The following is a 57671-nucleotide window of genomic DNA, read 5'->3' as shown; positions in this document are numbered from 1 at the left end:
TCGATGAAGGCAGGCAAACCCGTCTGCTTCATCTGCTGCTGGCTCACGGGAAGCTGGGTGCGCAGTCGCAGGACCTGCTCAGGCACGCAGTAGCCTGCGGTCAGGCGCCGGTGGCCCGCATGGCCATGGAGCACCCCAGAGGAACAGTCAGACAGCAGGCTGCTGCTCTGCTAACAGACATAGACCTGCTAGAGCAGACTGCGGAAGTACTCAAACGCAAGGACAAAGGCGCGTACAACATTGTTCGTGCGCGCATCGACGAGCAAAAATCGAAAGTCGAGGCCGTGAGCCACTGCCTTCAGGGGCTGTCGGCCATCGCCCATGAACTCGAGGCCATGATTCAAAGTGAGTCATGGTACCGGCTTGATGAACGTTTACCTGGCCTGCGAAAGCGCTTTCAGAATGTCGTGGGGGCTGGCCCCTCGAACGAGCCACAGGTCGCTGACATGACGAGGCGGGTCAGCGATCTGCTCTTGCAGGCCGAGTCCATGGTCCAGCGGGTGGATCGCAAGCTGGCACTCAGGGAGACGATAGAGGCTCTCGAAGGCACGCTAGAGCAGCTGGAAGCATCCCCACCCACGTCGAACCAGGCGCCAGCGCTTGCTGCCCTCATCAGCACACAGGCCAATCGCTGGGCAAATGCCTGCGAAGAAGCGGCTTGCGATACTCCGCCGGCAGACCTGCTGAAGTCATTCGAGGCTGCCATGCGCCGGCTTGAAGAGATACAGCAATCATTGACGCTGGCGGCACAGGCAGCTCAGGCAGAGGCAGCTCAGGCAGAGGCGGAGCCTGAGGCAGTGGCAGATGCTGATGAACCTTCACCTGCCAAAGAAGAAGCGGATGCTACCACCGCTGCGGATATCGAGCAGGAAAATGCACTGGCAGAACTGAAGAATGAGCTGGCATCACAAAAAACTGGGCTCGCGGATCTGTTGAACGCTGCTGCGAGGGCGCTTGAAGATGGCCAATCGGGACTGACTGCCCAATATCTGAAGACCTTTGATGAGCGCATCTCTACGGTCGAGCTTGCGGCGTCTCAGGCTGCTGGTCGCGACGGCAGCAGGCTGGCAAAAGCAGCTAGCCGCAGTCTCGACAGCGAGCGCCGGGCACTCGGCCAGAGGCTGCATGAACTGCGTCAATGGGCCTCATTTGCCACTCAGCCCAAGCAGGAGGCCTTGCTGGCGCAGGCTGAGCGACTCGATGATCAATCGATTGCACCGAAAGACAAGGCACAGCGCATGAAGGCCTTGCGAGCAGAGTGGCAAGCGTTGGGACACTGTCCTGATAGACGCCTGTACGGTCGATTCCAGTCAGTGATGAACTCAATACAGAAAAGCTGCAGCACTTACTTTGAAGAAGAAAAGCGCTTGCGTAAACTCAACCAGCAGAAGCGGGAAGATATTCTCGCCGCGCTGCGCAAGCTCATTGTAGAGAGCAGCCCGGATGCGGTCGAATTGTCGGCCCTCGAAACAATCGTGGAGCGATCCCGGCAAGAGTGGCGCACCGCGTTTCCGGTCGATAGAAGCGCAGAGAAGCCTCTTCAGGCATCATTCGACGAACTCATGGCAAAAGTTGAGGCGCCGCTGATCGCGGCACGTGAGGCGGGGAAGGCAGGTCGCCTGAAACTGATCGAGGACGTGGGCGCGTTGCTCGAAAGCACCTCCAACGCTGAAGTCTCACAGCTCACCGATGCCGTCAAAGCGGCTCAGGCTCGCTGGAAGGCCCTGCCCCAGACCTGGCGGAAGGACGACAGGCAGCTTTGGCAGCAGTTCCGCGCCTTGTGCGATAAAAGCTTCGAACGACGGGATTCTGCGGCAGCAGTCCAGCGGGACTCCATGCACCGCCTGGAGCAGACCGGCAACTCACGCTTGGACACATTAAAAGATGAATTATCCAGCCTGTCGGCCCGGGCCGCGGCTGATGATCTTTCGGCCGCCGATAGAGAGGCACTTGGTCAGACGCTTGACGAAACGGAGGCGGCGATCAGGGCCGTGCGTGCCGATAGGCTTACTGGCATGGGGACCCTGGCAGCGGATACACCCGGGCGATCCGCCGCAGGAGGGAAGAGTCTTGATCGAAAGTTCGACCAACGGATCGAGAGCTTGCTGACTCAGGTCCGCGAGGCGAAACGACAGCTTGAATCACGCAAGACCAACCTGGCGTGGCGACGTCTGAGCGAATTTGCGACAGCTCTGTGCGAGGCAGGCCCAGAACATGCAGAAGCTGGTGACCTTGAAAGCAGGCTGAATAGCTCAATCGACACTGTCTTTGGACCGGCGCGCAGCGAGGACTGGCTGGATTCAGCGCATATCCTGTATGAAGCGAGACGCCTGATCGATGAGCTTGACTCAGGCGCCGAAGCGACGCTCCTGGAAACCAGTCTTCGCCAAGCCATTGTTCGAGCTGAAATTTTCACTGGCGTGGACACACCGCAGGAAGACCAGCCTGTTCGAATGTCACTACAGATGCAGCGCCTCGCAGAAATCGGGCAACGCAATCGGCCCCTCGCTGACACGGCGTACCCACATCAGCGTCGGTCTTCGACCGCGCCTGACGGTGTCCCTGAGGCGCTGCTCATCGAGTTTGAGCTGGGGGCCGCGGCTCTGCTTGCCAGACAGTCGCTACCAGATCTTGAAAAAGCGCCTTCCGCGAAGCAGCTAGGTGAACTGTTCAGGTCTCGCTGGCAGGGTCTGCATGTTCCGGGCTGACTTTGCGAATGGCTTCGCGCACGCTGTGCGCGACTGCGTCGCGCATCTTGCGCAGATCGTCCGGCTGGAGGAAGAACGCCATGTCTACACTATGGCGGATATAACGCGGCGGTAAGGTGTTGAGCGAGATGCATGCCATATCGCAGACCTTGTCCTGATCCGCCTCGCGGCCTGCGAGCTGGAGCGCCAACTCCTCGATGACCATCCGCTCGTAATAGTTGTACATGTTATCCAGAACTGTCACTTTTCATCTCCATGTTAGCGGCTCAAGCTTTCACGAAGTCTAGCCGAGTTCTGGCCATTTGTTAGGCCTGTGATAGAGGCCAGAACAGGACGAGTATGGCCACGGTGCTCACACCGACCAGGAGATTCATGGGGATACCTACACGCAGGAAATCACTGAAGCGGTAACCACCTGGCCCGTACACCATCAGATTGGTTTGATAACCTAGCGGCGTCGCGAAGCTCGCAGAGGCAGCCATCATTATTGCGAAGACGAAGGGTTCTGCGTTCAAGCCTGACTGCTCTACCAGGCTCAACACGATAGGCAGCATGATGACTGCCGCCGCATTGTTGGTAATGACCTCTGTCAACAACGATACAGTCACATAAGCCAGCAACAACAACAGCCAGGGGCGACCATCACTGAGTTCAGTCAACTGTGTGGCGATGAAAGCAGCCACGCCTGTTTTTTCCAGCGCTGCACCGAGTGCAAGCGAAGCGGCAATCGTGATAAGCACTTCAAGATCCAGACTGCGCTCCGCCTGTGACACCGTACAGCAACCGGTGAGCAGCATGAGACCCGCCCCCATGAGCGCGGCGTTCAGCATCGACAGCAGTTCAAAGGTGGCAGCGAGCACGAGCGCCAACAGGATGACCCACGACAGCACTGCCCTGCTATGGCGGGGCGTCTCCTTTTCCAGATCGCTGATGAGCAAAAAGTCCTTGTTGTAGCGCTGTCGGCTCACAAAGGCCGGCCGCGCCTCTAGCAGGAGTGTATCGCCTGCTTTCAGCCGAATACTGCCCAGATTGCCCTTGACGCGCTCGCCGTTTCTGGCGACAGCCAGCACTACAGCGCCGTAGCGATCACGGAACTGGGCTTCACGAATGGCCAGGCCAACTGCGGAGCAATGCGGGGAGACAACCACCTCAACAAGGCAACGTTCAGCGCGATCAGTCCGTAGGGTGCTGGCCTCGGACTGGTCGGCGGAGGGAATGATACCCTTGATCCTGAGCAGGTCCGAAATCGCTTCGGTATCGCCAGCAAATACCAGACGATCGCCACCCCTAAGCGTTTCTTCAGGCGAAACGGCAGTCAGGATATTCTGATTGCGTTCAATTTCCACCAGGAAGATTCGCTTGAGATTTCGCAGACCGGCGGACTGGATAGAAGCGCCAACGAGCGGGCCATCGTGGGCCACCTGGACTTCAAGTGTGAATTCGCGGAGGTTCTCGAAAGTGTCCTTGCGGCTTCGATCCGGCAGCAGACGTGGAAATACCAGCCACATGAACAGCAGCCCAATCACCGCGACCGGCAGTGCGACTGCGGTTATCGAGAACAGGGAAAAGCCGTCCCGTCCGGTCAGCGCCTGATATTGCCCGTCAACGATGAGATTGGTGCTGGTGCCAATCAAGGTGACGGTGCCGCCGAGGATGGCCGTGTAGCTCAGCGGGATCATGAGCCTTGAAGGATTGATATCGATCTTGCGTGCCCAGGCGCTGACAGCGGGGATCATGGTAGCTACGACCGGCGTGTTGTTCAGAAATGCGCTGAGCACAACCACTGGCGCACCGATTCGCGTCAATGCGCCCCGGTGCGTTTCAGGCGCACCGAGCACCCGATTGACAAGGATATCGATACCACCAGAGCCGTGGATGCCGCTTGCGACCACGAACATGGCGGCGACAGTGATCAGACCACTGTTGCTGAAACCGGCCAGGGCCTCCGTTGGTGTCAGCAGGCCGCCCACACTGAGAATGGTCAGGGCGCCCATCATGGCAATGTGCGCGCGGATCTTCGTAAACGCGAGCAGCAGCAACACACTTGCGGTGAGCACCAGCGCAAACCAGCCTTCCCATTGCATTTACGACACTCCCTTCAAATTATTGATGTGAAGGGACTATATAGGGAGAGCGATAGGCACAAAAGCAATAAAAAGTTATCTACTTAGATTGTTTTTTCTTTTTCGGCGGAGCTGTGCTCAGTATTTCGAGTGCAGCTGGTGATTGATAGAAGCTGGCTAGCCGTCGCCTTACAATAGCTTCAAGCTGACCACTCTCTTTCAGCGCTGTCATCAACGAGGGCAGTATTGGCTCCAGCTCTGTAACGATGCGTTCGGATGTGACATCAAAATCATCGAACAACAGCCCCAGATCACCTTCACCATATTTGGCAAAAACGTAGTCAACCATCATTTCGTAGCTGTCGCGAAAGTATGGCGTTGTCCTGAAGTTCAGCCAGAATTCGTAGCCCAGGGCCACGAACTCGGACAAATCGATACTGTCCATTCCTTCCTGGATTTCGCCAAGCGTCTTGTTCTCTGCAATGTCCCAGAGGTCCATTGCGGACTCCCTCAGGTCTTCGTCCGTGAAGGATTCTTCGAAGAATGTCTTGCTTTCGCGCAGCAGGAAGCCAATGTTCCTGTTAATGAATTTCTTGATATTTTCTTCGACCGCACTCTCGAGATTAGGCATCGTCCTGTTCATGACGCCGCGCCCCATCTTCAGCATCGAAGAGACACCCCGAACGTTCATCATGCTGGTGTCAGCGATGTAGCGTGAGATAGCTTTGTAGATGACGCCTGAGATGAGCTCTTTATAGATCGGCAGGTCAATAATGTGATTGATGCCTTTCATGCGCTGCTCACGCAACTCGAGCACCTTTTCTGCAAAGCCTGCAAATTGCGAGGTGCTCATGATTTGCTTGAGCTGGGTCTGGCGGTGGGCTTCAGAAGTAAAGAGATGAGTCGCCGCCTCGCCGCCTATTTCGACGCCGGCCCCTGAAATTTCACGGTCGACGACGTTTCGCTGGATGATGTCCTTGACTTGCTGGGCCGTCACGATCTCTTCCAGACGACGCTGCCGAAGCCACTGCATCAACCCGTTTGACTCGCCCTTGAACCATTCCAGAAGGCTGCTGCTCTCGAAGTGCTCGAGTTCGTGCGCGACGTGGCGCTCCAACAGTTGTGCTGCCACGGAAGCAGGTGGCTGCGACATATGACTTTCCCTGTGCTTGATCTAGCTATTTGTTATGAAGCAGCCGTCCGCTGACCGAGAAATTTACCCAGCACGCGGTTGACTGCACTGCCAACCTTGTCCAGCGCGCCACCGGGCTCCGTCAGACTGTCTGGCACCGAGTGCTTCAGTATGCGGGTCACCACGGTCTTGTACTGATTAAGGAAGGTATCCGTGTTATAGGGTACGCCGTATCGCCGGCAGATATCTTCCACTCGAGCAGCAATCTCGGGATACCGGTGTGCAGGCAGATCCGGAAACATGTGATGCTCGATCTGATAGCTCAAGTGACCACTCATGATATGCAGCCAGCGACTGCCAGTAAAATTGCTTGAACCCAGCAGCTGACGATAATACCACTGCCCCCTGGACTCATCCTCACACTCTTCCGGCAGGAAGGTCTGCGCATCTTCGGTAAAGTGCCCACAGAATATGATAGTGGACGTCCAGAGATTACGATTGAGATTGGCAATCAGGTTTGCGGCGAACACCTTTGGGGCAAATGGGCCAGCCAGCAAAGGAAACAGTATGTAATCCTTGCCTAGCTGATGACTGGTCTTGTCGACAAAGCGCTTGAGGAAGGGAAGCTTGTCCTTGGGCTTCACCGTACCATTTTTGATGTTATCGATTTCGAGTTCATGCAGCGCCACACCCCACTCGAATAGCACCGAAAGCGCGACGTAATTTCCGAACTGAGTCAGGTGCCACGGCCTCCATGGCTCATCCTTGCTCAAGCGCAACAGACCATAGCCGTAGTCGCGATCCTTGCCAATAATATTGGTAAAGGTGTGATGCTCGTAATTGTGATATTTCCTCCACGATTCGGCATCACAGACGATATCCCACTCATAACTGCGTGAATTCAACTCCGGGTCATTCATCCAGTCGTACTGGCCATGGAGTACGTTGTGCCCGATCTCCATGTTCTCAAGAATCTTGGACAACGACAGCAAGCCCACCCCGGCCATCCAGGAGAACGGGGTCAGGCTAAAGTGAATGAGGGAACGTCCAGCGATTTCGGTATACTTGTGACGACGAACGATACTTCGAATATAGTCGGCATCCCGCTGACCGAGATCAGCCATGATTTCGTGACGCAAGTCATCGAGTTCAGCACCAAAACTGTCAAGCTCTTCCCGTGTCATCAAGCTGAGTGACCTGGTTTGCATGTCCATAATGTGTACTCCCTATTTGCGGCTCGAACGTAAAATTAAAAAAAGTGTCTGTTCCGACCGGTGAAGAGCAGGCCTTACCAGCCCACAATCGCTACCTGGCCGATGGGCACTGAGATACACGCCTGAACGTGCACGCCAGGCTCGGAATTTATTTCACCCGTCAGCCGGTTGAAGACTGGGCCCGAGGCTTTCTCACAAAGACATTCCTTGCAGATACCACTGCGGCAGCCAAACTTCGGCTTGAGGCCTGCCGCCTCTGCAAGTTCAAGCAGGGTTTTGCCGCCTTCGGACTCGATGCTGCCGCCACTGCTAGCAAAACTGAGTGTGGCTTTGGCATCCAGGGACAATGCCGACGCCGGTACCGCAGCGCCAAAACTTTCGATGAAGATGGCCTCCGGGACCACACCAAGTGCAGTGGCTTCGTCAGTCACCAGTGTCATGAATCCCTGAGGACCACAGATGTGCACTGAGCGCTGCTCAATATCCGGCACCAGTTCGAAAAGCTTTTCCTTTGAAACGAGGCCCTCCGAGTCGGTGTAGACGAGGTCAAGCTGGAAGCCGGCATGCTCTTCGGCAAGCTGCTTCAAACGATTCGCGAAGATCACTTCCCGCTCATTGCGAACGAAGAATGCAAGATGGGTATCGGCCATGGGGTCGGCATGCAGACGGCTCTCCAGCATCGACATGATGGGTGTGATTCCACTGCCTGCGGCAACAAACAAAGGCGCCTTGATGCGAGCTATGCCGAAGCGCTCTTGAGCCCGCCGAAAATTGTCCAGGGTGAACTCACCCTGTGCGGTTGCGAGATGAACAATGTCCCCGACCTCACAGTGTTCAGCCATCCAGTTGGACACCTTGCCGCCTTCGACCTGCTTAACTGTAATACTTATGCAGCGATTTTTGTCCAGCTTCGCTGGAGAACATGACATCGAGTAGTTTCGACTAACACGGACACCATCGATGTCGACTTCGATTCGGGTATATTGCCCCGCTTCGAAACGGCCCCAGCGACGGGCTGGACGAAGGACATAAGTACGCACGGACTCAGTCTCTTCAATGACGGATTCAACAACCGCGGGCACTCTGGCCTGATTGAGCCTGGGATCAATTTCACATAGCAGGAAATTCAGGTAGCTTCCCAGCAAACCAGGGGGCAAAATGCCTGGCGCGTCCTTGATGCGCTCGTGCAGCGTCGTGACTGAAACTTCGACGGTGTGCGCCATGGCCTGTATGGCATGATAACCGGTAGCGATTAACGGCAACGTTCCTGCTTTGAACATGAGCTTGCTCCATCCCGGATGCGCCCGGACTTTGTGTACGAGTGTGCACTCACTTTAAGCTGAAGCGCGGCCTCAGTCAACACTTGTACACTGAAATTTTGTGATGATGATATGACTTACTCAACACTTACGACCGATATGCCAAGGTGTAAAGTGTAAAACCAACGCCCCAATGCTCGCTTTCGATATGGCGACGTTTATGGTCGTTAGTGTACAATCAGACACACAATTCGTCGGTAGTGAACGCGCTATCGCCATTTATCAAGCGCATGGTGACCCTCTGGACAGTCAACGCATCCTGAGTCGGGAAGAAAAGAAGCGACAGACGCGACAGTCTCTCGTTGATGCGGCGCTGACGCTGGTTGGGCAAGGTGAAAATTTCACCGGGATCAGCATCAGGGAAGTTGCAAAGAATGCTGGGGTAGTGCCGACCTCCTTCTATCGTCATTTCACTGACATGGAAGAACTTGGCCTGGACATCGTCGACGATCTCGGCATGATGCTTCGGCGAAAGCTGAGAGCCGTTCGCCAGACCGATGGCTATTCAGGCGAACTGACCAGAAGTTCAGTTCAGCTGTTCACTGACTTCGTCTGCCATCATCGTAATCACTTCTATTTCATGTACCAGTGTCGTGCGGGCGGCACCGTACGGTTGAGAGCAGCCATTCGTAACGAGCTCAGCTTTTTTGCCAATGAACTGGCTTCCGATATCCGTCAACTTCACATGCTGGGGAAAGTTGATAGCGCCGATCTTCAGATGGTCTCGCAACTCATCGTTGCAGCGGTATTCGAGAGCACCACCGACCTCCTTGACCAGGTAGATTCTTCCCCTACGTTCCGCCAGGAGTTCGTCGACCTTACCGTGAAGAAGCTGCGACTCATCTGGCTTGGCGCTGAATGCTGGCGGTCTCGCAGGCCGGCAGACTGAACGGGGTCGGCCCTGTTCTTCGTATAGCCCGTAGGGCGCTGCTCTCTGGCGGCGCAACAGGCTAACCAGGAGTTGTTCCAGCACATGAAGACCCCACGATTTGCAGGCTATCTCAAGGAAACCTTCACCGACTGGCTCGCTGATGACGCCTTTCAGAAAAGTGCCGCCCTTGCCTATTACTCGATATTTTCCATTCCCGGCCTTGTCATCATCGTTATCACTGTCGCCAGTCTTGTGTGGAGCCCGGAGTACGTCAACGAAGTTGTGGCCGAACAAATTGCCAACACGGTAGGGCCCGACGCCGGGCAACAGATTGCCACCATGGTCGAAAACTCACGCCAGGAGACCAATTCCCTGCTGGCCATGCTTGCGGGTATAGCCACGCTGGTGTTCGGTGCCAGCGGGGTATTCAGTCAACTCCAGAAGTCCATCAATGCAGTATGGGGCGTCGAAGTGGACCCTTCGGCCGGCTTCAAGCAGATGGCACTTGGTCGGATTACCGCCTTCAGTATCGTTCTGGTCATCGCTTTCCTCATGATCGTCTCACTGATGATGTCGGCTGCGCTCTCGCTGCTGAACGGCTGGATTCAGTCCCAGCTGCCAGGCTTTCCTACCGTCATCTTCTTCCTGCTGAACAATCTGTTGAGTATTGCCGTGCTCACGGTCTTTTTCGCGCTTATGTTCAAGGTCCTGCCAGACGCCAAAGTGCAGTGGCGCTCAGTGTGGCTTGGCGCCCTCCTGACCAGTATCCTGTTCACGCTTGGCAAATTTCTACTCGGCTTCTATTTCGGCCAGTCTGATCCGGAAGCGGCTTTCGGAGCGGCTGGCTCGATTATCCTGGTGATGCTATGGGCATATTACACGAGCCTGATCCTGCTGTTCGGCGCTGAGTTCACACAGGTGTTCGCTCGCAATAACGGACACGGCGTTCAACCAGCGCGACACGCCCGCCATGATGCAGCCTATCGTCTGCAGGCACTGAAAGCAGCCGCAGAGCAGCGTGATAGCACTGCGGTTAAGCAGCTCGCAGACGACCTTTAAACTCAAACACTCATTACTCCCTAAGCGTCCAATGAGGCGGCCGGCTGGTCGCACTGGCCAGCCCGAATGTCGGATTACGTCATACCGGCATTCGGGCGCTTCAACTAAGGTATGGCCAGCCTTCAAATCCATTCTTCGGAGCACCAGCCATGACACAACAAGCCTTCATCTTTGATGCAGTGCGAACACCCCGAGGCAAAGGCAAGCGCGACGGCTCGCTCTACGAGGTTAAGGCGGTTGACCTGCTGGCCATGGCACTGCGAGCCGTGAAAGACAGGAATGAGCTCGATACCAGTCGGGTCGATGATATTGTCATGGGTTGCGTGACTGCCGTTGGTGATCAGGGTGCCGACATCGCCAAGACCGCCGCCTTCGTGGCGGACTGGGATGAGCAAGTGGCGGGCGTTACGCTAAACCGTTTCTGTGCGTCTGGCCTCGAGGCCGTCAATCAGGCGGCCGCCAGGGTCCGCAGCGGCTGGGAGCAGCTCATAGTCGCTGGTGGAGTCGAGTCCATGTCCAGAGTCCCGATGGGCAGCGACGGCGGTGCATGGGCCCTTGATCCTGCCACCAACCTGAAGACAGCCTTCGTGCCCCAGGGTGTTTCCGCTGACCTCATCGCCACTATCGAACACTTCAGCCGCGACGAGCTCGACCGCTTCGCGTTGTCTTCCCAGCAAAAGGCGGCCGCTGCCTGGAAGGATGGTCGCTTCAGCAACAGCGTCGTGCCTGTAGTCGACAGCAACGGCCTCATTATTCTGGAGCGCGATGAACTGGTTCGTGCAGATGCCAGCATGGAGGCGCTGTCCGGGCTGAAATCCTCGTTCCAGATGATGGGCGATATGGGCTTCGACGCAGTGGTCAGAGACAAGTACCCCTGGGTGGAGCGCATTGACCACCAGCATACGCCCGGCAACTCCTCCGGCATCGTGGATGGCGCAGCGGCAGTGTTGATCGGTTCGGAAACGCTTGGACGGGCACTGGGCCTCCGTCCGCGTGGCCGCATTATCAGTGCCGCAGTTACCAGCACTGACCCTACAATCATGTTGACCGGACCCGCGCCTGCAGCTCGAATTGCGCTGGAGCGGGCCGGCCTCACAGTGGCTGACATCGATCTGTTCGAGGTGAATGAGGCTTTCGCATCTGTGGTGTTGAAGTTTCAGCGCGAACTCGATGTGCCGATGGAAAAGATCAACGTCAATGGTGGCTCGATAGCCATGGGCCACCCGCTTGGCGCTACTGGCGCCATGCTCGTCAGCACGCTGCTCGATGAACTCGACGCCAGACAACAGCGCTACGGCCTCATCACCCTCTGCGTCGGCGGCGGCATGGGCATCGCCACCATCATCGAACGCAGCAGCGAGTTCTAGTTTTCCTGTCACCAGGCACCACTCCCAACAATAGAGGCTAAGCAATGAGCGCCATTCAATATGACCGCAGAGACGATGGCATCGTCGTGCTCACCATGGATATGCCGGGCCAATCAGCCAACACCATGAATCAGGATTTCCGCGATGCATTTGGACAATGTGTCGACCGCCTGCTGGCCGATAAAGCCAATATCACAGGCGTTATTCTGGCTTCAGCCAAGTCCACATTTTTTGCCGGTGGAGATCTGAAGGAGCTCGTCGCTGTCCAGCCAGCTGATGCTGAGCGATTCATGACCATGCTCACAAATCAGATCACAACACCTCTACGACAGCTCGAAACCCTTGGCAAACCGGTTGTGGCTGCGATAAATGGCGCAGCGCTCGGCGGTGGCTGGGAGCTGGCCCTCGCCTGCCATGGCCGCATAGCTGTCAGCAGCAGTGCTTATCGGCTGGGATTGCCTGAAGTGACACTCGGGCTGCTTCCTGGCGGCGGTGGCTGCACACGACTGCCTCGTCTTCTCGGCATTGAAAAGGCCTTGCCCTTGCTAATAGAAGGCCAGCAATTGACGGTCGACAAAGCCCTGAGTCTCGGCCTGCTGAACGCGACCGTCGATAGCGCTGACCAACTCATCGATGCCGCTGTAAGCTGGATATCTGCACACCCCCAGGCAAAACAGCCCTGGGATGAGAAAGGCTACAAAATGCCTGGCGGCTCTCCCGACAATCCGAAGGTAGCCCAGATGCTGGCCATCGCACCGGCGATGTTGAAGGCGAAGACAAAGGGCTGCTATCCCGCACCCGAAGCTATTCTGAGCACCGTTGTTGAAGGTGCCAAGGTGGACTTCGAGACCGCTCAGCGCATCGAAAGTCGCTACTTCACCCACTTGGTCACGAGTCAGGTCGCGAAGAACATGATCGGCACCTTCTGGTTCCAGCTAAACGCCATCAAAGCGGGCAAGAGTCGGCCACAGCTCGACATGGGCGTGAATGGCGGCAAATCATTCGAGATCACCAAAGTCGGCGTACTGGGTGCTGGCATGATGGGCGCAGGTATCGCCTACGCCACTGCCACCAAAGGCATTCAGACGGTGCTCAAGGATGTATCGCAGGAACAGGCAGACAAGGGCAAGGCTTACACGCAAAATCTGTTGGACAAAAAGCTGCAGCGCAAGCGCATCAGTGCGGAGAAGCGTGATCAGCAACTGGCGCTGATAGAGTCGACCGTGTCGGTCGAAGCATTGAAAGACTGCGACCTCATTATCGAAGCAGTGTTTGAGGACGGTGATCTGAAAGCCAGGGTGACCAGGGAATCGGAGCCCATGTTGGCCACGGGCGGCGTCTTCGCCACCAATACGTCGACAATACCGATATCCCAGCTGGCCAGTGCTTCCGAGCAGCCCGCTGACTTCATAGGGCTACATTTCTTCTCACCCGTAGACAAGATGCAGCTGGTCGAAATCATCAAGGGGCAGAAGACTTCGGATGAGACACTCGCCAAGGCCTTCGATTTCGTTCTGCAGATTGGCAAGATACCCATCGTCGTAAATGATAGTCGTGGATTTTTCACCTCACGCGTCTTCGGCACTTTCGTCAATGAGGGTATCACCATGCTTGGTGAAGGTATTCATCCGGCGAGTATTGAAAATGCTGCCCTTCTCGCTGGGATGCCGATAGGCCCACTGGCCATTTCCGATGAAGTCAGCCTGAAGCTCATGCGTCATATCAGACGGCAGACCGAAGCTGACATCAAGGCGGCAGGCGGAACTTATCAGAAGCATCCTGCCGAGGCAGTTATTGACGTCATGGTCGACGAATTCGAGCGCACCGGAAAGGCTGGAGGCGGCGGCTTTTATGACTATCAGGTAAAGCTGCCCAACGGCAGTCTCGGCAAGCAGCTCTGGAGTGGTCTTGCGGATCGTTGGACTGACGATGCACTCACTCGGGCCACCGACCTGCAGACTCTGAAAGACCGGTTCCTCTATATTCAGGCGCTGGAGACAGTACGCTGCCTGGACGAGGGCGTCTTGCATAGTGTGGCTGATGCCAACATTGGCAGCATATTCGGCATCGGCTTCGCGCCATGGACGGGAGGCGCCTTGCAGTTCATCAATCATACTGGACTGACGAAGTTCGTGTCGCGCAGTCAGTCATTGAAGACTGATTTCGGCGATCGTTTCGATCCTCCGGCCAGTCTGATCAGCATGGCTGACACCGGAAAGCAGTACCGTTAGGCCCTTTTTTGTGAACCAGCGCTATACAAATAAGCAACGTTGCTAGTGATGAAGATTATGGTAGCCTAGACTGAATCGTGTACATTTTCACAATGGTCGATCACATGCTTCAGCTTCTACACGCAAGTCGCCGCTTCTGCGGCGCGCCGTCTCCCCGCACCCTGACACCAAGGGTCGGCTCTGCATTCCGTCTCGCCAGTATTACTCTGTTACTGTCGCTATGGAGTAGCGGGCCAGCCCTTGCCTTGCAGGAGCCGCAGCCAGATAGCGGAGTGACCGACCGGGAGGCTTTCCTTGGGGAGACACTGTCACCCAGTGTGGCTCAGGAGAAGGTCAGCAGGGACATCGCGCGGCAGCTTCAGTACAGCCATTACCGCACGCTGCGAATCGACCGGGAAGTCTCTTCCAAGGTCTTCGACAATTATCTCAGTTACCTCGATGGCCAGAAGCTGTATTTCCTCGAAAGTGACATCAAGGAATTCGAAGTCTACCGTCACCGCCTCGATGGTGCTCTGAAGACCGGTCAGCTCGATCCGGCATTCCGAATCTACAATCGTCTTCAGGAGCGTCTCTACGATCGCATCACCTTTGCGCTGAAGCTGCTCGAGAACAGCAGTGACAAGCTCGACTTCGAAAAAGATGAAACGATACTGGTCGACCGAGCTGACGAAGCCTGGCCATCCAGTGAAGAAGCCATGAATGAAATTTGGCGCAAGCGTGTCAAGAACAGCATTCTCAGCCTTGAGCTGACAGGCAAGAAGGATGATGAAATCCGGAAAACCCTGACAAAACGTTACGAAAGTCAGCTCCGTCGGGCCAGCCAGACCCGTAGTGAAGACGTCTTCCAGGGCTACATGAATGCCTTCACTGGCGTTTACGATCCCCACACACAGTATTTCAGCCCGCGTGTTTCCGAAAACTTCAATATCAACATGTCGCTTTCGCTCGAGGGCATCGGCGCCGTGCTTCAGACAGACGACGAATATACCAAGGTGGTACGACTCGTACCGGCTGGACCGGCAGACAAGGCCGGTCAGCTCAAGCCGGCTGACAAGGTGGTCGCAGTCGGTCAGGACGATGATGGCGAGCTGGTAGATGTCGTGGGCTGGCGCCTCGAAGAGGTGGTCGACCTGATTCGTGGGCCAAAGCAGTCTATCGTGCGCCTCAAGGTCATTCCTGCAAACGCCGCCAGTGATGATGAAACGCGAGTACTCAAGATCGTCAGGGATCGTGTAGCGCTCGAAGATCAGTCTGCCAGCAAGGAAGTGCTCGACATCGAACGTGACGGCAAGGACTACAAGGTTGGCGTCATTGAAATACCGACGTTCTATGCCGATTTCAAGGGCGCTCAGCTTGGCGACCCGGATTACAAACACACTACCGCCGATGTTCGCAAACTGCTCAAGGAACTGGAGCAGAGTGATATCGACGGTCTGGTCATCGACCTCCGAAACAATGGCGGTGGCGCCCTGCAGGAAGCCATCACGCTGACCGGCCTGTTCATTCCGCAGGGTCCAACCGTTCAGGTTCGCACCAGTGATGACCGCATCGCCGTTCACAATGATCCTGACAAGAATGTCGTCTATGGCGGACCACTTGTCGTGTTGGTCAACAGGATGAGCGCCTCAGCGTCTGAAATTTTCGCCGCAGCCATCCAGGATTACGGTCGTGGTCTGGTGGTTGGCAACCAGACCTTTGGAAAGGGCACCGTTCAGTCAGTACGAAACCTGGCCAGTGGTCAGCTGAAGATCACCGAGTTCAAGTTCTATCGTGTGTCCGGCGGCAGTACCCAGCACAGTGGTGTCTTGCCAGACATCACCTTCCCTTCAGCGATCGATGTCGCAGAGATTGGTGAAGACGCCCTGCCTGAAGCCCTGCCCTGGGATCAGATTGCAGCGGCCGACTTTGAAAAAGTGAGCTCATTCGATCTTTATCTGCCAGAGCTGGCCCGTCAGCATGAAAGTCGAATGCTGAAGAACAAGGAGTATCAGGCAATCCTGGAGGAGATCAGCTTCCTCGCGGAAGCGAAGGCAGAAAAGGAATTGAGCCTGGTTCTGGCAAGCAGAAAGGCTCAACTCGAAAAGCAGCGCAAGAAGGAGCTCTCGGTCGTGAACGCCAAGCGAACTGCGCGCGGTGAGGATGTGTTTGAAGATTTCAAAGCCTACGAGACCTTCGTAGAAGCCGAAGCAATGAGGACCGACAAGGACGATGACGAAGCTGACCTGTTTACCAAAGAGTCGGGTGAGATCCTCATAGACCTGCTGAATGCACAAAGCCGGGTTGCCACACACTCCCCGACCTGAATCTGAGCACTCATGAGCAAAACGGACAAGCCGGGCAAACCGGAAGAGACAAGGAAAAAAGTCAAAGCTGAAGTTGATCCGCCGGCCAGGGATCGACAGGGCGGCGCCTTCAGCTGGGTCAACAGGCTGGGAGGCCTGACTAGCGGTGCATTCAAGTTGGCCCGCAAGACCGGTAGCGGCTCCTACAAGGTAGGAAAGTCGATACTGAACAGTCAGGACCAGCTGAGGCTCATGGCTGCGGCAGGACAGTCGCTGAAGGATCTCAGAGAGGTCACTGGCCTCACAATTACCGAAATCAGTGATGCGGTAAACCTGAAGGACAGAAGCTTCTGGGAGGCCGTTGAAGACGGTACTGCGACCCTGTCGTTCGAACTCATCCTGCGTCTGTCTGCCTTACTGGCGAGAAATGATCCCATTCCGTTCATCCTGAAGTATACCCGTACCTACAACCCGGAAATCTGGCGTCTGCTGAACGACTGGGGGCTCGGGCGGCTTCCTTTGCAGTACGAACGGGAGCGACAGTTCATCAATATCTACCGGCGCCATGATGCAGCGCGAACGCTGAGCGACGAGGGCTTTCAGACCGTCCTGGGCTTCACCAGGAAGTCGTTCGAGATGAGTTTGCACTTCATTCAGGAGAGTGAACGACTCACTGACGAGAATGAACGGCTTCGAAACGAGAACGCGACCCTTCAACGCTCGTTGGCCAAAGCCGAAGACAACGCGCGACGATTCAAGACTGCGACAGCGCGTCAGCACGATGAGGCCGCTAGCGAATATCGCAGAACAGTGGGCTCAGAGCGTGATAGAAATAGCGGAAGCTCTTCAAAATCCTCCAGAAATCGGTCCTCGAATCAACAACCGCAAGAAGATTCGAGAACTGCCTCTAATAACCGACAATCAACCGACGAAAATTAATTCGGCTGGGCTATAGTTAGAAGATTACAATCTGCTAACCAATGAGCTCGCCCGTTCCGGCCTACCCGGCTCTGACTGGCTCTCCCGGCTTACCACAGCCCTTAGTCTTTGTTTGGAGTGGTCCCTTTGCAAGCGCAGTCAGCACTCATCGTCGATGATTCAGCGACAGCCCGTCTCATGCTCGCCCGTATCCTCAAGAGCATGGATATTTCGACCCGGCAGGCCCGCTCTGGGGAGGAGGCACTTCAGGTTGCCGCCAATAACCCGCCTGCCATGATCTTTCTCGACCACCTCATGCCCGGTCTTGATGGCTTCGAGACGCTCAAATTGCTTAAACAGCAACGAGCAACTGCCGACATTCCAGTCGTTATGTACACCTCGCAGAATGCCGCCAAGTATGTTGAAGAAGCCAAGGCTCTCGGGGCCATCGGTGTCATTACCAAGCAAGTGGAACGCGGTGACCTTTTCGAACTCGTTGAAAAAATGCTGCTGCAGCGTGCCAATTTGCGCTCGGATACCAAGGCACCAATCTACGATCTCGATTCGGCAGACAGCTCGGAGGCCATGAATCCAGAGTACGATCTTGATGTGGTCGACATCGAGATGAATCACGAGGAAAACGTTTCGCCGCGTTTTGATTCACGTAAATTTCGTAATGCCCTGGTCACCGGCGCGAACGACCAGGAGTTCGCGAGATCCTCAGCGCATGGCCCTGTGCTGAGCTTCGAGCAGATCGCTTCCATCGAAGCGAATATCAGGGAGGCGGTGGTCACTGAGCTGCACGCCCAGGACAGGGCACTGGTCAAACGCTTCAAATGGGCTACGCTTGGCTTAGCAGCCTTTGCAATCATCATGCTGTCCACATTGCTGGCCCAGGAAACACATATCGATCAGCTCGATTCCAAGATTGCACATCTGGAGCAGAGCTTTTCGGCCAGACAGCCAGCGGTAGAACTGGCCCAGCTCCAGCAGCTTTCACAGAAGGTGGACGCGCTGGCCACGGAAGCTCAGCAGGTGGACGTGCTTGAAGCTCAGGTTGGCGAAATGAGACTCATGATGAACGAGATGATTGGTATCCTAGAGGATAATTAGTGTTCTTTCGCGCTTATGAACGGAAGAAGTTTCTCATAGTAGATGACTTCGACAGCTTTGTTATTTCCCTCAAACAAATGCTGCGTAGCATGGGTGCGTCAGATGTTCACAGTGCGCGTAATGGTGATGAGGCTATTGAAGCCTGCCTGAGCCGCCATCACGACGTCGTCTTCTGCGACTACAACATGGGCGATCGCAAGAACGGCCAGCAAGTACTCGAGGAACTGAGACACCGCAAACTGCTTCGACACACCGATATATTCTGCATGATTAGTGCGGAAGCCAGTAGTGACATGGTCTTCGGTGCACTTGAGTATTCCCCTGACGCCTATATTACCAAGCCAATCACCCGGGCCCTGCTGGCGAACCGCATGGATAAGCTGATCGAGCTGAAGGATTCCGTGCTCGATATCAACAAGGCTATCGACCTCGAAGATTATTCGAAGGCTATCAGCCTGTGTGCCAAGCATCTTCGCATCGGCTCCAAGTTCAAGGTCTGGCTCTACAAGACGCAGGCAAACCTGTTCTATATGGTGGGTGATTACCAGCACGCCAAGAAAATCTACAATGACATCCTCAAGGGCCGCGACATCGATTGGGCCCGTCTTGGCCTCGCCCGTGTTCTTCTGGCTGAAGGTAACGCTGCGGAAGCTGAAGCAGAGTTTGAGTTCCTGCTGCAGAAAAATCCGCAACTCGTGGAAGCCTACGATCTCAAGGCCGAGGCGCATCGACAGCAAAAGCAGTACAAGCTCGCGCAGCAGTCGCTCATGGCTGCCACTGCAATTTCTCCAATGGCATTGACACGTCAACGCAAGTTGGCCGAGCTGAGCGTAGATATCGGTGATCTCGAGCAGGCGATGAGCGCTTATAAGCAGGCTGTTAAACTGAGCGATAAAAGCTGCCTGGAAAATTCGGATACTTACCTGCAGTACGCGCAGGTGATCGCCGATGTCACCACGAAAAAGGCGATGGAAACGCCTGACGATCCGAATCTGCAGCGAGACACCGATCTCATGCTCAAGGAAGCTTCGCAGGCACTAGACCGCACCAGACGCCGATATGCCCACGACCCGGGCGTGGTGATGCGGGCGCATATGGCGGAAGCGAGAAACTGTCAGGTGGCAGGCAAGGAGCATCGCGCTTCCGATGCACTCGAGAAAGCTCAAGCGGTAGTAGAGAAGGCAACGGCAAATCCTGAAGCGACCCTGGACCCGATCGTTCTGCTGGATATGGCGCAGAGTCTGTTCGATATCGGTAGAAATGAAGAGGGCGATGCGCTGCTGAAGCGACTGGCCGAAACCAATGCTGACAATCCTGCGGTGCTGCAGAAGATCAATGAACTGATCGAAGAACCTGTCAGCATGAAGGAAAAGCTCATTGCCAGAGAGCGCAACAAGAACGGCATACAGGCCTACGAACAGAACCGTTTTGCAGAGGCGATCTCTTATTTCGAGGAGGCCATCGCCATCACCCCGCTACAGGTTGGCCTCAATCTCAACTTCATTCAGGCCTTGGTGAAAATGGCTTCGGAAAAGCCACTGGACAAACGACTCGTGGAAGCCGGCAGGTCAAGTTTGCAGGCCCTCTCGCGAATAGACGCATCGGACAAGCAGTACAAGCGCTTCATCCATTTGCAGGAACGCTTCAACAAGGTCACCTCCAGCGGGGCCAGCGCATGAGCAACCAGGGACAGCCCATCGATTTCGCCTTTGTCATGGCCTCCAGCGTCCATGACATGAAGAATTCTCTGAGCCTTCTACTTCACAGCATCGATGAGCTCGCCGTGCTGTTGCCGGATATCGATGCCAACCATCCCGCCAGTCACCGGATTTCAACGCTACAGTACGAGGCTTCACGGGTGAATAACGACCTTGTGCAGTTATTGACGCTGTACAAGCTTGAGAACAGTGTGGCTGGTATCACCCTGGATGAACATGATCTTGATGACTTTCTGCTCGAGCAGCTGGCTCGATATGAGCCCTTGTTCCAGTCGCGCGGAGTCGACTGCCAGATCCAGTGTGAAGAGGGGCTTGCGGCCGTTTTCGATCGAGACCTCGTGAGCGGCATTATCAATAATGTGCTGGCAAATGCCATACGCTACTGCAAGCAGACCATAGTGGTTTCGGCCAGGGTGCCCGATGCCGCAGACGATGCTGGCTATGGTCTTCTCATAACAATTGCCGATGATGGCACCGGATTTCCAGGCGAGATGCTGGATGCCGCTGACGAGTTTCACCTGAGTAGTGACTTTCGCTCTGGCAGCACTCACCTCGGCCTTTATTTCGCCGACAGGATAGCGAAGCTTCATAGCGGGCACTCGCTGACCGGCAAGGTGCGCCTGAGCAATGGCCAGGTTGGCGCATCCTCTTCAGGCGCGGTATTCGAGCTGTTGCTGCCCTGACAGCCTGGCAAAACGACGCAGAAGATAACCCAGGCCCAGTGCCGCTGCAGCCAGGCCGAGACCCAGTCCCAGCCATATCCCGATCAAACCCAGCCATTGCAACCCCACCCAGGCCGCTGGGAAGCCGATCAGCCAATAGCTGACCGCTGCCACTACCGTAGGGGATGTGCCCATACGGAAGGCTCTGGTGACCGTCATCAGTATAACCTGCACACAGTCGACCGCCTGAAAGATGGCCGCTACGAAGAGCAACTGTATGCTCAGCGCTCGCAACTGTGCGGCCTGGTCTGCTGAGTCGGTCGCTGAAGCGGCTGCCGACGCGGTACTATCGACGCCGAGGGTGAACAGACCCACCAGCCAGTGCGGCACCAGCACGAAGACGGCCGCAGCAATCGCACAGAAGAGCGCTCCCAGAGCAAGGCCCGCTCTCATATAGCGAAAAGCCAGCGCGATCTGCCCTGAACCAAAGCACTGCCCCACCCGGATAGCCGTGCCTTGAGCTATACCGATATATATGTTGAACGACAGTGAAGCAGTCTGAAAGGCGATCTGATGAGCGGCCAGCGCCACCAGCCCCAGTGTGCCGGCCAGAATCGTCGCCATCGTGAATAGCCCGATCTCCATGGCCCAGGCCAGGGCGATGGGTACACCGAGCGTCCAGAACGGGACCAGTTGTCTGATATCAAAAGCAGCGCCTCGAAGGGCCTCGAGTACAGGCTTCACCTGCTCATCCCGCCATAATTCGCGGAGCAACAGGACCAACATCAATAACTGGACGACTGCAGTACCCATGGCCACACCAGCTACACCGAAGCCGTCCCAGCTGCCGACGCCACCCATCAACAGGTAGCTGACCGGCGTGTTGAGCACACAGCAGAACAGACTGATGCGCATAAGACTGCGCGTGCGCCCCAGTCCTGCAGCCAGTCCACGGAAAATCAGAAATACAAACGCCGGAAAACTGATGAGCGCCGACATCTGCAGATAGGTAGCGGCATGGGGAATGTTGGCCGGGCTCTGGTCCAGCAGCGGCAGTAGCGCTGGCAGGAACTGCAGCGCTACTGCCAGCACCCCCGCCGTTACGAGCGCCAGCCAAATGCCCGCCTTAACGACTATGGCAATGCGTTCGACGCGCTGCTGTTGCGGAATCTTGACCGAACCGGACAGGATCGCTACTTCGTTGCCAAGCGCCGAAAACAATCCGGTCATTACTGTAATGATGAACAGGTATATACTGGCACCCAGACCGCCGCCGCCAAGTTCGGCCAATCCAAGCAGGCCGAACATGACGGTATCCGTAAACATCATGAGCGACTGGGCGATCTGCGCTGCCGACAGCGGCCAGGACAGCCGGAATACTTCTTTGAACACCTGAATCTTCAAGCGATTGACCCTGCGAATGACCAGAAGCCGCAAGATCATACATATAGATGCCGACGCCTTCTACGCCGCGATTGAAATCCGCGACGATCCTGGCCTACGTGGTCTGCCGGTAGCAGTGGGCGGTAGTGCAGACCGGCGGGGCGTGATCACCACCTGTAGCTATGAAGCAAGGCGCTACGGCGTCAGGTCGGCGATGTCGACCGGCGAGGCCATGCGCCTCTGCCCTCACCTGGTGCTGGTGGGCGTCAACATGGAGAAATACCGTAGCGCTTCGACGGTAATGCGGTCGATCTTCAAGGACTATACCGAACTGATCGAACCACTGTCGCTCGACGAAGCCTACCTCGACGTCAGCGACAGTACGCAATGTCGTGGCAGCGCAACATTGATTGCCAGGGAGATTCGCCAGCGTGTGTTCGAGGCCCTGCAAATTACAGTGTCGGCTGGCGTTGCGCCGAACAAGTTTCTGGCCAAGATCGCCAGCGACTGGAACAAGCCGGACGGGCTCAAGGTCATTCGCCCCGAGGACATTGACAGCTTCGTAGCCGATCTTCCGGTAAAGCGGATCCACGGCGTGGGCCGGGTGACCGCAGAACGCTTGCAGCGTCATGGTATAGAGACCTGTGGAGATATCAGGACATGGGAGCTCAACGACCTGATGAAGCAGTTCGGTAGCTTCGGCCATCGGCTACATGAATTCGCCTACGGTCGTGATGAACGCGAGGTGACGAGTGACCGAATTCGCAAGTCACTGTCTGTAGAGCACACCTATGCTGAAGATCTTGCCGATGCTGAGGCCTGTTACCGCTGCCTGCCTGATCTTTTGGATAAACTGCATACGCGTCTGGCTCGCCTGCCCGAGCATTTCCAGGTGAGCAAGAGCTTCGTGAAGGTGAAGTTCGACAACTTCACCACGACTACGCTTGAGCGTGTGGGCACGGATGCTACTGCAGAAAACTACGCAGCGCTGTTCAGCGAGGCTCTGGCCAGGGAAAACCGAGCGGTTCGACTGCTTGGCATTGGTGTCAGATTTCGTCAGACCGGCGACTCGCAAGGCGGCGTTCAACTGGATCTGTTTCCGGAACTGGCCGGTGTCGTGGCAGCACGCGGGTAGCCGGCTTATTCAAGTCGGGACTGTGAACAGCTGCTGTGCTCGTTGCAGGTCGGTGGGCGTATCGATATCGACGAGACAACCCTCGCTGATCGTCGGCACAAGGTGTATCGATGTTGCAACAGAAGCCACGATGCTCTGCGCGCCGGAGTCACCAGAACAGCGCTCGAGCTGAGCAAAATAGCGGCGGCCAAAAATCACTGGATGCCCGACTCTGCCGCTGGGGGTGTGCACGGGTCTGACTATGCCGTCGCCATCTGCATGTAAAATGAGCTCCCTATGCAGGCAGGGCGTCAGCAGGGGCATGTCTGCCAGCGCAATGCCGACCGCCTCGGGGCAGCCCTGCGAGACCGTCAACAGCGCACGCAGACCAGCGGCGATGGTGTCGCCCATGCCTCGTGTCGACACCGGCAGTACCTGCACATTTTGCTCAGCCAGCAAGGCACGCAGCGCATCATCATCTTCACGGACGGCGACGAAGATTGGCCACGGTGTGCCCTTGAGACTGGCGATGGCCACTTCTATCAACGTTATTTCTTTCGCGCCCTCTTCCGATGTATCCCTGAAAGCCAGCGGCGCAAGCAGCTTTGCAGCCCCGAAACGTCGGGCTGAACCTGCCGCTAACATAAGCCAGGCCATAAACTCAGTGACTCGCTGGTGTGGTCGTTAGCGCTCGACTGCGGGCAGCAATCAGCGTAGCAGCGGAAGCAATGGCAATTTCGGCGGGGGTCTTACTGCCTATATCCACACCGATGGGCGCATTGAGTTTTTCAATCTGGCTGACACTCAGTCCGAGTGAAGACAGACGCTCGCGACGCTTGGCACTCGTCTTCGCCGAGCCCATGGCGCCGACAAAGAAGGCCTCGGAGGCGAGCGCTGCAAGCAGCGCCATATCATCGATTCTGGGATCGTGTCCCAGCGCCATGATGGCGGACCAGCGATCGGAAAACCGGCTATCCACGAGATCGTCCGGCAGGGTTTGCAAGAGTGTACCTTCTGGCAATTGTTGCCACTCGGCACTATCGACTGCGAGCTGATAGAACCAGTCGCGGGGTTCGCACACCGTGACTTCAAAGCCGAGATCAAGCCCGATGGGTACCAGCCGCCGCGAAACATCGTTTGCACCAATGAGAAGCAGGCGCCAGGACGGCCGCAGGTGAAAGCTGAAGCGATGGTTAGCGGCTGCATGGTGGAGATGGCCATCGTCCGGCATCAGCGAATAGGCCTGCGAGCCGGTGTCTACTGTTCGCACGAGACTCTTTCGTTCGAGCAGGCGTTGGGCGATGGCATCGAAATGGGCCCGATGAGCGGCCGCCTGCCCTTGTCCGAAGTACTCGATAAGCAGACGCATTCTACCACCGCATGGCAAAATCGCGCCTTCGGGCGGGGCAAATGTGTCCAGGTCGAAATGCTGATTCAGGGAAGCCGGGTCAAGCGTGGCACTGTCGCCATAATAGATGGTTTCAACCGCATAGTCTGGCAGCGGCCTGCCGGATTGCCCGGTATGCGCCGCCAGATACTGCAGCAACTCCGCCTCGATGCAGCCTCCAGATACTGACCCTGCCGATTGCAGCCGCCCTGTGCCACTGCGACACAGTGCCAGGCAGGCGCCCGGCGGACGAGGCGAAGAACCGAAGGTCTCCACTACTGTGAGCAGAAAGACCTCATCCCCAGCCGCGAAGCGCTCCCTGACCTGAGCAAAAATACCCGGGGTCGCCTGTGGCGAGGGCGATGACGCCTGCAACCGAGATGAGTCCACGAATCAGCCAAGCCGCAGCGGCAGCTGCCTGAGCCGCTGTCCGGTAGCCACGAACAGGGCATTGCCGATCGCAGCGGCTACTGGCGGGAGACCCGGTTCCCCAACGCCTGTCGGCGCTTCATCGCTGTCGATAATCGCCACCTCGATTTCTGGTGACTCGTTCATGCGCAACAGCTGGTAGTCGTGGAAATTGGACTGGCGTACACGGCCCTTGTCGAACTCGATATCGCCGTACTTTGCTGCCGTTATGCCAAAGATGATTCCACTCTCCATCTGCGCTCGCACGATGTCGGGATTGACCGCTGTGCCGCAATCGACTGCGCAGAAGACCTTGCTGATGCGGTAGTCGGTGGGTTCATCGACATTATTCAGCTCCAGCTCTACGATCTGGGCGACATAGGTCCCAAAGCTCTTGTGAACGGCCAGGCCCTGAACGATGTTGCCACTCTCATTACGGGCAGCTGGCGCAAGGCTGCGCTTCTGCTCTGGATCCCAGCGCCAGCCGGCAATGGCAGCCACTTTCTCGAGCACCGCCTGGTGTCGCGGGCTCGCTGACAACAGCTGCAGCCGGTAGGCGAGCGGATCCTGACCATTGGCTTCAGCGAGTTCATCGATGAAGGACTCGACGACAAAACCATTGAATGAGTGACCCACCGCCCGCCAGTAGGTCACCGGAATGCCAGCATCGGCAACATGGTGGTCGACCTGGATATGCCCAAAACCGTAGGCGATGTCGTCAGCGCCTTCGAAGGCAGAAATATCCGGCGTAATCAGGCGACCCAGCGAAGCCACCATTGAGGTCAGTGTTCCGCCTGCCCAGCCTGGCAACTGAACGCCAGCCGCGTCTTCGATGTAATAGGTGATGACCTTTGGTGCCGCAATCTTGTGCTGCCAGCCGTCGATACCGCCATCTTTCCTGGCGTAGGCTTTCAGGCGATGCAGACTACCTGGGCGATAGATATCGTGCCGGGTATCGTCTTCACGGCTCCAGATCACCTTGACCGGTCGATCGATATGAACAGCGACGGAGGCAGCATCTGCCACATAATCCTGCGAGAGCCGACGTCCGAAGCCACCGCCAATGTAGGTCTGGTGTACCTGAACATCGTCGCGATGCAGACCCGTCTCACGCTGGGCCACGAAGCGCGCAATATCCGGACCCTGTGTCGGTGCCCAGATATCGCATTTACCATCTCGCAACCAGGCGACACAGTTCTGCGGTTCGAGCGTGGCGTGCGCAAGAAATGGTGCTCTATATTCGGCTTCGAGCGCGACCGAGCCCTCTGCAGCCAGATCGTCGAGATCGCCCTGCTCACGAACACGGTCGAAACCCGATTGAGTGATGCGCTCTTCATAGAGTCTGAAGATGTCAGCCGTATCAGGTTCGCCGACCACAGGATCAGGCTCCCAATCGGCCTTGATGGTCTCTGCCGCCTGCTTTGCCTGCCACCAGCTCTCAGCGATAACGGCAACGCCACTTGGCACGGCTGCTACCTTCACTACACCGGGCATATCGTTTGCCTGGCTGGCGTCGAACTCCTTGAGACGGCCACGAATCATTGGGGCACGCAGAATATAGGCGTACACCATGTTTTCGAGCTCGACATCGATGCCATATCGGGCTTCGCCAAATGTCTTGGCAACAGCATCGAGTCTCTGAACCGATTGTCCGATGAGGCGGAACTCCGAGGCAGGCTTCAGTTCGACATCCTTGGGCAGCGGACGATTTGCTGCCAGACCGGCAAGCTGACCGATGGTAAGTGTCGTGTCCTTTTCAGGGTGATAGCACAGGCCCTGATCACAGCGAACCGACTTTGCCTCGACCGACCACAGATCGGCTGCTGCCTCGGTCAGTGCAAGCCTCGTCGTCGCGGCTGCCTCGCGCATTGGCAGCCAGCTGCTACTGAGACTGTTGCTACCACCAGTAATCTGTAAACCGTACTCGGGGTGAACGTAGGCATCAGCCGGTGGCGCAAACAGTATCCTGATCTGCGCCGGGTCGATGTTGAGCTCTTCGGCCACCAGGGTACTGATACCCGTCATGGTCCCCTGCCCCATTTCGACGCGCGCCAAGGTGACCAGCACCTGACTGTCCGGCAGGACCTCGATGCTGGCATTTGGCCGAAACGAATGCTCCTCGGAGGATTCAAGCGCCGAAGTTGCGCAGCCCTGCAGACTGATACCGACGCATAGCGCCCCACTCACTCCGGCAGTCAGTTTGAGAAAACTGCGCCGATTGACGCCGCCTGTACTCATGCTGCTGGCGGTACTGGCCTCTGTGTCGACCAGGCCTTTCGCGACTTCAGACTGTCTGATCATTACGATTGCTCCCAATACTGAACGGCTGAAGTCGACGCAGCGTTCACTGGGTCGCTGCCTGGCCTTGGAGATGACTCCGCAGTCGCTGCCGTATGAATGGCCTTGCGAATATTGGGATAGGTGCCACACCGACAGATATTGCCACTCATGGCGTTGTCGATCTGGCTATCACTGGGCTGTGGGTGCTGGGCCAACAGCGCTGCTGCGCTCATCAGCTGACCGGACTGGCAATAGCCGCACTGCGGCACGCTATGCTTCAGCCAGGCACTCTGAAGTGGATGTGGCTCATCCTTGCTGCCGAGACCTTCGATTGTGGTGATCTTCATGCCTTCGGCCGCCGAGACCGGGGTGATGCAGGCACGAATTGGTGTGCCATTCATGTGCATGGTACAGGCACCACAGAGGCCCATACCGCATCCATACTTACTGCCTTTCAGCTTCAGTTCGTCGCGCACGACCCACAGCAGTGGCGTATCCGGGGGGCTCGCGACCTCCACCAGGCTGCCGTTGACAGACAGTTGCATCTTTTATCCTCATGATTGTTCTTGATGCGGAGATTAAATGACCCTTGGTCAGTTGTAAACGACAGGACACTACCCGCAGGTACAGGTATTAGACGCCGGTGGGATAAGCCTTACCGCCGAAGCGCTCACGATTTTCCTGCTTCTCCCGCTCACTTTTGCGCAGCATGATATAGACGGAACCTGTTCCACCATGCTGGACCTGAGCACTGTGAAAGGCCAGCACCTGAGGAAACTCAGGCAACCAGATATTGAGGTAACTCTTGAGCGTAGCGGCCTGATCCAGGTTACGGTCACCTTTGCCGTGCAGAATCATCACGGTACGCAGCTCATATTTGCTGCAGTCGCGAATGAATTGCCAGACTTCCTGTCGCGCCTGCTCTACCGTGCGGCGGTGCAGATCGAGTCTTGCTTCGATGAGGTAGTGCCCGAGTCTCAGCTTCCTGAAGACGCCGTTCTGCAGACCAGTCACCTTATACGACAGCACATCGTTGCTCTTGAGCAGCGGGACTTCGTCAGTTCGGAGATGGTTCTGATCGAGCAGCTGTCGACGAGTCGCAGCAGCTCGGCGAGCTATAACACCCGGGGTAATTTCGGCGCTTTTCTTCACCAGTACCTGACTGGGTTCTTCCAGCGGCTTGACGTCAGCCATTTCAGCGAAAAAGTTCTCTTTTTCCGACATGATCAACCCCCTCGCTCGGCGTGTAACAGTGATAATAATGACGGTAGCGCGTTACTGGCCCTCTCTCAATGCAACGATCAGGAGCAGTCCGCCGACCGGGCACGAGCGGCCCAGCGTGGGCCTGCAGGCGTGAGAATGATGGCGGCATCCGCACGGCCGAGGCTGACGGCCGAGCCGCCAGTCAAAGCGCCGAAGGCTGGCAGTACACACAGTTCCGGCTGAATCCAGAATACCGGAAAGCGTGCCCGATCGGCAACGGTACCCAATGAGAGACATGGATGAATATGGCCACAGAAGCCATAGGTGCCGGGAAGCCGCTCCGAGGGTTCATGATGGAAACTGAAACCGGCCTCTGAATAGCTGGGGAGCCAGCTCAAGCCATGAAGCTGCGCAGTCGCCGCCCTGACTACTGATGTTGAAATATTCGCGGCGCCATGTCTGTCGTGATTACCGACAATGGCAAGTACCTCCAGCGGTGTGCTGCTAGTGGTCAATGGCGGTTGGGCGTTCCACTCTGCGAAAATGGCCTCAGTTCCACTAGGCCTGGCGTGAAATATGTCGCCGAGCAGAATGAGCCTTCTCGCCGAAGTCGCCTCAACCAGGGTGCGCAACTTGTCCAAGTCAGCCCGGTCGGAGCCGTGTGGGAGGGGCACACCACGTCGTTGCAGTGCTTCAGCCTTGCCGAAGTGAAGGTCGGCGAGCAGCAAGGTCGCCGTATTTACCCAAAACACACCGCCGCCAGCCATGAAGTTGAATTCATGCCCACGTATCTCATGACTGACGGGCGCAAACATGGGCCCACCGTTCTGATGCAGCGACTTCACCAGCTGGCTATTGAACACGGTCAAGGATCACGAACACTGACTCCAGCTGAATCATTGGAAGACGAAAGACTGTACAGGTGAACAGTATGCCAGAAAAATAGCCTCTTGCACCTCCAGTGCGGGGGAAAAATACGTCACAGACCTTTGTAGAGTGAGGCCAGCATGCGCTCCAGCCTGTCCTGCCACTGTTCGGAGGATACGACCTGCTCGCGTATGCGCTGGGCCCAGAGCGGAAAGGCCAGCGGCGTGAGACGTCCGGGCGTCTGTAGCTCGACCTGCATATCCTGAAGCTTCAGCAGAACTGACTGCAGGCGTTCGTACTCCATCTGCTCGTGCAGGACCTCTCGAAAGGCCTGCTTGATGAGCTCGTTCTCGGGATCGTACTCCCTGAGCACATCGAAGAGCACGCCAGTCGACATCTGCAGGCCACGATTGGATTTTGCCGCGCCGGGATAACCACCAAACACCAGCCCCGCGATCCGCGCTATATCCCGAAACTGACGCTTGGCAAACTCAGAACTATTGATGCTCGCAAGCAGATCGTCGTCGAGATGCTCGATGCTGAATAGATCCTTCAGGCCCGCCTCATCAAAGGGTAAGGCCCTGGCTGTGAGCAGCTCGATGCCATAATCGTTCACAGTCATCTTGAAGGTAATCGGTGTTTTCTGGGTCAGCCGGTAGCCAATGATGGCGGCCAGACCTTCGTGGACCAGACGCCCGGCGAAGGGATAGAGATAGCAGTGTGTCCCCTCTCGCGTCCGAACCGCCTCGACCAGTAAGCGACCGGGTGCCGGCAAGGCCGAAAGACGTTGTTGCGTGCGCAGCAAAGGCTCCAGCGCCAGAATTTCCCGCGGAAAACTTTCGAGTGCCCTCACTGCCTCGGTGAGGTCGCGAGGGTCAGTGGTCGCGGACTCGAGCGCCTGGCTCACCCGCCCCATCCAGCTGATCACACCATCAGCCAGCTGGGTGGATAGCGGCATCTTGCTGCCCGACCAGCGCGGAATGATCCTGCCTTTCTTTCTGGCCAGCCGAACCTCGGCCACCATGTCCTTCAGCCTGACGAATTCGAGCACCCGTCCCGCGAAGAGAAAACCGTCACCCGGAGCGAGCTTTGCGATAAAGGATTCCTCCACCTGTCCCAGACGTCTGCCCCTGATCAGCTTTACGCTGATTTCCGCATCCGAGGTGATAGTGCCTATCGCCATGCGGTGCCTGAGTGCGATACGTCGCGAGGGCACCGTCCAGGGCTGGGTCGGGTCTTCTCCCGGCGCCACCTTGCTGAACTCGTCATAGTGCTGCAGCGCGTTACCGCCACGACTGATGAAGTCGAGCGCCCACTGCCAGGCTTCGTCGCTGAGGCCGGCAAAGGCGTGAGTACGGCGGACTTCAGCGAGAATGAGATCCGGAATCAGGGCCTTGGACAAGGCCAGTGTGACCAGATGCTGCACCAGCACATCGAGACACAGGCGCAGCGGCGGTCGCTTCTCAATATTGCCGAGTTCCACGGCTTCACGCGCTGCCAGGGCTTCCAGCAACTCAAAGGCATGCGAGGGGACGCAGAGTATGCGACTGGTCGAGCCTGGCTGGTGACCTGATCGGCCAGCGCGCTGCGATAATCTGGCGACGCCTTTAGGGCTGCCGATCTGAATCACCTGCTCGACTGGACTGAAATCGACACCAAGGTCGAGACTCGAAGTACACACCACGCACTTGAAGTAGCCACTGCGCAGACCATCTTCAATCTGCCCACGAACCTTTCTCGACAGCGAGCCATGATGCACTGCCGTAACGGTGAGCCAGTCCAGCCGAGCCTTGATGATGGCTTCATACCAGAGCTCGGCCTGCGAGCGTGTGTTGGTAAACACCAGGGTCGACTGCGCCGCTTCTATTCTGGCCAACACACCGTTTAGCTGCGAAAGACCAAGATGACCGGCCCAGGGGAAACGTTCGATCTGTGCCGGAATGAGCGTGTCGATTTCGACCTTCTTGACGGCATCACCCTCTATCCGCAATGGGGCTCCCCCTTCAGAGGCCGGAAGTCCGTGGCACAGCACCTCCAGCGCCTCGTCGAGATTGCCGAGTGTCGCCGACAGCCCCCAGCGACGCATCTGTGGCGCTAGCGCCTGTAGTCGGGACATTGCCAATTGAAGCTGCACACCACGCTTGCTGCCCAGCAGTTCATGCCATTCATCGACCACGCACACCTGAAGGCTGCTGAACTGCTGCTGGCTGTCTGGATAACTGAGCAGCAAAGACAGACTCTCGGGGGTCGTTACCAGAATCTCCGGGAGTCTGCGTCTGATCTTCTGTCGGTCAGAGGCCGAGGTGTCGGCTGAGCGTTTCATCACCTGCCAGTCTGGCAGCAGATCGGCAACCATCGTGCGGATGGCGTTGGTGGTGTCGGTGGCGAGTGCTCGAAGCGGCGTGACCCAGAGAATCTGAATACGGCCGGCAGTGCCCCCGGATTCTAACGAGCTTGCGAGCGGCCCGAGCAAGGCTGCTACCGTCTTGCCACTACCAGTCGGCGCATGCAGGAGCCCTGAACGACCGGCCGCAAAGGCCTCGGCGGTGTGAAGCTGGAACGGCGCTGGACGCCAGCCGCGAGCACTGAACCACTCCGTGATAGCTGAAGGCAGTTGCATCAATCGCTACTGGCTGGCGGGTCGATGAGTGCGCTGATCGTTTCGAGGGTGTCGATGTCGTCTACGGTCTTGTCTTCCCGCCATCTCGATATTCGTGGGAATCGAACGGCAATCCCTGATTTGTGTCGAGTAGAGCGCGCTATGCCTTCGAAGGCCAGCTCAAATACCTGCAGCGGCTCCACGGAGCGCACCGGGCCGAAACGTTCGATGGTGTGGCGCCTGATCCAGTGGTCGAGGCGACGGATTTCGGCATCGGTCAGACCGGAATAGGCCTTGGCAAAGGGCACCAGGTTTTCCCCGTCCCACACGGCGAAGGTGTAATCCGTGTATAAATTCGAGCGGCGGCCATGACCGGCCTGGGCGTAGAGCATGACGGCGTCGACGGTGTAGGGCTCGATTTTCCACTTCCACCAGCCGCCCCGCACACGCCCTGCTTCGTAAACAGAGTCGAGTCGCTTGAGCATGAGTCCCTCCACGCCTCTCTCGCGGCTTTCCTGCCGTAGCGACTCGAGACCCTGCCAATGTTCCGCTCGAGTATCCTGTTCACTCACATCGACCACCACGGGCGGGAGCGATCGCAGCTGCCTGAAGGCTACATCTGTGCCGTTCTGTGCCTGCAGAATCCTGTCGATATAGCTACGCCGCTCAGTCAGCGGACGCTGACGCAAATCCTCACCTTCGAACTCGAGGCAATCGAAGATGAGACAGACGATGGGAATATCGCGCTGCATTTTCTCCGACACTTTTTTCCGGCCAAGCCGCCTCTGCAGCTGGTTGAAGTCTGACGGACGGCCTTCAAGCCCTGCCAGGCCTGCGCCCTCCTCCGCCTCTACGCCGGGCTCGTCGGACCAGGCCAGTAACTCTGCATCCAGCACGCAATCGTACGCAAGGGCGTCCACCGCGCGTTCAATTTCAGGAAATTGTGCATTGATCATGTCTTCACCGCGCGACCAGATCATCACAGTGCCCTCACGCCGGATCAGCTGAGCGCGGATGCCATCGTACTTCCATTCGGCCAGCCAGTGTGCACGATCTCCCAGGATGTCATGTATGCTTTTCTCACCGGGCTCGAGAGGATAGGCCAGACAGAAGGGATAGGGCTTGGCTGGATCGGCTTCTTCGGTCTGGCTGATGAGGCTTTCGAAGGCCTCCGCGCTCGGCTCCCACTGCCCGGCCAGCCTATGCTGGATGACGGCTGGCGGAAGCTCTGCGATTTTTGCCAGGGCCTTGGCCACCACGCCGCGTGACACGCCCACGCGAAAGCTGCCGCCTGCCATCTTGCACAGCACGAAGCACTGAACAGGCGGTTGAGGCAGCACGTTGGCCACGAACCACTCACGCTTCACTTCGTCAGACTTGTTGACCAGTGCGCGCAGCTCAGCCATCCAGCTGGCCAGGCTTCTGTCCGGCAGCTCGAGCGCTGACACGGGTTCGATACCCGGCGAGGATTTCAACAGAAGCGCCACGGTTTCGGCAATGTCGCCAACATGGCTGTAGCATTCGTCGACGATCCATTCAGGCCAGCCGCAGGGGTCCACCAGTACCTGGCGCAGGAGACGACTCGATACGGCACGACGGGATCGCAGGCCCGAGAGCAGAAAGGCGGCCCAGGCACCGTCCGCCGCGTCACAGCTTCTGAAATAGCGCACTAGCGCATCAATCTTTTCGTTGGTCGAGGTGGTGGTGTCGAGCGCTTCGAAGAGCGCAGTGAAGGCCTTCATTCTTCGTCCGAAAAAGCGGTCGCCAGGGGCTCACAGGCCCGGCCACGCTCGCGAAGATAGCGAACCAGAATATCGGTGTTGCCATGCGTGGGGAATACCGCTGAAGCGCCGCTGCCATCGATAAGCTGCATCAGCTGGGGCCAGTCAGCGTGATCCGAGATGATGAAGCCACGATCGTACCCGCGTCTTCGCCGGTTGCCCCTCACCTGCATCCAGCCGGAACAGAAGCCGACCTCGGGCTTTCTGAAGCGCTTCATCCAGGTCGAGCCACTGGCACTTGGTGGGGCGAGCACCAGCTGTCCCGCCACCACTTCAGCGTCTTTCGCAGCCAGGGTCGGATACATGGCTATTCCGGCAGCTCTATACAGCTCAGTGAGCACCTCCATTGCGCCGTGCTGCAAGACCACAGGTGCCGGCAGCGGCTCGCCACTCGCTTCGGCATAACGGAGCAACTCTGCGAGAATGCGCTGAGCCTTGCCAAAGGCATAGGCGCAAAGCACAGCAGTCTTGCCACGTTCTGCACAATGACGCCACCAGGCCACAATGTCGGCCACTACCGACTCAATGGGTGGCCATCGGTAAATGGGCATGGCGAAGGTCGCTTCGGTAATGAGCTGATCGCACGGCACCAACTCAAAGGCGGCACAGCTCGGATCTGCCTCGATCTTGAAATCACCCGTGATGACAGTGACGCCTTCGGTGTTCTGAATTCTCACCTGCGCCGAACCCAGCACGTGGCCTGCGGAATGCAAGGTCACTACGGGTGCGTCATTCAGCGCGTGATCGACACTGAGTGGCTCGCCATAGTCGAAGCCATGAACATCGATATCGTCACCCAGGCGGTGTCGAAGTATCGGCAGCGAATCGTGGTGGGCGAAATAACGGCCATGGCCCATGCTCGCATGGTCACTATGCGCATGGGTTATGATGGCTCGGGCCACTGGCTTCCATGGGTCGACGTAGGCATCGAGCGCGGAACAATACAGTCCGTTGCCGGTCAGCTCGATAGTGTGAAGTCGTGGGGGCTGGTTTGCAGCGATCATTTCATTGCGTAAGTCATGGACTATACTTCAATCATGGGCCTGGTCGGCGCAGCGTTCTGCACGACTAAGCAATACGCAGACGAATTCAGATTGGACGGTGTTTTGGACAACGACGACGATGACTTCGAGGCTTTACTCGGACAAAACAAGCAGGACCAGGGCGATCATGATGACCTGGATCTTGACGATGAAGACTTTGCAGCGGCGGCCAAAAGCAAGGAGCTGCGGCAACATCAACGTATCAAGGCTTCTTTCAGGGTGGAGGTCGTGCATCCGGACACGGGCGTCATGCAATCGCAGACCCGGGACATTTCCGAATCTGGCGCCTTCATCAAGATCAAGAATGAGTTACTCTCGCACAAGAACGTAATTATTCAGCTGCGGGTGCTTGGCCTGCCAACCGGACCCGGTGAGCTCGTCACCGGCCGGGTCGTCAGGGTTGAAGAGGATGGCCTGGGCGTCCTCTTCGTACAGGTCGATAGCGATGGCGCCGCGAACGACGATTACTGAAGCTGGTATTCGAAGGTCTGCGGGCCTCCTCTAGTAGGCACGCTCCAGTAGCTTGAGCAGATCTTCATAATCTGCTTCCACTGGATTGAAGATGATACTGCCGTCATCCAGCGCCAGCTCGGCAATTCTTGCCAACTGCGAGCGCTCTACCTTGCCAGTCTCTGACAGCGTTCGTGGCAATGAGCATAAGGCATACAGCTCATCTCGAAGCCCTCTGATTTCTGCGATCGCCGCTTCGGGACGTTCGTCCTTTGGCGTGGCCGCGTAGACTTCAGGACCAGCCAGATACAGCAGAAGCTCACCGATGACATCACGTCCCTGCCCTTGCTCAAGGTTGTACTCGAGCGCAAATGGCAAAAAGATGCTCATGCACATGCCGTGCGGCAGGTGAGCGACGGAGCCTGCGGCATGACCGAGGGAATGCACCAGACCGACCATCGAATTCGAGAAGGCTATACCCGCCATGGTGGAGGCTTGCGCCAGCTTCAGGCGCAGCTGCTTGTCTTTCGGTGACTGCAGCGTCGCTACGAGATTTTCGCTGATCAGTTTGATCGCGGCACTGGCGTAGGCATCACTGAGCGGATTCTTGCCGAGGCAAGTGAAGGCCTCGATGGAATGCGTCATGGCGTCCATAGCTGTCGCTGCCGTAATGTGCGGCGGCAGGGTCAGCGTCATACGGGGGTCGATGATCGCTGCGTTTGGCAGCAGGAAGGGCGAGCTGAAGGGCAGCTTCACGCCTTTCGCCAAGTCCGCGATGACGGCCACCGACGTGACCTCCGAGCCAGTGCCCGCTGTGGTCGGGACCACGAAGAACGGCTTCAGGGGATGCTTGAGAATACCGGCGCCCGAAAATTTAGCCAGATTGTCGCTGTCTTCTGACACCAGGATATTGACCGCCTTCGCCGTATCGATGACGGAACCGCCGCCGACGGCCACCAGCGAATCAGCGGCAAGTTTGCGATACTGCGCCACGATGTTGGCTACCGTTTCGACTGATGAGTCCGGCGGCACATCGTCACAGGTGCCGACAAACTCCATTTGCGCACTGTCCATGGCGGCGTGGATGTAAGCGGTCAGACCGGCGCCGACGACGCCCTTGTCAGTAATGAGCAGCGGGCGCTTGCAACCGATCGAAGACAACTCGAAGGCCAGATGCTCCAGCGCCGCCTCACCAGCTATCGTTTTTACAGGACAGAAAAACTCGTAATAACCCTTGTTCTGTGCAGACTTCATGTTGTGTTCCTGTGCTCAGTGCTTGCCGATAGGCAGTGCAGGTGAAAGATCGCTTATGCTGGCTTTGATATGATTGAGCTGGTCGCCAACGAAGGCTGTGGCCGCGCCGGCATACACCTTCAGAGCCAATGGTACTTTGGTGGTGAACGGCAGACGATCCACCCGCTTTACCGCCAGGCGAGCCACCATATCTGGCAGGATGATGCTTTCAAGCCGGTTGAGCACGCGCACCATGCGCACGGCATAGGACACGTCGCCATCGACGATCATACGGTCGTTGGCGAAAGCCTGGCTGGTGCTCTCCTGAAAGGACAGCATGCGAAACGCCAGCTCGATATGCTTGATGCTGATGGTGAGGTCCGGCTCGGCCTGGGCGTTGGCGCCGAGATAGCGAAGGGTGCCATCGCCGTCCTTCATGACCATCAAGGCGGGCTGACCGGTGCCGACTCGCATGCAGAAGATGAAACCCTGTGGCAAGCCGGCCACTTCGCTTTGCACCAGCGCATCCTGCTGGGACAGGGCCTGCAGCGCCCTCCCCACCGTTTCCATCATGATGGTGACGTAAAGTTTCTTGCCGGTAAAAGCGAGGTGTAAGCCCTGTTTGCGCATCGACTGCTTCCGTTATGGCTGGATGATGCGACGAATTAGAGCAAAAACTCTAGAATACTACAAGGGGGATGTTTTTTCGGTGTGTAAGTCCCAGCGCTCGGTGAGATCGGGTCTCAAGTTACTGGTGGAATGGTTTGAGCAATAGCGCGGGCTGGCGGCCTGTTTTTTGAAAGTAACCGGAAGGGCCACTAATTCGCGTGAGACTTCGGCAGGAATAGTGGCTGCACGGCCATCTTTACCATACGTATCAGAATCTCCAGTTGCTGGTGGCGGCTGCCGCGCCCTGGGCCGAGCCCGTTCTATATTTTGAACACAGCGCCAGACAGAGACCTACCCGATGGGTGTTCTTGAAGCAGGCCCATCCTTACCGGATGGACCGTCCCCACCTTCCGCACCTGCCTCTAGACGTCGACGGAGCTCGTCGATCAGGTCCTGATTGGGGCCCTGCCTAGGGGAGAAGTGAGACGTGCTCGACCCTTGGCCGACCCAGGTCGACATCGATTCGGGTTTGCGATTCCGCTCGACGTAGTAGTAAGCCGTGAGCCCAAGCAGTCCCAACAGGAGCCAGAACATAAACCAGCCAGACAATACGAGCGTGAAATAGATCACCGCCAGAACAAGCGCCATTACTACGATGAGCAGCATCCCGAGGATGATTTTCGAAGTCAGTGACCAGGGTCGCAGGTCCTTTGGAGGCTCGACCGCCCCGAACGCGAGATGGCGACCAAAGGCGTTGCCATACAAGGTCATCATGTGCATCGCACCTCTATCTGACGCCCAAAAGCCGGAGAGGATGAGATACGCGAACGGCACCGCCATGAGGGTGGTGGAGAGTGCACCATGAGCGTCGACGAAGGCTTCCCTGACAGTGGTTGGCCTCGGTGAAGTCATCAGGGGATCGAGCGGATTTGAGGGAATATAGCCTTGTCGGCTTGATGCGCCCAGGTTCCAGTTTACGGTCCTGGAAATCGTCTTCTCCGAATCACTGATCTTTCGAGTATCAATGCTCTCAACCACGTGCCTGAATCCAAAGACGGCTGGCGGTACCTTCGGGACGATATCCCCAGCGTTCGAAAATCGATAGGTGCACTCGCCAAGCGTTCGCTCAGACCCGACTCGTTTGTGATCCCGATACTGCCGAGCGAACCCAGGAGACCCGACCCGCGGAGACGCAAATGTAATCACTGCCTCGATGCCGATTTGCGGCGGGCGGGGCGATGCGTTCGACTGGTTGGAGATGGAGATGTGATCGGCAGCTAGCGTCGACAAGGCACCGCCCAGCGAGTGGCCCGTGATCACGAGCGAGTCGAAGGCATCGTGGTTTGCGTGCAACCACCGCATCACCTCGGATTGCAGCCCTACCCTCAAGGCCTTGCGAAACCCAACATGCCGCCCCGGCACAAAGGACAAGTTCATTAGCCAATCTGATCCCTCGTCGGTCCCCCGAATCCCCAACCAGGCTCGCCGATCAAGGACAAACATGTAGGCTTGCTGATAGTGCGAGTCAAAAGACTGAAACCGACTGACACCTTCGGTGTCCAAAAATTGCTTGAAATCGAATTGAACCCAGCCCTTGCTCCGCCATTCGGACACCCCAGTTGGCGCATAAACAAGGCCGGAAAGCCCAGCAGCGAAGGCACAGAGTTCGAACACGTCTTCGGGGGAATCGGTGATATCAGCTGGCGATTTTGGGCGCGCGCCACCAGAATTGAGTACTGGCCGTTCGACCGGAACTTTCTTTTTGAATGTACTGGATGTCTGGATGTCTGGATGATCACCTGATCGGCCCTCAACGAACAGCAGTTCCACCAATATTAACAGAAACTCAAGACGGCTAGAGCGGATAAAGCTCGATCAAATCTATTCTAATGTTGCCGGTTGCCCGAGCCTCCCACCACCAATAGGAGAGCGTGGCTGACAAGGCGAGCATCAGCCTCAAGGCACTCACATGTGAGCCTGTCATCGTTGATGAGACAGCATGGTGATAACGCTCTCGGCTTGTGATATCAGCAGGACAATGCCGATTATCATGAGCAGGCCTGAGAAGAACACCTGATGCTTGCCGCTCTTGCCATACAGGGTCGTCTCGATCACTGACTTCTCAGGGTGATACGGATCATATAAAACGGTGAAGCTCTGCCCTGCTTTGTATTTTGAGAGAAACGTATCGATATCGTGTCTGAGATAGGGCTCATACAATAAGGGCGTTGTCGATGAATAGTGCTTACCCTCAACGGTGTAGGTGAATTCACAATCGAGCAAGTAGGCATTTGCATCGGGATCACGACTTGTTGGAGAGCTGGTGAGGGAGACTCTTTTTCCAATTCGAATCCACTGCCCTGTGGTGGTTGACCACGAGCGCTCTATGCGCTGCCTGAGCTTGAGCTTACGTTGGCTGCTAGCAAAGACGGCTATGCCGATAACCAGCAGCACCACACCGGCGAGTAATGGGCCGTAAAGTTGCATCTTGTCCCTCTGACTAAGCTTCGTAGCGCTCTGCAGAGAAGCCCTTAGCTCCGTCTGCTTCCTGCCAGCTCCCACGAGAAACAGTCCAGCCAGCGTTCGACGTAGTCTGCTAGACTTTTCCAGGACTCATCAAGAGCTTTCACAGACATGCTGTTCGTTCTCGTCTTCATTTTCGTACTGTTGTTGATCTACGGGCCGCATCTCTGGATTCGTCACGTTATGGCCAGGCATGGCGGAACGCTGGATGAGCTGCCTGGCACGGGCGGCGAACTGGCTCGACATCTCATCGAGCGCTTTGGCCTTGGTGATGTCGAGGTGGAGGCTACAGACGCCGGCGATCACTACGATTCAGTGGCCAGGAAGGTACGCCTGTCGCCTGACATCATGAATGGCCGCTCATTGACAGCGGTCGCTGTGGCGGCCCATGAGGTCGGACACGCCATCCAGTACCACCGGCAGGAACGGATCACCCACCTGCGCCAGCACTATTCCCCGCTCGCCATGACGATTCAGAAGATTGCGATTGGCATCCTCATCGCTGCACCACTCCTCGCTGCCATTTTTCACTTACCGCAGATTGCCCTGGTCACAGTTCTGGCCGGCGTGCTGGCCATGCTCGCGTCTGTATTGATTCAGATGATCATCCTGCCGATGGAATGGGACGCGAGTTTCAACAAGGCGCTCCCTATTCTGATGGAAGGCGAATATCTCGCGCCGGATCAGTATCCCGCTGCCAAAAGCGTGCTCCGAGCCGCCGCACTGACCTATGTCGCCGCTGCCCTGGTGGACATGCTGCGCTTTGGTCGATGGCTGGCAATATTGAGAGCTGCTATTCGCTAAGACGGCAGCCCCCGGACAGAGTAAACTTCCGCCGAAACAGGGCCGTACCCTTGAGGACATGAATCGGCAAAGGGATGCTCCACCTCAATGACGGCACTGAATCTTCGCGCTTTGAAACACGCCATCGATAACAGGCATCTGTTGCAACTCCACTATCACGGCGGCAATCGTCTCGTCGAGCCACAGGTGCTGGGCGTCCATAATGGTCGTCATCAGCTGCTGTCCTATCAGGTGGCGGGCTTCAGCGAGTCCGGGGAAGTGCCCGGCTGGCGCCGCTTCGACCTTATTGAAGCGAGTGAGCTTACTGTCCTCCCAGTTACCTTCGACGGTCCACGCGAGACCATATCTGGCGAACTGCATGGCTGGGACGAAATACTGGCTGTGGTGCACTAAAGCGTGATACGTGCCCGCTGCGCCTGAACCCCGACTGCACTACAATTCATGTTCGGGTAGATTGACCCGACATAGCGAGTGTTAATGCAGGTGGGGCCGCAGGTATGGTGTATGTAATAGCAGTCTTCGTTTGCGCAGTGCTCATCGCGTCAGTGCTCGACACTCCTGGTGGCCTCATAGTGGGTGCGCTGCTCGGCGGGCTCGTGGCCTCGGTCATCGACTTCAAGGCACGTCTGAAGCGTCAGGCTCTTGCCTTGCAGACACTGGCGAAAGATCTGGCGGACACTCGAGCTGAGCTGCTTGCCGCTTTGGACTCTGCGCACGAGCGTGTAGATCGGACCCCAGAAGCCCCCATGAAGGATGCTGATTCTTTGGCTTCCGAAGTCGCAGAAGCTGCGCCGCCTCATGAAGCCACTCCAGTACCGCCGGTACCCCTTGCCTCGCCAACATCGCAATCCAGCTTCGCGCCTGCTGCGAAAGCGCGCCTTCGTCCCAACTCAAGCAGGTCACCCTGGCCGGAGCTGTTGGCTAAAAAGATCTGGCAATGGATAGTCGCCTATTTCACCGGTGGCAATATCCTGGTGAGAGTGGGCGTGCTGATTCTCTTCTTCGGCATCGGCTTCCTGCTCAAATTCGCCGCCGAAAATGTGGTGGTCCGTCTCGAGTGGCGCTATGTGGGCATAGTCGCTGCAGTGGCTGTCATGCTGGGCATCGCCTGGCGACTTCGCAAGGCAAGGCCGGGGTACGCGCTCATCATGCAGGGCGGCGCGCTTGGTGTGCTGTACCTGAGTATCTTTTCTGCCTATCACCTGCACCAGTTATTAGCCCCGACCCTTGCCTTTACGCTGCTGCTGGGCGTGGTCGTGTTGACAGTTGCGCTGGCGCTGCTGCAGAACTCGGTATGGCTGGCGGCTGCTGCAGTCACTGGTGGCTTTCTGGCGCCAATTCTCGCGTCATCAGGTGAAGGGGCTCATGTCGGGTTGTTTTCCTATTACCTGATCTTGAACGTCGGTATAGCAGTTATCGCGCTCTATCGCAGTTGGCGCCTGCTCAACTGGCTGGGATTTGTCTTCACCTTCGGTATCGGTGCGCTCTGGGGTGCCCGGTTTTACCAGTCTGATTATTTCACAACGACTGAACCCTTCCTCGTCGCCTTCTTTCTGCTGTACACACTCATTGCGCTGCTGTTTGCGCTGAAGCAGCCACCAAATCTGAGGGGCTTGGTCGACGGCACTTTGGTGCTTGGCACTCCCATCGCGTTCATGGCTGTGCAGTCTCAACTAGCGAACAATCAGGTGCCCAATCTCATCGCGTTCTCCAGCACTGCCCTTGGCTTGCTCTACCTTGGGCTGAGCTGGTTTGTTCGCCATCGGGCGCCGCTGGGTCTGCTGCGGGAGGCTTATATGGTGTTGGCCACCGCCTTTCTGACACTGGCCATCCCGCTGGCTTTCGACGGTAGAGTGACTTCGGCGGTGTGGGCGGCTGAAGGCGCTGCGCTCATCTGGGTCGGGCTGCGGCAGTCTCACATCCTGCCTCGTTTGAGCGGGCTCGGTCTGATGCTACTGAGCGGCTACTTCTACTGGGAGGGGGCCGGTTCAGCGACAGCCGGCAGCTTCGTTTTCAATGCAGATTATATTGGCGCCGTCCTGATAGCGGTTGCCGCGGCCGTTGCGGCGATGCTTTATAGGCGGCATGGTGGCAGTGCGAGTAAGCTTGAGCGACTATATGCATTCCCGGCGACGAGCATCTGGTGCTTCGCATGGTGATTCGGCGGAGGACTGATAGAGATCGACCGGTTCTTCCATGGCCTCTCACAGCTTGTACTCATCCAGCTGCTTGTCACTCTGACGGCGGCTGCCGCCTGGCTGGTCGCTCGTCGAAATCGTGAGCGATCGACAGTTGGCCTGGGTCTTTTTTCGGTGGTTGCAGGGCTGATTGCCCTATTCGCACTCCACGACTTCACACAGTCTGAAGGTGTTTTGTTCAACGCGAATATGAGTGCTGCCGCGATACTGGCACTACTCTACCTTTGGCTGGCCATATTCGGCGCGAAGCATTCATTCAGCGAGATCGAAAAATCGATGGGCCCGGCATTGCATACGCTCGTGTGGCTTGCTGTGGGACTGCTTCTAGGCTTCGGGCTGCGTGATATCGAGCAGTCACTTGGCACCGACAGCGTAGCGAGTGCTTTCCTGCTCTACGCTACGCTCATTCTGCTGATCTTTTTCGTGCTCCATAGGCGGACAGGCTGGCAACCGCTTTCGGAGCCCTTGCTGCTGATACTTCCGCTACTCGGCGTCACACTGCTCAGCTATGTTACCCACGACCAGAACCTCTCGAGCCACTATGGCTGGGTCATCTTCCCGATGGCACTCGCTGCGCACTACCTGATGTTGCGCCACCTCGAGCAGGTCGCGCGCTATCCACTGGGGATGCTGCATCTTGCCACCTTTCTTATCGTTACTTTGGCAGTAGGCTGGCAGCTCAGTAAGTGGCTTCAACCGCCGCAAGGCATCTGGGCTACTTCAGCATGGGGCTTTACCCTGGTTTCGGCGTGGGTCATCTCACGACAGCTTCGTAACATGGCGTGGCCTTTCCAGCAGTACTCTGCAGAGCTTGTAACGCTGTTGCCACGCTGTCTGGTGGTAATGCTTTCTGTATGGCTGGTGGCTGCGAACCTGGGCGCGCCCGGTGCGGCTGGGGGGTTGGCATATCTACCGTTGCTGAATCCGCTGGATGTCATCAGTCTGTCGGCCTTGGCGGTCGTAATGGCCGGGGTGTTACGGTATGACCCTACGTTCATCGAAGACAGACGGATTGCCTACGGTCTTCCCGGCGCCATGGCATTCCTCTGGCTGAACGCTGCCTTGCTGCGAACCTATCACTACTGGCTCGATATTCCCTATCGCTTCGAGCCGCTGTTCCGCTCCTTCGCCGTTGAAAGCGGTCTGAGCATTCTCTGGAGCACTATTGGCCTCGTTGCCATGGTCATAGCGACTCGTCGAGGGTGGCGACCGCTGTGGCTCATCGGTAGCGCGTTGATGGTAGCCGTGGTGCTGAAACTCTTTACAGTCGATATGGCCGGGACAGGCACAGTGTCCAGAATCGTCGCCTTCTTGGGTGTTGGTATATTGCTTCTGATCGTTGGCTATTTTGCGCCGGTGCCGCCGAGGCAGATTCATACTGCAGCACCTACGCCGGACCCTGCACCCGGCGCTTAGCCTGGGGTGCGGTACTCGGCACGTTATTAGCTTGCTATGAATGCTTGCTCTGGTCCGAAAGCTGCGGGGCTCATCTGAAAGGTGATTCGTCACCTTCCCCCGCATTGTCCAACGCATATCTGATCTGATCCATCATGAACCCCCGATTCGCCAGAAACCGTGCCTGCTTCTGCCGCGCTTCGTGGCTGTCAGCCGGAGACTTGAATTTCTTGCTCAGCGTTTTCGCAGCGTTCCGAAGCCAGATCTCGTCATCCGGAATCAGGTATTCGTTGATCAGTGCACGATCGATACCCTTCTGCATCAGTTTCGATGCAATCTTCATCGGACCATCCGAGCCCTTGTCCACGGCCATCCGCACATAAGACTGGGTCATGCGCTCGTCTGAAAGGTAATTGCTCTCAAGCAGCTCGCTTAAGCAGCCATCGACGAGATCTTTGTCGGCACAACGACCGGAAAGCTTTGTCAGCATTCGCGCCTGCGAGTACTCGCGGCTGGACAGCAACCACAGCGCATAGGATTTCAGGTCACCCAGGCTTTCGAGGGGCCTGGGTTCCTTGCGTGGCTTCAAGGGGCATCACCTGCAGGCATGGCCTGCTCCAATTGCGTGATCAGCTCGTGATTGAGCGTACGCCTCTCGACAAGGGGGTCATCGCTCGACGGAATACTGCGTATCGCTTCGATATAGTCCGCAGGAAAACTGTGGTATTCGCAGCCCAGCAGCACGAGCCGTTTGTACCAGTGATGCGGGACCAGTGCATCATCCACCGCCTCCGACGAAGCGATATACGTCCAGCAAGGCCCAAATCCGCTGACCTCCACGACGGCTCTGTCGTAGCCTCGTCCAAGCCCTTCGATCAAATCGAGCACTGGCTGATCGTCAGTATCAATGGCATAGACAGCCACGTGAGTATGCTCTGCCACTTCGATGAGGCTGCACTTCGCCGAGCCGTCCAGCCCACGCTTGTGAAAGCGCACACCCATGCCATCGACCAGGCCTGTGCCCACCAGCCTGGCTGTTTCCACGCGTGTGCATAGCCTGTGGGGGTGTAGATTACTGCCATAGGCGGCGTAGAACATGTCTGACATTATTGAGGGCCCTCCAGATGATCGAGTGGTCGTTGATGTACAGGAATAACTACTATCGGCACCACCCGTCGTAATCATTGATGCTGACTGCCAGCGGAGACGATACTGCCGCTGCTGTAGCAATGAGCGGCAGATCTTCCCTGCCACAATGACGCAAGCCTGTTATACAGGCCAGATAAGGATAAGTTATGTGCCGTGTTCTTGCCTATGTTGGGCCTGAGTTACCCCTTGCAAGCCTCCTGATGGAACCTGAGAACAGCCTGATCAACCAGTCGCTCGATCCCGAGCGCCATCCGCACCTTCAACTCGCCGGTTGGGGCTTTGCTGCTTATGGCGAACACATGTGCAAACCCGAAACGCCCCTCATCTATCGGCGTCCTACAGCAGCCTTCCACGACGATAATGTTCCGGGGGTGATTCCGAGCCTGCAGGCCAGCACCATGCTGGCTCATGTCAGAGCAGCCGCCTACAACTCGAAAACCGTTCTGACGGACGAAAACTGCCACCCGTTTTCGTTCACTGACACGCCGTGGATCATTGCACAGAATGGCAACCTGGCGAACTGGCAACTTCTGCAGAGAGAACTCCTCAAGCACTGCAAGGACAAGTATCTCAAGCAGATGAAAGGCACCACCGATACGGAATTCCTGTATGTGCTGCTGCTTTCGCTGCTCAAGGGCAATAGCGACGATGAAGTGCAAGAGGGCTTCGAGACGATGCTCAAGCTCATCGTTCAGGCGATGAAGACACTTGATCTCGGTGCGCTCAACAAGCTCAAGATCGCGCTCGTTGCACCCAATCGCATCATCGGCGTCAACTGCGGTACCGGCCACAAGGGCGAACTCGATGTGAAGGGGGACTGGAAGGCGTTGCGCAAGTCAGATCCAGATTCAGACGACTACGCGCTGTCGATGCTGCTGGAGCCGATGTATCTGCTGACAGGTCGAAACTATCTGAAGCACAAGAAGTCCTATGAGGTCGATGCATGCCCTGATGCTGAAGCGACATCCGCCATATTTGCCTCGGAAGCGCTGACTGAAAAGGACGAGGAATGGCAGCGTATAGAGTTTGGTGAATTGGTAGCGGTCGAGCGCAAGGGCGAGACGATCACGAAGCGTGTGAAGCAGATGAACCTTTAGCTCTGAACTGGGAGATCAACATGAGCCTTCTCGACAGACACCACGTTTACCTGCAAACACTCGATCTGGTGCAGTCCACCAGACGGATCCCCTATCGCAGTTTTCCCTACGTCATGGTGCTGGGCGACTCCTGGCTGGACTATCCGGGGCGGAACCGCGAGTTCATCGCCCACCCGACCAACATGATGCGCACCTTCATGGCTGCGCAACGGAGTAGCGCCAATTGGTACGATCTCGCAGTATCCGGCGCAACGACCAGACAGCTGAGCGGGCATCTGCCAAAGCTGAAACAGCTCGCCCGTGATGTGCAGTTCGACTACATCATGGTCAGTGCGGGTGGCAACGATTACTTCGAAAAAAGTCATGCGCTGCTCAAGGACTACAACCCATTGCTGTCTCCGAGCGAGCATCTCGAGGAAGCAGCCTTCGCCCTGGTCGATCATACGGTGGGGCAGTTCTACAGGAAGCTGGTCGAGCTACGCGATCGCTATCAGCCGAAAGCCTTGATAGTCGGCCACGGGTATCTGCCACCCATTGCGCTGGACGAAGGTTTTCTTCGGATCGGGCCCATTCGCATCGGCCCGTGGATCTCACCGGCCATGCGAGACAAGGGCTACTTCGCTGCTACACGCGAATTCAGAAATCTGGTGATCACCGAGATGCAGGCCAGAGTGAGCGAGGCCATTAGACTCGGTCTTAGCGAGGCTGATGGTCCTGCCCCTCATCGTAACTACTTTTTCGATGCCAGAGAGCATCCGGAGGCGTTGGCACTGAGGGACAGGTCGGACTGGGCTGACGAGATACATCTATCTGTCGCCGGCTACCTGCGCTACACGCAGGTGATGATCGACGACATGGTGAGCAAGCACCTGTTTCCGTTCAGAAAGAATCAGGCGCTGCAGGCAGCCGAACGATCGCTGCGAACTAGCCGCAACACTTCTTGAACTTCTTGCCACTCCCACAAGGGCACAGCTCATTCCGGGCCGGTGGCGCGGTCACTTTCACGGTGCTGCCCTTGTTCAGCATGGCCGTCAGCTCCTTGATGGATTCGACGGCACCCTCACTACTGTCTACCGTTATGTCGATGAACACCTCGGCCTTGGCCGCCATGGCCTCGACTTCCTGCTTTCGGGCCTCACTCGTTACGACCAGCGCGAGTGGATATTTCTCACTTCCTGGCTTCAAACCAGCTTTCGCCTTGTAGCCGAAAGCCGTGTGGTGCTGGCGGGCATCCTGCCGCCCTTTGAAGAAGAACTTGTCTGACATATTGAACCCTGAGAATGGAGAAAGAGCGACGTCGTCTATTCTAGCTGACTCGCGGCCGCAGGTAGTAAATATTCACGGCCGCCTGAGCGGTCAGTGCCGGCTCAACCACGCTTCGGTGGTGTTTGGCAGACCGTGACCATTGATCGGTATCGGTGAATCTTGTCCGCAAGGTTTATTTCTCGGCTTCCGACACACGAACCAGACACTTCTTCATTAACGGGTGCGCTCGTATCAAAAATCGTTAACGCTACCGAACAACATAAATACACATTTTTACCAACACTTTTTTGTTTCTTAAGCACAATGTGTGCACCTCACTCAACGCCTGCATGGCTCGGAAAATATTGTATGACATTCAACCCTTCTGATCGGAAGAACGATCTCAATACGCTTTCGTTCAGACGCTTGCCGCTGCAGTTGGCGGTAGCCGCTGCGATGACTGTTTCTCTAGCTGCCTGTGGTGGTGGCAGCAGTGGCACTGACTCGATAGATCAATCCGAGACGCCCGCAACAATATCGTCCAGTCGCGTGGCCTCAATCCGAGCGTTTCTCGACGCCAATGATGTGGCAGATGAAAGCGTTGAGTTTGACTATGGCCCATCTGGGCTTATGACAGGCCTAACGCGGCAATATATGGATGATGGAGAACCCGACACCACTGCCTACTACGGTTGGGATGCTGATACGATCGGTATAGCGGAGTTCAACTATGATGCAGACAACCAACTCGTCGGTGTGCTTTATACTCGCACTGAAGGAAGCGAATCAAGCGTTCGCGAAGAGACCAGGACTTTCGAGAGCGGTCTTTTGCGAAAGATCGATGCGACCGTTACTTATAACTCTGTCATAACTGTGTTAGCAAATGAGCTGTTCTACAACGAAGGCAGACTTTCGTCTTACACAAGCACCGACCAGAGTTCGGACGGTAGTAGCGGAGATGATGAAACCTATACAGTCCAATACGGCTCAGATGGAAAAGTTTCATCATTAACACTCGAAGTCGACGGATCGGAACGAGAGCGACACGACTTTACATGGCGAGCAGATGATCAGCTGCAGCTCATCAGTTCCACCAGTTCGGCTGGTAGCGCCACGCTTGAATTCAGCTACGACGCCAACGGGCAGCTGCAGTTCACTCAAAAAACGCTGACGGGCTTTGGTGCTGAGTTCAACGAGTTTTTTGCAGATTATGACTTTACGCTGCATCGTAAGTACGACAACCGTGGACGCGTAGCCAGCCTCGAAATCGACATGCACTCTGACAGTGCCATTGATGGCACAGTGGTCTTCGAATGGGAAGACGGCGCCTGCGTGCCCTTCATTGACCTCGATCCAGAAGGATTGCCGGGCTATGTGCGAAATGCTGGTGTGCCGTATGAGCCTGGCTCTGGAGTAGTTCTGTCAACTTACTGCTCCGACAAGTAGCTGACGTGCTCTAACTGTACGTTGCCGCTTCCGCACGCCGAGGCGGCTCTCCTCAACACCTGATTTCACACTGTTCGTTTTGAATGGCCTGGGGCACCAAGCCTCCAGGACATCCACCACTCAGCCTTACAGCTCTACTTAAACCATGCATCCTGCCAGTGCGAGCCCGTACCAGGCGTATACTGATGAGCCTTTATCGTGCACCAGCCGCTATAGGGGAATGGCTTGCAGGTGTAGATGCCGCCATCGCTGCCAAGCACTTTTGTGCCTGCCTTGTACCCTGATATCCCTTCTGGATAGACATGGTCGTAGTCACCGCTGCCGCCATTGTCGCCACCGCCGTTACCACCATCGCCACCGTCACCGCCATTGCCGCCATCGTCAGCCTTGTCAATCGTGATTTCGACCCGACGAATCGAAGAGTCTGCCGGCGCGTAGATCTCATTTTTGCCGTTGGCGGTCTCGAAGCTGCCATCGTCCTGCAGGCGCCCTGCCCTGATCACATCTGACTCGGCATTGATCTTTTCAGCCAGCGCCGCCGGCCAGGTAAACTGTTCACCTTCGGCCATGCTGTTGATTGGCAATCTCACTTCAAGGCCGGTGTTTTCGCCCTGCCCCTCAAAGACTCTGGCGCGCACGAGGTCACCAGCAGAGAGCGACATTAAAGGGTTGATATCGCCGACATCGAGCCAGCTCAGACCAGGCTCGCCGCCATCTCCACCACCGTTATCTCCGCCGCCATCACCTCCACCACTACCGGCCATGTTCACGTCGATGACGTTATAAAAGGCGTTGGTGGTGTCGCCGATATCCCAAACCGCCAAGATGACGTGATAGCCGCTGCGGTCAGGCACATTACAGTTATGGTTGACCTGCTTGGGAGGCTGTTGATTATTGCCGGATACGCTGCAGAATGGCTGCAGATCGAAGGACTGCCGGCTCAGCGGCGCATTGACGTTCCAGCCGGGCTTGGTCATGAAATAACGCCAGTTCGAGGTGCTGTGATTGGCGGTAAAGGTCCAGCTGAAGTTATTCTGTCCCGGCCTCATGCTCTGTTTCAGCCAGCGGGTAGCTGACTGTGCATCCAGCGCTGAAAACTGAGCGAGACCGGCACTGGCGATGCGGCCATCAGCAGGTCCTGCCTGTGGAAACCCCTTGGGGGCTTCAAGGCTCTGTGGCTCCCAGATGATAGAGCCACAATTGGTATTGTCGCCGAGCTTGCACGCATAGTTCCGGCTGGTCGGATTGGTCACATAACCGTGGGCCAGAACTTGTTCAGCTATTCCAAGAAGGGGCACTGCTGTGGCAAAAGCCAGGGCGGTGAGTCGTGTTGTCGGTATCATAGAGTCGAATTCCGTCTGGACTTGAAGAGCCCTTATTGGACAGCTTCGCGACGGTATCTACCATGAGGCCAAAGATCGAATTTTCGGCCGATTATTCAATCCTTTGGCCTAGTGACGCGCCCGCTCACTCGCTTAATCGCTCAGCGCCTGCTGCTCTTCCTGGACAAGACAAGTGACTTCGAGCGCTACCGGCGCCTTGCTGCTCAGCACCTGAGCGTTCAGTGCTTCATTTTCGCCAAGCGAAAGACAGCGTGCGAGACAGCCGTTTCGGTTGTTGCACCCACTGAGGGCAAGATACTGCTGTTGCCCAAGCGGAAGTAGCCGTGTGTCCGGGAACTGAAAGAACAGCTGCCCCTCACCGTTTCTGTCGATAAGCGCATATTGATCAGGTTCTGCGTTGTATTGCACGAAGGCCAGACCATTCTTGAACGGCGATGCATTGACGAATTGTGCAGAGATGACGACATTGCCGCGCTCGTCGATATATCCATAACGTTCATCGAATCGAAGCAATGAAAGACCATCTTCATAGTCACCGCTGATGCGCGCGCCCATCGGCAGCTCCTTGATGCGATTACCATTTTCATCGATGAGCCAGGTTCTCGTGGGCTCGTCCGAGGTCTCGACAAACGCGGAACCCTGAGTGACATCGCCGACTTTGACGAACTGCGGGACGACGATCAGTCGCTGCTGACTGATACTGAAATAGCCCCATCTGTTGTCGAAGCGCACTGCCTGCAGATCACTGTCCGGATTCGGCCGCGCCTCGTCAAACTTCAGCGGGACGAGAAGCTGTCCTGCCCTGTCCTGCAAGCCGCAGAGGCTGCGACCGAATCGATTTCGTTCGCACAGGGCGATCAGTGGTTGAGCAGGCTGATCCTCGCTGGTCTCTGATTGATCTTCGGCAATAGCCGCCCCCGTCACGCTGCCGGGATCAGAACTTGCAGATGATGAACGAAACATTGTATCGACGGCGTCCGGCGCTGGTGGCCAGTAGCGAAACCGGCTGCCCTCCACCGGCGCCAGCTTCAGCTCCTTGAAAGACTCACACTGCGCTTGAGCGCTCTGGGCAGGTCGCACCGTGTATTCAGGCTCACGGCTATCGGCCTCTTCGTCTTCTTCCTGGTTTGCGCTTGCATCGGAACTGGCCGTGCATCGAGGTGGCAATGCCGTCAGGATCGTCGGCCTTTCAAAGGTGAGAGCGTGAGTGGGCACAGCCTCTGCCTGCACGCTGGCATAACTGAAGATCGTCATCAGACTGATCACTGAACAACGGAATAGATAATTCAAGCTTGAAGTGGTGGCACTGGCTGAGAACATCTTGGTCATAGGGCGTTCGGGTATATGCTGTGCAAATAGGTTGAAACTGGCCCTTACGGTACCCGATTTCGTATCAGCTTATTGTAAACCCACCCATCTCAGGGCCTGCGGAATGTACCTAGAGGCGGGCCCGCCGCGGATCTCCAGTATGTCCTACAGCAGTGACAGCGACCTACATCTGCCTCCATTGTCATGGACGGATGGGCCAATAAATGTCGTTCTAACCGGCAGCACTGGCGGCATCGGTAGTGCCATGCTGCGAACGCTTCTGACGGCACCGGATGAAGTGATTGCCAGAATCTTTACCATCGACAGATCTCTCGCCCGAGCAGACACCACGGTCAATGATGAGCGGCTGCTTCGCCTGGAAGCTGACTTCACTGAGCAGACCAGCTTCGCGCAAGTGGCAGAAAGAATGAGCGGACAGGTGTCTCAAGTTCATCTCGTCATCAACTGCATTGGTCTTCTCCATGCCGAGGACATCAAACCCGAAAAATCCCTGCGACAAGTTGCCCTGCCTCAGCTACACGCCTTGTTCGCCGCCAATGCCTATCCTGTATTGATGCTGGCGCAGGCGCTTGAGGGTCTGCTCAAGCACAAAGGTAGTTCAGCATTTGTCTCGCTCTCTGCGAGGGTCGGTAGCCTGACCGACAATAGAACCGGCGGGTGGTATGGCTATCGCGCAAGCAAGGCTGCCCACAACATGTTTCTTAAAACACTTTCGCTGGAATGGCGTGTAAAACTGCCTCATTGTATCTGCGTCGCGCTCCACCCCGGCACGGTGAAGACCGGCCTCAGCAAGCCTTTTGTGACCGCTGGCTATCGCAAGACACTCCACTCACCGGAGGCAGCCGCTGGCAACCTGCTTGCACGAATAGGCGAACTGACTCTGGACGACAGCGGCAGCTTCATAGCCTGGGATGGAGAGCGTCTGCCCTGGTAGCGGGCGGAACAGCCTTACTTGAGTGCAGGCGGCAGCCAAGTTATGGTGATCGGCTGAGTGGCCTGCAAATAGGGCCAGACATTATCGAATGGAGACAGTTTTTTATGTCGAACACACAGAATGAAGCGCCGGCAAACTCGATGGACGCGGATCATCTCTACCAGGAAGCAGTATTCACGGACCAGAAAGTTGGCACAATTCGAAGAATGACGCCAGTGACCAGCGAGGGCGAGAATGACCCCGGCCGCACTACTCTGTATTTCGGCCAGGCCCAGATGATGACACCCGCGGGTGCCATTCCACTCAATTTCGAACTGAAGGCTGAATCGTTGTCGGAAGCCGTCGCGCAGTTTGCAGACGCGGCCCAGCAATCCATGCAGGAGACGATGAAGGAGTTGCAGGAATACCGCCGTCAGCAAGCATCCTCGATCGTCGTACCAGGACAGGAAGGCGTGGCCAGCCCCGGCGGATTACCCGGCAGCGGAAAGATTCAACTCCGTTAAGCTTTCTCCACTCACAGTCTTGTCTGGCTTCCTTGGCTTCAGCGCATAACGGTTCAAACCTGGGATATGCACATTACGCATGTAGTGCTGCCAGTCGAAGGACGCCGGATCTACCGGATACAGCTTCTGCTCATCAGCGCTCAAACGCTTGGAGAGCGACAACATCTGTGACATGTCGAAGACATAGTTCGGCGAGGTGTAGAACGAAAATATCATCGCCAGCTTGTTCGTGGCTTCGATTTTTTTCTGCTCGTTCTGCGAAATGCCGCGCATCACGCCTTTCAGCCTGAGCCCTGCACTCACACCTGAGAGTAGCATCTTGAACGCGGGTCTTGGCAGCACAATGAATGGTCGTTGGGGCCGTCGATAAAACAGACGGTCATGAGCCGCGTGATTGGTCTGGGCCTCTTCACTGACGTGCTCCACCAGTTCATTGATGGTGACCGGATTGCGATGACTGCTACCGACCTGGTAAATCCGTCGTCCCTCGGTGAGCGTCAGCAATTCTGCCGCTGCAGTGATGATACCGTTGGCCACCAGATCAGCTGGAATGACGTCGATGACTGACTTCTTTCTGCCAGGAAAAAACGTCACTCGCTCTCTGGCGTAAGCCAGAATCAGGGCATCGGCTACCTTGACGCCTTCTATCCACCCTGGAGCCGGACTTGCCAGTGTGCTTTCGACAATGGCTGGTCGAACCACCGTCAGACGCCCGCTGTCACCAAAGTGGTTGTACAGCATCTGCTCACCGAGCCATTTGGTCATGGTGTAAGTATCGTTCCAGCCACGAAGCCTGGATTCTTCAACGCCCAGTTCGATCAGCGCGTGTTCAGCTGCTTCAGCGTCCGGCGCAGCTGCCTTTACGGCTGCAGCAGCGCTTTGCAGATGACGCATCAGCGCGTCCACGTCGAAACGACCACCCGGCCGAGCTTCCACACCTGCGTCCCCTACAGGCGCGTTATTCTGCTCAAAAATCACTCCAGGTCGCTTGCCATGAACATAGCAGGTAGACACCTGCAGAAACTTGCAACGCCCATTCACTTCACTCAGCGACATCAATGACTTGAGACTGAGCGTGTTGATCAGCAGAGCCTGATCGAGCGCTTCACGGAAGTTCACACTGGCTGCTGAATTGATGATCAGATCCAGTTCACTACCGAGCGCTTCAAACGCTTCGGCACCCATACCCAGCATCGGCTGGGTCAATTCCCCTGCGACACAGCTGACGGCAACCAGTCGCTTTTCGAGATCGCCCTTCTCGCGCAAATTATCAAAGATCGATGAGCTCAGAACTTCCTGTTCGAACCGCTGCTGGGGGTCCGAAAACTTGCTCGAGCCGCGGAGCAGAAGTTTGATTTTCAGGTCTTTCGGCCCCTCTGATAACAGCCGCTCGAGAACGACCTTTCCGAGGAAACCACTGACGCCTGTGATGAGCACAGTCTTGTTTGCGAGACTTGTAGCGATACTAAAAGACATAGAAACTCCCGTTCCATTCTGATTGATTGTCATCCTTGTAATCCCACTCACACCCTGTGATCAGCGTCACATCTGGCGTGAGGGTCCAATGGTACAGATCAATAGTTGTTTTTGGTATCTGCAATACAGCTGAAGTAGACGCCTATTCGGGTGGGCGTGGCAAGGCTGGATGAGAAGCACTGCCTCGACCTGTGAAACCCGCCGCAATCGGTTATCCGTTTGTCAGACAATCTATTTCAGATTATTGAAATTACAGCATTTTTTGTTTCACCAGCACAAGCTTTTCGTAGCATTTTGCGGCCTGTCTCACAGTTCTATTACAGTCGGTAACATAGTATGGCCACAGCTTTCATGGCGTCTTCAGTTCATCGAAGCGCTTGAATCAACCAGTGAGTCACCAGGCCGATGTACACATCAGTCTTCAAGGCTCCGCAGAATTTGGAAACAGCATTATGCAAAGCGCCCAACAGCCAGCTCAGTCAGCCACCCCAACCGCCTCTGTAGACGCGCGCCCAGCCGAAGCGCGTGACAAGTACAGGTTCGTGGGCCCGGTCTACGACCTGCTCAGCGCTTTCTACAGCGGCAAGGCGATTCACGAAGCCAAGGTCGCGATGCTCGATGAAGCTCACCTGAAGGCTGGCGATAGCGTGCTGTTTGCTGGTGTTGGTCATGGCAAGGATGCGATCCACGCTGCCGAACGAGGCGCCCGTGTGACCGTGATCGACCTGTCCGAAACCATGTTGCGCAAGTTTGATGACGAACTGGTTAAACAGGGCAAGACCCATCTCGATATTCGCCGAGTGCAGGCTGACATCTTCAAGTTCGAGGAATTCGCTCAGTACGACATGGTGGTTGGCAACTTCTTCCTCAATGTCTTCAGCGAAGACATGATGGATCGCGTGCTCAAGCAATTGATCGATCTGGCCAAGGAAGACGGCAAGATTGTCGTCGGAGATTTTGCGCTGCCACAGGGCAACATCCTGCGCCGCCAGTTCCAGAAAGCCTATTGGTACGTGGCCGTGTCGCTGTTCTGGCTCACGGCCGGCAATGCGCTGCACAACATCTACGACTACCCTGCCGCGATGCGTCGCGCTGGTCTCGAGATCAAGTCCATCAAGCGCTTCAGCTTTGCTGGCCTGGCCAACTACTGGTCCATTCTTGGCGACAAGGCTGCCGTAGCGCCTGCCGCCAAACAGGCAGCCTGAGTCATACCGAAAGAATAACTATAAAACCCCAAGAGTCAGTCAGAGGTGAATACCATGAGCCAGTCGAGTCTAGTTCTGGACCTGAGCAGTACGCTGGATCTTCCTGATAGCGGTATCGGCAAATTCAGTTTTGCTGAGCGTGTGCAGATTTTGAAGCAGCATGGCATTCACTCGCAGGCCTTCTCTACCCTGCAGCCGAATATGGAATACTTCGATGTGCCGGGCATTGGGTACATCGCTTTCATGCGTCAATGGTCGCAGATATTCGTACTGGCAGATCCCGTCTCTGCGCCGGAACAGTTTCCCTTGATGCTGGAACTGTTCAACAAGCGTTTTCCAAGCGCTGTCTACCTGCAGGTCACCAAGCCTGTCGCTGCTTATCTCAACGAGCGTCATAATTTCTATGGCACCCAGCTTGGCTCGGAAATCCGCATCGATCTGGCAAAGTGGTCGTTGAGCGGCAAGAAGAAGCAGGTCATCCGTACTGCGCTGAATCAGTCTGAAAAACAGGGCATCACGGTTCAGGAACGCTACAGCGATGATCACACCCGCGAGATTTCAGACGCCTGGATCAAGACTCGCAAGTGCAAGAAGAAGGAGATCCGTTTTTTCATTCGCCCCATGCAGATGGAGTACAAGGAAAACGAGCGTCACTTCTACGCCTACCAGGACGGCAAGGCTGTGGGCTTCGTGTATTTCGATCCTATCTACAAGAACAACGAGATCATCAGTTACGTACCGAATATTTCGCGCGCCTGTGCAGACTTCAAACAGGGCATCTTTTATACCCTGATCGTGCATGCGATGGAGCAGTTCAAGGCCGAAGGCGTACCCTTCCTCGACCTTGGTCTGGTGCCGCTGATGTTCGACGGACCGGATGAACCGCAGGAATCGAAGCTGCTGAAAAAAGCGCTTCGACTGACCTATGAGAAGGGCAACTTTCTGTATAATTTCAAGGGCCTGGAATTTACAAAATCACGCTTCCGAGGCGATGTCCACAGGATTTATACCTGCCATAGGCGCGGCATCCCGGCGCTCGAATTCCTCACGGTATTCAAGCTCGCCCGCCTGATCTAACGACATATCGAGCGCCAGACTCAGTCCAGGCGTTCGATCTTTCGAAAGCCCATGCCCAGCATGGCAGCTGTCCATCGGTCGTCCAGCACAGCAATTCGCTGCTGGTCGGTCGTGGCAGCTGGCTTCGGTTCCGTGAACAGGAGCAGATGGCTTGCAGGCTCACCTTGGCCTGCTTCGGCCGACTTAAACTTGCCATGATCTGACCATAAGGTGGCCACTCGCCGACAGATGGCTGCAGTCGAATCAACCCAGTTGATATCTGGCAAGGCGTTCTGAAAGGCCGCTTTCAATAATGGAAAATGGGTACAGCCCAATACGACCTGATCGCAGCCAGCCGCTCTGAAAGGCTCAATAATGCTACTGAGCAGCGCGGTATCTTCGTTCAGTGATTGCCGATTGTGATTACCCTCGCTCCGGATCTGTCGCTCTGCCATATGCACCAGCTCTGAACTGCCTACCCTGACCACCCTGCAATGTGGCGCGAACTCTTCAATCAGCCTGTCGATATAGCTTCTTCTGATTGTGCCTGGTGTCGCCAGCAAGCCAATACAGTGCTGTTGACTGGCCAGCGCGGCCACCTTGATGGCCGGTACAACCCCAACGAAGGGCAAGGGAAACTGCGCACGAAGCGCGTCCAGCACCACGGTACTGGCAGTATTGCAGGCGATGACAACGATCTTTGGCTGCCAGTCTTCGATGCATCGGCCAACCAGGTGGCGAAGCCGCGCAATAAGCGCAGCTTCAGACTGTTCACCATAAGGATAATGATTGAAATCCGCGAGATAGACAGTGTTGAGTTCGGGCATGGACGCTGTCAGGGCCCGCCAGATGCTGAGACCGCCACTCCCTGAATCCATTATGAGAACATCACAGACAGTCATTCGTAATCAGCGCCTCCCCTGTTCACGAAGTTCGTCGACTGCCAGCCGTATC

The 57671-nt window shown here is 56.5% G+C and carries 50 protein-coding genes (2 of these 50 cut by a window edge); 23 read left to right on the top strand and 27 right to left on the bottom strand.

Annotated elements, in window-relative coordinates:
* Positions 1 to 2708, top strand: partial view of a DUF349 domain-containing protein gene (locus ABD735_RS04650; protein ID WP_344803739.1) — the 3' portion only. It extends 316 nt beyond the left edge of the window; the window shows 2708 of its 3024 coding nt (coding positions 317–3024); its start codon lies off the left edge, out of view; the stop codon is at positions 2706 to 2708.
* On the opposite strand, the gene ABD735_RS04645 is transcribed toward ABD735_RS04650, so the two are convergent.
* The 5 genes from ABD735_RS04645 to ABD735_RS04625 form a co-directional block, all read right to left on the bottom strand.
* Positions 2671 to 2952: a late competence development ComFB family protein gene (locus ABD735_RS04645; protein WP_344803737.1), complete on the bottom strand. Its 282-nt coding sequence runs from the start codon at positions 2950 to 2952 to the stop codon at positions 2671 to 2673. The genes ABD735_RS04650 and ABD735_RS04645 overlap by 38 nt on opposite strands.
* Before the next feature lie 61 nt (positions 2953 to 3013).
* Positions 3014 to 4792 carry an SLC13 family permease gene (locus ABD735_RS04640; RefSeq protein WP_344803736.1) on the bottom strand — a complete coding sequence of 593 codons (1779 nt, stop codon included), beginning with the start codon at positions 4790 to 4792 and terminating at the stop codon, positions 3014 to 3016.
* A 79-nt stretch (positions 4793 to 4871) separates the two neighbouring features.
* Positions 4872 to 5924 carry a hypothetical protein gene (locus ABD735_RS04635; protein WP_344803734.1) on the bottom strand — a complete coding sequence of 351 codons (1053 nt, stop codon included), beginning with the start codon at positions 5922 to 5924 and terminating at the stop codon, positions 4872 to 4874.
* A gap of 32 nt (positions 5925 to 5956) precedes the next feature.
* Positions 5957 to 7117, bottom strand: a complete 1161-nt coding sequence (locus ABD735_RS04630; protein ID WP_344803732.1) for a fatty acid desaturase family protein — start codon at positions 7115 to 7117, stop codon at positions 5957 to 5959.
* A gap of 74 nt (positions 7118 to 7191) precedes the next feature.
* The gene (locus tag ABD735_RS04625; RefSeq protein WP_344803730.1) at positions 7192 to 8397 is read right to left on the bottom strand and encodes a flavin reductase family protein; all 1206 of its coding nucleotides are present in this window, start codon (positions 8395 to 8397) and stop codon (positions 7192 to 7194) included.
* A gap of 199 nt (positions 8398 to 8596) precedes the next feature.
* Here ABD735_RS04625 and fabR point away from each other — a divergent pair, with 199 nt between their 5' ends.
* From fabR to ABD735_RS04580, 9 genes are all read left to right on the top strand, one after another.
* Positions 8597 to 9325 (top strand): HTH-type transcriptional repressor FabR, encoded by a 729-nt coding sequence (gene fabR / locus ABD735_RS04620; RefSeq protein ID WP_344803728.1) that lies wholly within the window; start codon positions 8597 to 8599, stop codon positions 9323 to 9325.
* Between the two features lie 84 nt (positions 9326 to 9409).
* A complete protein-coding gene (locus ABD735_RS04615) occupies positions 9410 to 10366 on the top strand; it encodes a YihY/virulence factor BrkB family protein (RefSeq protein WP_344803726.1) in 957 nt (318 codons plus the stop codon).
* Positions 10367 to 10515: 149 nt separating this feature from the next.
* Positions 10516 to 11733, top strand: a complete 1218-nt coding sequence (locus tag ABD735_RS04610; protein ID WP_344803724.1) for an acetyl-CoA C-acetyltransferase — start codon at positions 10516 to 10518, stop codon at positions 11731 to 11733.
* 44 nt (positions 11734 to 11777) lie between these two features.
* Complete coding sequence (locus ABD735_RS04605) at positions 11778 to 13964, top strand: 3-hydroxyacyl-CoA dehydrogenase NAD-binding domain-containing protein (RefSeq protein ID WP_344803722.1); 2187 nt, start codon at positions 11778 to 11780, stop codon at positions 13962 to 13964.
* A 104-nt stretch (positions 13965 to 14068) separates the two neighbouring features.
* Positions 14069 to 16267, top strand: coding sequence for a carboxy terminal-processing peptidase (locus tag ABD735_RS04600; RefSeq protein ID WP_344803720.1), 2199 nt, complete (start codon positions 14069 to 14071; stop codon positions 16265 to 16267).
* Positions 16268 to 16279: 12 nt separating this feature from the next.
* A complete protein-coding gene (locus tag ABD735_RS04595; RefSeq protein WP_344803718.1) occupies positions 16280 to 17185 on the top strand; it encodes a helix-turn-helix domain-containing protein in 906 nt (301 codons plus the stop codon).
* A 126-nt stretch (positions 17186 to 17311) separates the two neighbouring features.
* Positions 17312 to 18277, top strand: a complete 966-nt coding sequence (locus tag ABD735_RS04590) for a response regulator (RefSeq protein WP_344803716.1) — start codon at positions 17312 to 17314, stop codon at positions 18275 to 18277.
* Positions 18277 to 19956: a response regulator gene (locus ABD735_RS04585; RefSeq protein WP_344803714.1), complete on the top strand. Its 1680-nt coding sequence runs from the start codon at positions 18277 to 18279 to the stop codon at positions 19954 to 19956. The genes ABD735_RS04590 and ABD735_RS04585 overlap by 1 nt, the downstream gene beginning before the upstream one ends.
* Positions 19953 to 20678 carry a sensor histidine kinase gene (locus ABD735_RS04580; protein WP_344803712.1) on the top strand — a complete coding sequence of 242 codons (726 nt, stop codon included), beginning with the start codon at positions 19953 to 19955 and terminating at the stop codon, positions 20676 to 20678. The genes ABD735_RS04585 and ABD735_RS04580 overlap by 4 nt, the downstream gene beginning before the upstream one ends.
* Here ABD735_RS04580 and ABD735_RS04575 read toward each other — a convergent pair.
* Positions 20646 to 22100: an MATE family efflux transporter gene (locus ABD735_RS04575; protein ID WP_344803710.1), complete on the bottom strand. Its 1455-nt coding sequence runs from the start codon at positions 22098 to 22100 to the stop codon at positions 20646 to 20648. The genes ABD735_RS04580 and ABD735_RS04575 overlap by 33 nt on opposite strands.
* Here ABD735_RS04575 and dinB point away from each other — a divergent pair.
* Entirely contained in the window at positions 22078 to 23175 is a 1098-nt protein-coding gene (gene dinB / locus ABD735_RS04570) for a DNA polymerase IV (RefSeq protein WP_344803708.1), read from the top strand. The genes ABD735_RS04575 and dinB overlap by 23 nt on opposite strands.
* Before the next feature lie 9 nt (positions 23176 to 23184).
* Here the strand turns inward: dinB and ABD735_RS04565 are convergent, their stop codons facing one another.
* The 9 genes from ABD735_RS04565 to ABD735_RS04525 form a co-directional block, all read right to left on the bottom strand.
* A complete protein-coding gene (locus ABD735_RS04565; RefSeq protein WP_344803706.1) occupies positions 23185 to 23799 on the bottom strand; it encodes a nucleotidyltransferase family protein in 615 nt (204 codons plus the stop codon).
* Between the two features lie 16 nt (positions 23800 to 23815).
* A complete protein-coding gene (locus tag ABD735_RS04560; protein WP_344803704.1) occupies positions 23816 to 24916 on the bottom strand; it encodes an XdhC family protein in 1101 nt (366 codons plus the stop codon).
* An 18-nt stretch (positions 24917 to 24934) separates the two neighbouring features.
* The gene (locus ABD735_RS04555; protein ID WP_344803702.1) at positions 24935 to 27250 is read right to left on the bottom strand and encodes a xanthine dehydrogenase family protein molybdopterin-binding subunit; all 2316 of its coding nucleotides are present in this window, start codon (positions 27248 to 27250) and stop codon (positions 24935 to 24937) included.
* Positions 27250 to 27774, bottom strand: a complete 525-nt coding sequence (locus tag ABD735_RS04550; RefSeq protein WP_344803700.1) for a (2Fe-2S)-binding protein — start codon at positions 27772 to 27774, stop codon at positions 27250 to 27252. The genes ABD735_RS04555 and ABD735_RS04550 overlap by 1 nt, the downstream gene beginning before the upstream one ends.
* An 88-nt stretch (positions 27775 to 27862) precedes the next feature.
* Positions 27863 to 28453: a DNA endonuclease SmrA gene (gene smrA / locus ABD735_RS04545; protein ID WP_344803698.1), complete on the bottom strand. Its 591-nt coding sequence runs from the start codon at positions 28451 to 28453 to the stop codon at positions 27863 to 27865.
* Between the two features lie 77 nt (positions 28454 to 28530).
* Positions 28531 to 29295 (bottom strand): ligase-associated DNA damage response endonuclease PdeM, encoded by a 765-nt coding sequence (pdeM, locus tag ABD735_RS04540; RefSeq protein WP_344803811.1) that lies wholly within the window; start codon positions 29293 to 29295, stop codon positions 28531 to 28533.
* A 116-nt stretch (positions 29296 to 29411) separates the two neighbouring features.
* Complete coding sequence (locus tag ABD735_RS04535; RefSeq protein WP_344803696.1) at positions 29412 to 31919, bottom strand: ligase-associated DNA damage response DEXH box helicase; 2508 nt, start codon at positions 31917 to 31919, stop codon at positions 29412 to 29414.
* Positions 31919 to 33640: an ATP-dependent DNA ligase gene (locus ABD735_RS04530; protein WP_344803694.1), complete on the bottom strand. Its 1722-nt coding sequence runs from the start codon at positions 33638 to 33640 to the stop codon at positions 31919 to 31921. Before ABD735_RS04530 ends, ABD735_RS04535 begins: the two co-directional genes overlap by 1 nt.
* Positions 33637 to 34683: a ligase-associated DNA damage response exonuclease gene (locus ABD735_RS04525; RefSeq protein WP_344803692.1), complete on the bottom strand. Its 1047-nt coding sequence runs from the start codon at positions 34681 to 34683 to the stop codon at positions 33637 to 33639. Before ABD735_RS04525 ends, ABD735_RS04530 begins: the two co-directional genes overlap by 4 nt.
* Before the next feature lie 15 nt (positions 34684 to 34698).
* Between ABD735_RS04525 and ABD735_RS04520 the strand changes: the two genes are divergently transcribed.
* Complete coding sequence (locus tag ABD735_RS04520; RefSeq protein WP_344803690.1) at positions 34699 to 35193, top strand: PilZ domain-containing protein; 495 nt, start codon at positions 34699 to 34701, stop codon at positions 35191 to 35193.
* 30 nt (positions 35194 to 35223) lie between these two features.
* Here ABD735_RS04520 and ABD735_RS04515 read toward each other — a convergent pair whose 3' ends face one another.
* The 4 genes from ABD735_RS04515 to ABD735_RS04500 all read right to left on the bottom strand — a co-directional run bounded on the left by ABD735_RS04515 (position 35224) and on the right by ABD735_RS04500 (position 39501).
* Positions 35224 to 36426, bottom strand: coding sequence for an iron-containing alcohol dehydrogenase (locus tag ABD735_RS04515; RefSeq protein ID WP_344803688.1), 1203 nt, complete (start codon positions 36424 to 36426; stop codon positions 35224 to 35226).
* Between the two features lie 15 nt (positions 36427 to 36441).
* Positions 36442 to 37035, bottom strand: coding sequence for an SCP2 sterol-binding domain-containing protein (locus ABD735_RS04510; protein WP_344803686.1), 594 nt, complete (start codon positions 37033 to 37035; stop codon positions 36442 to 36444).
* A gap of 330 nt (positions 37036 to 37365) precedes the next feature.
* Complete coding sequence (locus ABD735_RS04505) at positions 37366 to 38517, bottom strand: lipase family protein (RefSeq protein ID WP_344803684.1); 1152 nt, start codon at positions 38515 to 38517, stop codon at positions 37366 to 37368.
* 477 nt (positions 38518 to 38994) lie between these two features.
* On the bottom strand, positions 38995 to 39501 hold the full coding sequence (locus ABD735_RS04500) for a DUF3592 domain-containing protein (protein ID WP_344803682.1): 507 nt from the start codon (positions 39499 to 39501) through the stop codon (positions 38995 to 38997).
* Between the two features lie 147 nt (positions 39502 to 39648).
* Between ABD735_RS04500 and ABD735_RS04495 the strand changes: the two genes are divergently transcribed.
* The 4 genes from ABD735_RS04495 to ABD735_RS04480 all read left to right on the top strand — a co-directional run bounded on the left by ABD735_RS04495 (position 39649) and on the right by ABD735_RS04480 (position 43955).
* Positions 39649 to 40341, top strand: a complete 693-nt coding sequence (locus ABD735_RS04495) for a zinc metallopeptidase (RefSeq protein ID WP_344803680.1) — start codon at positions 39649 to 39651, stop codon at positions 40339 to 40341.
* Between the two features lie 87 nt (positions 40342 to 40428).
* Positions 40429 to 40734 (top strand): WYL domain-containing protein, encoded by a 306-nt coding sequence (locus ABD735_RS04490; protein ID WP_344803678.1) that lies wholly within the window; start codon positions 40429 to 40431, stop codon positions 40732 to 40734.
* A gap of 104 nt (positions 40735 to 40838) precedes the next feature.
* Positions 40839 to 42500 (top strand): DUF2339 domain-containing protein, encoded by a 1662-nt coding sequence (locus tag ABD735_RS04485; protein ID WP_344803676.1) that lies wholly within the window; start codon positions 40839 to 40841, stop codon positions 42498 to 42500.
* A gap of 153 nt (positions 42501 to 42653) precedes the next feature.
* Entirely contained in the window at positions 42654 to 43955 is a 1302-nt protein-coding gene (locus ABD735_RS04480) for a DUF2339 domain-containing protein (RefSeq protein WP_425548564.1), read from the top strand.
* 70 nt (positions 43956 to 44025) lie between these two features.
* Here ABD735_RS04480 and ABD735_RS04475 read toward each other — a convergent pair whose 3' ends face one another.
* Both ABD735_RS04475 and ABD735_RS04470 read right to left on the bottom strand, forming a co-directional pair.
* The gene (locus tag ABD735_RS04475; protein ID WP_344803674.1) at positions 44026 to 44523 is read right to left on the bottom strand and encodes a regulatory protein RecX; all 498 of its coding nucleotides are present in this window, start codon (positions 44521 to 44523) and stop codon (positions 44026 to 44028) included.
* Positions 44520 to 45041: a gamma-glutamylcyclotransferase family protein gene (locus ABD735_RS04470; protein WP_344803672.1), complete on the bottom strand. Its 522-nt coding sequence runs from the start codon at positions 45039 to 45041 to the stop codon at positions 44520 to 44522. Before ABD735_RS04470 ends, ABD735_RS04475 begins: the two co-directional genes overlap by 4 nt.
* Before the next feature lie 188 nt (positions 45042 to 45229).
* On the opposite strand from ABD735_RS04470, the gene ABD735_RS04465 reads away from it, so the two are divergent.
* Together ABD735_RS04465 and ABD735_RS04460 are read left to right on the top strand one after the other, a co-directional pair.
* Entirely contained in the window at positions 45230 to 46180 is a 951-nt protein-coding gene (locus tag ABD735_RS04465) for a class II glutamine amidotransferase (RefSeq protein WP_344803670.1), read from the top strand.
* Between the two features lie 20 nt (positions 46181 to 46200).
* Positions 46201 to 47124 carry an SGNH/GDSL hydrolase family protein gene (locus ABD735_RS04460; RefSeq protein WP_344803668.1) on the top strand — a complete coding sequence of 308 codons (924 nt, stop codon included), beginning with the start codon at positions 46201 to 46203 and terminating at the stop codon, positions 47122 to 47124.
* On the opposite strand, the gene ABD735_RS04455 is transcribed toward ABD735_RS04460, so the two are convergent.
* Positions 47105 to 47446 (bottom strand): PBPRA1643 family SWIM/SEC-C metal-binding motif protein, encoded by a 342-nt coding sequence (locus ABD735_RS04455; protein WP_344803666.1) that lies wholly within the window; start codon positions 47444 to 47446, stop codon positions 47105 to 47107. The two genes, ABD735_RS04460 and ABD735_RS04455, sit on opposite strands and share 20 nt — an antisense overlap.
* Positions 47447 to 47794: 348 nt before the next feature.
* Here ABD735_RS04455 and ABD735_RS04450 point away from each other — a divergent pair, with 348 nt between their 5' ends.
* Positions 47795 to 48871: a hypothetical protein gene (locus ABD735_RS04450; protein ID WP_344803664.1), complete on the top strand. Its 1077-nt coding sequence runs from the start codon at positions 47795 to 47797 to the stop codon at positions 48869 to 48871.
* A gap of 134 nt (positions 48872 to 49005) precedes the next feature.
* Here the strand turns inward: ABD735_RS04450 and ABD735_RS04445 are convergent, their stop codons facing one another.
* Entirely contained in the window at positions 49006 to 50214 is a 1209-nt protein-coding gene (locus ABD735_RS04445; protein WP_344803662.1) for a lytic polysaccharide monooxygenase, read from the bottom strand.
* Positions 50215 to 50346: 132 nt separating this feature from the next.
* Positions 50347 to 51543 (bottom strand): WG repeat-containing protein, encoded by a 1197-nt coding sequence (locus ABD735_RS04440; RefSeq protein WP_344803660.1) that lies wholly within the window; start codon positions 51541 to 51543, stop codon positions 50347 to 50349.
* Positions 51544 to 51682: 139 nt separating this feature from the next.
* Here ABD735_RS04440 and ABD735_RS04435 point away from each other — a divergent pair, with 139 nt between their 5' ends.
* Positions 51683 to 52477, top strand: coding sequence for an SDR family NAD(P)-dependent oxidoreductase (locus ABD735_RS04435; protein WP_344803658.1), 795 nt, complete (start codon positions 51683 to 51685; stop codon positions 52475 to 52477).
* 104 nt (positions 52478 to 52581) lie between these two features.
* Positions 52582 to 52980 carry a hypothetical protein gene (locus ABD735_RS04430; protein ID WP_344803656.1) on the top strand — a complete coding sequence of 133 codons (399 nt, stop codon included), beginning with the start codon at positions 52582 to 52584 and terminating at the stop codon, positions 52978 to 52980.
* Here ABD735_RS04430 and ABD735_RS04425 read toward each other — a convergent pair.
* Positions 52948 to 54456, bottom strand: coding sequence for a fatty acyl-CoA reductase (locus ABD735_RS04425; protein WP_344803654.1), 1509 nt, complete (start codon positions 54454 to 54456; stop codon positions 52948 to 52950). The two genes, ABD735_RS04430 and ABD735_RS04425, sit on opposite strands and share 33 nt — an antisense overlap.
* Before the next feature lie 452 nt (positions 54457 to 54908).
* Between ABD735_RS04425 and ABD735_RS04420 the strand changes: the two genes are divergently transcribed.
* Entirely contained in the window at positions 54909 to 55661 is a 753-nt protein-coding gene (locus tag ABD735_RS04420; protein ID WP_344803652.1) for a class I SAM-dependent methyltransferase, read from the top strand.
* A gap of 54 nt (positions 55662 to 55715) precedes the next feature.
* Positions 55716 to 56738: a DUF2156 domain-containing protein gene (locus ABD735_RS04415; protein ID WP_344803650.1), complete on the top strand. Its 1023-nt coding sequence runs from the start codon at positions 55716 to 55718 to the stop codon at positions 56736 to 56738.
* Between the two features lie 20 nt (positions 56739 to 56758).
* Here ABD735_RS04415 and murI read toward each other — a convergent pair whose 3' ends face one another.
* Both murI and nudC read right to left on the bottom strand, forming a co-directional pair.
* The gene (gene murI / locus ABD735_RS04410) at positions 56759 to 57595 is read right to left on the bottom strand and encodes a glutamate racemase (protein WP_344803648.1); all 837 of its coding nucleotides are present in this window, start codon (positions 57593 to 57595) and stop codon (positions 56759 to 56761) included.
* A 30-nt stretch (positions 57596 to 57625) separates the two neighbouring features.
* On the bottom strand, positions 57626 to 57671 hold the 3' portion of the coding sequence (gene nudC / locus ABD735_RS04405) for an NAD(+) diphosphatase (RefSeq protein WP_344803646.1). It continues 938 nt past the right edge of the window; only the last 46 of its 984 coding nucleotides appear in the window; the start codon falls outside the window, past its right edge; the stop codon is at positions 57626 to 57628.

The organism is Allohahella marinimesophila (assembly GCF_039538005.1).
Lineage (GTDB): Bacteria > Pseudomonadota > Gammaproteobacteria > Pseudomonadales > Oleiphilaceae > Allohahella > Allohahella marinimesophila.
Note: the sequence above shows the minus strand (reverse complement) of the source record. Positions and strands in the feature narration are given on the sequence as shown.

What these genes read in the sequence shown, in the direction of transcription:
- ABD735_RS04640 (WP_344803736.1), bottom strand. Translation starts at nt 4,792, where the DNA reads ATGCAATGGGAAGGCTGGTTTGCGCTGGTGCTCACCGCAAGTGTGTTG.
- ABD735_RS04635 (WP_344803734.1), bottom strand. Translation starts at nt 5,924, where the DNA reads ATGTCGCAGCCACCTGCTTCCGTGGCAGCACAACTGTTGGAGCGCCAC.
- ABD735_RS04630 (WP_344803732.1), bottom strand. Translation starts at nt 7,117, where the DNA reads ATGGACATGCAAACCAGGTCACTCAGCTTGATGACACGGGAAGAGCTT.
- ABD735_RS04625 (WP_344803730.1), bottom strand. Translation starts at nt 8,397, where the DNA reads ATGTTCAAAGCAGGAACGTTGCCGTTAATCGCTACCGGTTATCATGCC.
- fabR (WP_344803728.1), top strand. Translation starts at nt 8,597, where the DNA reads ATGGTCGTTAGTGTACAATCAGACACACAATTCGTCGGTAGTGAACGC.
- ABD735_RS04615 (WP_344803726.1), top strand. Translation starts at nt 9,410, where the DNA reads ATGAAGACCCCACGATTTGCAGGCTATCTCAAGGAAACCTTCACCGAC.
- ABD735_RS04610 (WP_344803724.1), top strand. Translation starts at nt 10,516, where the DNA reads ATGACACAACAAGCCTTCATCTTTGATGCAGTGCGAACACCCCGAGGC.
- ABD735_RS04605 (WP_344803722.1), top strand. Translation starts at nt 11,778, where the DNA reads ATGAGCGCCATTCAATATGACCGCAGAGACGATGGCATCGTCGTGCTC.
- ABD735_RS04600 (WP_344803720.1), top strand. Translation starts at nt 14,069, where the DNA reads ATGCTTCAGCTTCTACACGCAAGTCGCCGCTTCTGCGGCGCGCCGTCT.
- ABD735_RS04595 (WP_344803718.1), top strand. Translation starts at nt 16,280, where the DNA reads ATGAGCAAAACGGACAAGCCGGGCAAACCGGAAGAGACAAGGAAAAAA.
- ABD735_RS04580 (WP_344803712.1), top strand. Translation starts at nt 19,953, where the DNA reads ATGAGCAACCAGGGACAGCCCATCGATTTCGCCTTTGTCATGGCCTCC.
- dinB (WP_344803708.1), top strand. Translation starts at nt 22,078, where the DNA reads ATGACCAGAAGCCGCAAGATCATACATATAGATGCCGACGCCTTCTAC.
- ABD735_RS04575 (WP_344803710.1), bottom strand. Translation starts at nt 22,100, where the DNA reads ATGATCTTGCGGCTTCTGGTCATTCGCAGGGTCAATCGCTTGAAGATT.
- ABD735_RS04565 (WP_344803706.1), bottom strand. Translation starts at nt 23,799, where the DNA reads ATGTTAGCGGCAGGTTCAGCCCGACGTTTCGGGGCTGCAAAGCTGCTT.
- ABD735_RS04555 (WP_344803702.1), bottom strand. Translation starts at nt 27,250, where the DNA reads ATGATCAGACAGTCTGAAGTCGCGAAAGGCCTGGTCGACACAGAGGCC.
- ABD735_RS04550 (WP_344803700.1), bottom strand. Translation starts at nt 27,774, where the DNA reads ATGCAACTGTCTGTCAACGGCAGCCTGGTGGAGGTCGCGAGCCCCCCG.
- smrA (WP_344803698.1), bottom strand. Translation starts at nt 28,453, where the DNA reads ATGTCGGAAAAAGAGAACTTTTTCGCTGAAATGGCTGACGTCAAGCCG.
- ABD735_RS04535 (WP_344803696.1), bottom strand. Translation starts at nt 31,919, where the DNA reads ATGCAACTGCCTTCAGCTATCACGGAGTGGTTCAGTGCTCGCGGCTGG.
- ABD735_RS04530 (WP_344803694.1), bottom strand. Translation starts at nt 33,640, where the DNA reads ATGAAGGCCTTCACTGCGCTCTTCGAAGCGCTCGACACCACCACCTCG.
- ABD735_RS04525 (WP_344803692.1), bottom strand. Translation starts at nt 34,683, where the DNA reads ATGATCGCTGCAAACCAGCCCCCACGACTTCACACTATCGAGCTGACC.
- ABD735_RS04520 (WP_344803690.1), top strand. Translation starts at nt 34,699, where the DNA reads ATGGACTATACTTCAATCATGGGCCTGGTCGGCGCAGCGTTCTGCACG.
- ABD735_RS04515 (WP_344803688.1), bottom strand. Translation starts at nt 36,426, where the DNA reads ATGAAGTCTGCACAGAACAAGGGTTATTACGAGTTTTTCTGTCCTGTA.
- ABD735_RS04510 (WP_344803686.1), bottom strand. Translation starts at nt 37,035, where the DNA reads ATGCGCAAACAGGGCTTACACCTCGCTTTTACCGGCAAGAAACTTTAC.
- ABD735_RS04505 (WP_344803684.1), bottom strand. Translation starts at nt 38,517, where the DNA reads ATGTTTGTCCTTGATCGGCGAGCCTGGTTGGGGATTCGGGGGACCGAC.
- ABD735_RS04500 (WP_344803682.1), bottom strand. Translation starts at nt 39,501, where the DNA reads ATGCAACTTTACGGCCCATTACTCGCCGGTGTGGTGCTGCTGGTTATC.
- ABD735_RS04495 (WP_344803680.1), top strand. Translation starts at nt 39,649, where the DNA reads ATGCTGTTCGTTCTCGTCTTCATTTTCGTACTGTTGTTGATCTACGGG.
- ABD735_RS04490 (WP_344803678.1), top strand. Translation starts at nt 40,429, where the DNA reads ATGACGGCACTGAATCTTCGCGCTTTGAAACACGCCATCGATAACAGG.
- ABD735_RS04485 (WP_344803676.1), top strand. Translation starts at nt 40,839, where the DNA reads ATGGTGTATGTAATAGCAGTCTTCGTTTGCGCAGTGCTCATCGCGTCA.
- ABD735_RS04470 (WP_344803672.1), bottom strand. Translation starts at nt 45,041, where the DNA reads ATGTCAGACATGTTCTACGCCGCCTATGGCAGTAATCTACACCCCCAC.
- ABD735_RS04465 (WP_344803670.1), top strand. Translation starts at nt 45,230, where the DNA reads ATGTGCCGTGTTCTTGCCTATGTTGGGCCTGAGTTACCCCTTGCAAGC.
- ABD735_RS04460 (WP_344803668.1), top strand. Translation starts at nt 46,201, where the DNA reads ATGAGCCTTCTCGACAGACACCACGTTTACCTGCAAACACTCGATCTG.
- ABD735_RS04455 (WP_344803666.1), bottom strand. Translation starts at nt 47,446, where the DNA reads ATGTCAGACAAGTTCTTCTTCAAAGGGCGGCAGGATGCCCGCCAGCAC.
- ABD735_RS04450 (WP_344803664.1), top strand. Translation starts at nt 47,795, where the DNA reads ATGACATTCAACCCTTCTGATCGGAAGAACGATCTCAATACGCTTTCG.
- ABD735_RS04445 (WP_344803662.1), bottom strand. Translation starts at nt 50,214, where the DNA reads ATGATACCGACAACACGACTCACCGCCCTGGCTTTTGCCACAGCAGTG.
- ABD735_RS04440 (WP_344803660.1), bottom strand. Translation starts at nt 51,543, where the DNA reads ATGACCAAGATGTTCTCAGCCAGTGCCACCACTTCAAGCTTGAATTAT.
- ABD735_RS04435 (WP_344803658.1), top strand. Translation starts at nt 51,683, where the DNA reads ATGTCCTACAGCAGTGACAGCGACCTACATCTGCCTCCATTGTCATGG.
- ABD735_RS04430 (WP_344803656.1), top strand. Translation starts at nt 52,582, where the DNA reads ATGTCGAACACACAGAATGAAGCGCCGGCAAACTCGATGGACGCGGAT.
- ABD735_RS04425 (WP_344803654.1), bottom strand. Translation starts at nt 54,456, where the DNA reads ATGTCTTTTAGTATCGCTACAAGTCTCGCAAACAAGACTGTGCTCATC.
- ABD735_RS04420 (WP_344803652.1), top strand. Translation starts at nt 54,909, where the DNA reads ATGCAAAGCGCCCAACAGCCAGCTCAGTCAGCCACCCCAACCGCCTCT.
- ABD735_RS04415 (WP_344803650.1), top strand. Translation starts at nt 55,716, where the DNA reads ATGAGCCAGTCGAGTCTAGTTCTGGACCTGAGCAGTACGCTGGATCTT.
- murI (WP_344803648.1), bottom strand. Translation starts at nt 57,595, where the DNA reads ATGGATTCAGGGAGTGGCGGTCTCAGCATCTGGCGGGCCCTGACAGCG.